Genomic DNA, 55,996 nt, shown 5'->3' on the forward strand with positions numbered 1-55,996 from the left:
ACACTGTCACCCCTATGTAGGCTGGTCAGAGGAGGTTCAGCACCAGCAGGCGACGGAGAGATCCGATGAGCTCACCCAGCGGTCCGCAGCACCGCGCGGCCGGCACGTCCGGCGACCGTCGCTGCCCGGGATGCGGGACGGCCCTTGCCGCCGACAACACAGCTCGCCTGTGCAGCAAGTGTCACCGGGAGCAGCGTGACCAGTTGCGAACACCTCCGGTCCAGCTACGGAACGAGTTTTTCGAGACGGACGAGTTCCGTGCCGCGTTCGACAGCCAAGACATCGGCAAGGTGTTCAAGGCTTACCGGAATCATCCTCGCCACCTCCAATTGTTCGGCAAGGCACTGAATCAGGAATTGCTGGGCCGGTGGCTCGGGCTCACACAGGCCCAGGTAAGCAAGCTTGAAAACGGTAGCAAGTCGGAACAGAATCTTGACACGCTGCGAAACTACGCAAAGACGCTTTATTTGCCGCGTCACCGGCTGTGGTTTGACTTCCCAGGGCAAACCCGGCTCGCGGTTTCGAGTAATTCAACAAGCGAGAACAACGGTCCCGACACGCAGACAAGCGGCTTGATCACTCCGGAGCAGCGCGATGAACTTCTCATCGTGAATACCGGATTGGACACACTGGAGCTGCTTCGACGCGTCCGAGCATCGGCGATCGATTCGTCAACTATCGACGCACTCAACATCACTGTCGAACAATTATGCTGCGATTACCCGCACGCGGACGCCCGGCAACTGATGGCGAGCGGTAAAGAGTGGCTTGCCAAGATGACCGAGCTACTGGACAACCGCCTAACACTGGCCCAGCACCGTGACGTGCTTACACAAGCGGGAATGTTGGCATTGCTGGTGGGTTGCCTTGAGTACGACGTCGGCGACGCGCGTGCAGCCGAGTCGACTCGGCGCATGGCAATGGAGCTCGGTAAGGAAGCCGACGATCCCGGGATCGTCGGCTGGGCGAACGAAATGCTGGCCTGGTTCCACCTGACGGCAGGGAACTATCGCGCCGTCATTCCGGCTGCCGAATCCGGCACCATCGCCGCACCGTCGCATTCGGTCGCCGTTCAGCTCTACGGCCAGCAAGCGAAGGCTTTCGCGCGCATGGGAATGGTCGAGGAAGTTCACCAGGCGCTCGACAAAGGCAGCGCGCTCCTGGGCCGATTGCCATACCCGGACAGGCCGGACAACCACTTTGTGGTCGACCCGGACAAGTGGGATTTCTACGCGATGGACACGTACCGGATTGTTGGCGAAGACCAGCTCGCGCAACGCAATGCCGAAGAGGTCATGCGGCGAAGCGTCAACTCCGAAGGCGTTCCGGTGGCGCCCATGCGTATCGCCGAAGCTCAGCTCACGCTCGCCGTGATCGCGGCGCGGCGTGGCGCGGTGGACGAGGCCGCAACGCTGGGTATTCAGGCGCTGCAGAACGGCCGTCAGAGCCGCCCGACGCTGCTCATGGTTTCTGCCGAGCTGGAGAACGAGCTGGACACCTACGGCGCTGACGCAGGCGGGGACTTCCGGGAGCTGTTCGGCGACGTGAGGCGCGCCCAGTAGCCCCGTATTCTGCCGGAGAATATCCGGGATCTCAACATTCTTTTCTGGAATATCCTGCACATCAAACCTGCCCTTGACCTGCGTATATGCTGGCCGGGGATATGTTATTCGCGCCTTGACATAGTTGTTTTCTGGTGTTGGTCGCTTACTTGATGGCACGGCCCGCAAAAGCGGGTCGGAGTCTAAGAGAAAGGCCCCAACATTATGAAAAAAACAACGAACTACACCGGTGTTCCGGTGGTGTTGTCGATCCGTCAGGCCGCGTGGACGCTGGGTGTCCCGGAGTCGTGGGTGTGTGCGGCGATCCGGCGCGGCACGCTGCGTGCGACGCGTCGTCGTTCCCGGCTGGTGGTCCCGGCCGCCGAGGTACGGCGCGTGCTCGATAGCGGTGGTGCGCAATGACCGGCTACGAGGAGATGGCTGCTCAGCTTGACCGGTACGCCGCCGTGCCCGGCGACGTGCTGCGCGAGGTGGTGACCGGGGATGGTCTGTGTTTCTGGGCGTTCGACCGCACCGACATGCCCGCACTGTCCGGGCAGGACTCGCCGGACCGGGAGCTGGCAGCCCGGATGTGTGCCGGATGCCCGGTGATCGACCAGTGCCGCGAATGGGAGTTGCGGACGGCAGGGCCGGACACGGTCGGGGTGTGGGACGCGTTGCCGGAGACGGACCGGCGCGCTCTGTATCGGGTGTGGGCACGCCGCCGCGCGGGTGGTGATGTGCGATGACGGTCAACTTCACGCCCACACAGATCCTCGCCGGGATCGGGGTGCTGCTCGTCCTGGTCGCGGTCTGGCGCTACAGCGCGCGCAAGGCGCGCCGGGCCGCCGACGCGGCGCGGGCGAGTTCGCGGGTGGTGTCACTGGCCAGTCGGGTGCTGCTCACCGGTGCCGGGTTCGTGGGCGTTCAGTGGCTCGTGCTCGCCCACGTGCACAACCCGACGCTGGTGCTGGTGGTCCTCGGGGTGCCGGACCTGATCGCGGCGTATGTCCTGACGCGGGCGGTGACGGTCACCTCAATGGACACCACGAGCACCGGTGCGTCGCGTCGTCGGGGTGGTGGTCGCCGATGACCCCAACCACCCAGAAATCAACATCCCCGGCGGTGCCGGGGCGGGCGCGGCGGCTGGCCGAGGACGCCCGTGAAGCGGCTGAGGTCCGGCGCTGGCAGACCCACCCCGACGTGGTGGCGCTGCGCGTGGAGCGCGTCCGGACACAGGTGGACCGGTTGTGCTGGTCGGGGATCGTGCTCGGGCTGGCGTTCACCACGGCGAATGTGCAGTGGTTCGCCGCGTCCGGTTCGGCCGTGGGGTCGTTGCCGTGGCTGACCGCGTGGTTGCTCGATCCGACGGTGTGCCTGGTTCTGCTGGCGATCCTGCGGGCGGAGCAGGTCACCGCGCGGTACCAGGTCCACACCGGGGCGTGGGTGCGGGCGGCGAAGTGGCTGACACTGGCCGCCACGTACGTGATGAACACCTGGTCATCGTGGGTTTCCGGGTCGCCGGCCGGGGTGGTGCTGCATTCGGTGCCGCCGCTGGTCGTGTTCGTCGCCGCTGAGGCCGTGACCGACGTGCGGGACAAGCTCACCGACGCCGTGACCGTCGCGCTCGTGAACGCCACCGGCCACGCCCACGCAGTGGCAGGTCGGGAACCGGCCGCACCGGATCGCGAACCGAACACATCAGCCCCCGAACCGAACATGCCCGGTCGTGAACTGGACGCGCAGGCGGCACCGCCGGACGGGCCACGTCCGGCCCGTGCTGTCCGGCGGAGGTTGTTCGCGGACTACCTCACCGACGCCCGCGCCGCGTGGACGCCCGAGGTTGACCTCACGCCGTTGTGGGTGCGGGAGGTCACCGGGTGTTCCCGGGGTGTGTCCTCCCGGATCGCGGCCACCCTGACGGCTGAGTCCGGTGAGGGGGTGCGGCGCGATGGCTGAGAACACTCCGGAGAAGGAGCATGAGCGCGCCGCGCTGCCCCCGGGCGGTGGCCGGGAGGTCGAGCAGGTCGGCCCGGTCCTTGACGGTGTACTGGTCGACGACACGTTGCCCCAGCCACGTAGGCGGGCGGTGCCGCGCCGGGTGTCGGAGTGGCAACGGGTCGCCGACGCGGCCGGGCGGCTGTGGCGGTCCGGGCCGATGGTTCGCATGCGGTCGCTGGCCGCGTACCGGGTGCGGAAGGCTCCGGCGGATCTGCTGCGGCTGGTGTGGTTCGTGCTACGCGGGAACGGGCGGTGGCTGGTCAAGTTCTGGAGCTGGGCCACCTACGCCGATCTGCGCGCGGACGCCCGCCAGGCGCGACTGGCCGGGGACCGCGACGCGCGCCGTACCGCGCAGGAACTGATCCGCTCCGACGCCACCGCGCGGTGGGCCAAGCTCGGCATCGCGCTCCGCCGGTTGGTGGTCACAGTGCGGGTGGCGGCACCGGTCGCGGCGGTGTTGTGGCTGGTGGATTCGGTGATGACGCGGGGCGACATGTGGACCTGGCTCGCGAACGTCTACACCGGACTCGACACGGCCTGGTCGGTGCTGACCGCGGTGGTGCCGGTGGTCCTGTGTGGACTGCCGGTGGTGTGGGCGGCGGCGGCGGCGTTCGAGGGCCGCGACCGTAGCCCTGGTGCGGGGTGGCTGGTCCAACCCGACCGGGACGATGCCGACTCGTGGATCGACGAACGGATGATCAGCAAGGCGTTGGCGCACTTGGGTATCGCGCCATTGAACCGGTTCTTCAAGGACGGCGGCGAACTCGTCTACACCGTGGCGGCGCGCACGGACGGGGACGGCACCTACGCCCAGATCCGGCTACCGTTGGAAGTCGCCGCCGACAAGGTCGCCGCCCGCCGCTCCCAACTTGCGGCGAACCTCGGACGGGCGTCGCTGGAAACGTGGCCTACCAAGGGAGACGAAGACGGCATCCTCGACCTGTGGATCGCAGACAAGGGCGTCCTGCGGGGCGGTGCCGGCGAATGGCCGCTGGCCGAGGACGGACAGGTGGATCTGTTCGAGGGTGTCCCGTTCGGACTGTCGCAACGCGGCCTGGTCATCAACGCGCCGCTGATCGGGGTCAACTGGCTGATCGGCGGACGCCCGGGGCAAGGCAAATCCAACGCGTTACGGACCCTGCTGCAAGGTGCGGCACTCGATCCGACGGCGGAGTTGTGGGTGTTCGTGATGGGCGAATCCCCCGACTTCGACCCCTTCCAACCCCGCCTGACGCGCTACGGGATGGGGATGGACGACCGGGTGGCCGAAGCCGCCACCCAGGCACTCGCGGATCTGCTGACCGACATGGAGCGGCGCGGCAAGATCCTCGGGGAACAGCCCGGCCGCCCGCCGAAGGTCTCGCGCAAGCTCGCCGACAAACCGGGACTCGGGTTGCATCCGCTGGTGTGCGGGATCGACGAATGCCACGAACTGTTCCAGCACCCCACGTTCGGCAAGAAAGCCGCCGAACTCGCCGTACGACTGATCAAGCGAGGACGCAAGTACGGCATCACCCTGTTGCTGGCCACCCAGTCACCGACGAAGGACAGCATCCCCCGCGAAGTCACCCGCAACATCGGATGCGGGGTCGCGTTCTCCGTGGCCGATCAGGTCGCCAACGACGGGCTACTCGGGTCCGGGAAGTACGCGGCCGGTATCCGCGCGACCGAACTGCGGATGAACACCGACCGGGGAACCTGTGTCGCGGTCGGCATCACCGACGAAACATTCGAACTGGTGCGCACCTTCTACGTCGCGTTCGAGGACGGCATCGACGACGTCACCCCGATCATCATCCGTGCCATGGCGTTGATCCAGGAGGCAGGCCGTCACGTCGAGTCCGGCACACGGCCGCAGATCGAGGCCGCCGCGCCCGTCGTGGTGGCCGATCACCTCGCCGACATCGCCGCTGTGCTGGACGGTGAGGCGCGGGTGCGGACACAAACGGTGATCGCGCGGCTCATCAGCTACAACCCGGCCGAGTACGAGTCCTGGGCATTCGCCGACCTGACAGCAGCGCTGACCCCCTATGGGCAACGCCCCCGCAAGGTGCGCGGACACATGTACGTCCACGCCGCCGACGTGGCCCGCGCACAAGCCCGCCGCGACACCGCCGACGGTCGGCAGAGCGGCGGGGAGGACACGGGGGAGGTACCCGGGACCGGGGGAGTTCTCCCCCCAGCCTCCCCCACCCCGAATCCCCGCGTTGACCACGAGAAACACGGTGAGGGGAGGTGGGGGACCCGCCGCCGGCCAACCCCCGAAACGGGCCGAAATGCGAGTGATTCGCCGGACGCACGCGGGTCCCTCCCTCCCCGCGACGCGAACGACGAGACGGACGGCGAGGACCGGGGGCGCGATGGCTAGCCACCGCGCCGGACGCCCGGCACCCACTACGGCCACGACACGACGACACACCACGCGAGGACGCGATGAACAAGCCCGCACCCACCAGGACAGCACCCACACCACGGCCAGCAGCGAGCCCGCACCGGAGACGAACGAGGCAGTACCGGTCGCGCGGGAGACCTACGCACAGCAACAGGCACGGCTCGACGCCGAAGCGGTCGACCGGTGGGCCGTGATCGTTGTGGACTGGCCACCGATGACAGAGGTGCAGATCCGTGCCCTTGCGGTGATCCTCAACCGCATCGACGCCCGCCAGGCCCAGCAACCGCCGGGCGGCAACAGGAACGGCTGACCGCCCGGATACAGCAACGGTGGCTCACCAACCCCTCAAGGGCTGGTGAGCCACCGTTCGCGTGCTCCGGCCCGCCAATCAGGACCCGGTTAGCCGCGCCGTCGGGCCAGGCTGGCAGGGTTCCACACGGACGTGTTTCGGGTTTGAACGTGCGGACACGGATCTAGCGCATTGATCCAGCCTCCAGCAATGCACGGTTGCGCGCGGCCTCGTCCACGGTGACGTTGAGCGTGACCGGCCACCCCTGGACCTCGCCCACATAGGTGAGGATACCGACCTCGTGCGGCGATTGCGCGGGCTTGAGAACGAGATTCAGCGTCTCCGCCCAGCGGGTCAGACGCGCGGACTTCTGCTCGTTCGGGCAGTCGTGCGGCGGATACCCCTTGATGGTGCGCAGAAAGAACGTCCACCGCAGCGGATGATCACGCAAACCAGGGTCTTTCGCGGACGCGACCTCGTCGGCCCATGCCTGCAGCGCCTCGTCCAGATGTGGGTCAAGAAAGACGCCCATGTGGTTTTCCCTTCTCAGCAGCAATTGACCCCAGCAGTGTGCTACGACCACAGTGGGACACCACCGGGTGACCTGCGAGATGACATGCAGTGACCTCTACCGGCCGTCCGGCCGACTGGCTACCCCTGCACCGCCTGCTCGGCCGCTGGGCGGGACGCCGTGCGGCGGCCCGCGTTGGACTGGCAGGGCTCGACGCGGACACGTTTCGGGTTGAACGTACGGAAGCCGGTCCGGTCCGAGGGGTCGACGTAGAGGGAGTCCCGGCCGAGTGCGTCGGTGAGCATGGCGCGTTGCTCGCCGATGTCGGCGGCGTCCCACTTCTCGGCCGCTTCTTCGCGGCTCATCGCTTCGGTGGGGCCTTCCGGGTTCCCGCCGGTCAACTCCTCCCGCACGGCCTCCAACCGCGCCAGGTCAGCGATCAGCGGCTCATTCGCCCGGTCGAACGCCTTGTCCGACATCTTCCGCGCGCCCCACTTCGCGGCAATCGCCTCCTGCCGCGTCTCACACTCGGCGATCTCCCGATCAACCTCGGCCAGCCGATCGGAGATCCGCGCCCGAGCTGCCTTGATCGCCGCCGCGTGCGTCTTGTCCGACATCCGGGCGAGCACCATCCCCCGGATCTCCCGGTCCACCAACCGCACGTCCGCCGCGACCTTCCCGCACCCACCACGCGCCTTCGTGCACGCATACTGCCGCCGCCGCTCCCCGTCCGGATACTCCCCGACATGCGGACGCCCAGACAGCTTCTTGCCACACCGGGGACACGTCGCGATCCCCGACCCGACATACCGCAGCCCCGGCTGCCGCCCGCGCGTGCGCCCGGCATAGAGCGCACGCAGCCGCTCAAACTCGACCGGGTCCACGATCGGCTCACCCGGCATCGTCCCCACGATCTCGCCCTCGTGCTCGATCAACCCCGCGTTGCGTGGCCGCAACAACAGGTCCCGGACCTTCGTCGGGCTGAACAACCCGCCAGTCACCGTACGCAACCCGGCCGCGTTCCACTCTTCACTCAACTTGACCTGAGACACCCCGGCCAGTACCGCACTGGTCCCGGCGCGCAGCGCGACCCGCTCCCGCTCCACCAACGCCGCCGACACCGGCTCCCGGGTATCGCGGCCGTCCTCGTCCATGGCCTCGTCCTTTGGGACGGTCCGGTCCAATCCGGGGAACCCGAATGTGCGGCCCTGGTTGTGCGGAATGCCTTTGCGGCGCAGGACATCGAACCGGCGTGAGATCCGCTGTGACGCCTCATCGGAGTTGCGCTGGTTGTGCGCGACCTCCTGCCGCAACTGGAACCGGTCGTTGTAGTCCGACAAGTCATACCGGCCATGCGAGGACGCGACCGTGAACGAGTCGTAGCCCTCGATCAGCTTGAACATGTCCTCCAGGTCCGGCGACTGACGCCACCCCCGGTCCGTGTTCCACAACACCACGCCATCACACGCCCGCGCGGCGACCCGCTTCATGATCCGTTCCCACCCCGGACGGTGCACCTTCGGATTCCACGCCGAGAGCTTCGGGTCGGAGATCTCCTCACCCAGCACACCGCCCAACCGCTCGATCACGTCGCGGTTGTCGGCGTGCTGGGTCTCGCACTTCTCCAGCTTCCCCGCCTGATTACGGGACAGCCGAGCGTACGAGTCCAAGATCGGCTGTCGACCGTCCTGACCTGCGCTAACCTGGTGTGAGTGAGCCATACCAACTACGGTAGGTCGTCAAGTGACGGTTCGCTAGAACCGGCATAAACACTCACGAGTCCTTGCGCGCCCGCCGAGCCTCCCGCGATGGTTGCCTCCATCACTAAGTTGACTCGTTGCACTTTTTTACCGAGTCTGCTTTCATGGGGAGCGACAGAGAGGAGCCATCATGAACTCACCACCACCCACCCAAGCCAGGATCACCGTGATCGGCGCCGGCCCCGGCGGGCTGACCTGCGCCCGAATCCTTCAGCAGCACGGCATCGCGGTCACCGTCTACGACCGCGACCCGGGCCCCGAAGCCCGCAACCAGGGCGGCAGCCTCGACCTGCACGCTGACAACGGCCAGATCGCCCTGCGCGAAGCGGGCCTGCTCGACGAATTCTTCAAGCTGGCCCGCCCCGAGGGGCAGGAGATGCGCAAGCTCAGTCTGGACGGCGAAGTCACCTTCCAGCAGCTGCCTGCGGCCGACGACCTGTTCAAACCGGAGATCGACCGCGGCCAGCTGCGCACCCTGCTGCTCGACTCGCTGCAGCCGGGCACCGTGCATTGGGGCCACGGCCTCGAGCGGGTCAGCGGCCCCGACGACGGCCCGCGGCAGCTGCACTTCACCGACGGCACCACCGTCGAGACCGATCTGGTCATCGGCGCGGACGGTGCCTACTCCCGCGTGCGCCCGTCCGTTTCCGACGCCATTCCCGGCTACACCGGGATCAGCTTCGTCGAAGCGTGGTTCTCCGACGTCGAAAACCGGCACCCCGAACTGTCCGAAATGGTCGGTCAGGGCGGCGCCATGGCGGGCGACGGCGAACGCGGGATGTTCGCCCAGCGCAACAGCGGGGACCACATCCGCGTTTACCTGATCCGGCAGACCCCGGCCGACTGGCTCGGCGCGAAGGGCCTGACCGCCGCGGACACCGACGGCGTCCGCGCCCTGCTGCTCGACGAGTACACCGGCTGGTCACCGCGCATGCGCCGGCTGATCACCGACAACGACGGCGCGTACATCGACCGCCCGATCCTCGCCCTCCCGGTGCCGCACACCTGGGACCACAACCCGGCCGTGGCCCTGCTCGGCGACGCCGCCCACCTCATGCCGCCGCTCGGCGTCGGGGTCAACCTCGCCATGCTCGACGCGTCGGAACTCGCGCTGGCCCTGGCGAACGCCGCCACCGTGGACGACGCTGTCCGCGTTTACGAAAAGACCATGCTGCCGCGTTCGATCGAGATCGCCGCCGCTCTCGAAGGCGCCGCCGAAGGCCTGCTCGAAGCCGACTGAGCTCACGCCAGGTGCAGCAGCCGGTCGATCCCGTAGGTGAAACGCGAGTCGAACGAGTCGTACGCGAGCAGTTGCACCCCGACCTTCGCCAGTGCCGGGAAAACGCCGGAATCCAGTGCAAGCCGGACGCCACGGTGTTCAGCGCAGCGTTGATCGACAGGGGCTCGTAACCACGCCGGTCGGTTCTTACCGAGAACCGCCGGCTTCACCAGGCCACGGTCTCCCCGCGGTAGTCGAGGTATTGCAGGCCGGCGCGGCCTTTCTGGGCCTCAACGGTGGTGACGAGGCTGGGAATGCTCTCGCCGATGGTGAGGCGGGCATGGGGACCGCCGAGGTCGGTCCGGACCCAACCGGGTGCCATCAGGAGCAGCGTCCGGGTGTCGTCCCGATGGCGGGCGGCGTAGCTGCGCATCAGCTGGTTGAGGGCAGACTTGCTCGCCCGGTAGATCTCGAAGCCGCCGCGTTCGTTGTTGGCGATGCTGCCCTGGCCCGACGACATGATCGCGAGAGTGCCGTCCGGGCCGACGAGTCCGCCGAGAGTTTCGATGACCCGCATCGGGCTCAGCGCGTTGGTGACCATGAGGCGGGTGAAGTCCTCGGTCGTGACGTCCGCGCTGGTTTCCTCCTGGGGATTGGTGATGCCCGCGTTCACGAAGAGCAAGTCGAACCGGCGGCCCGCGAGCCGGTCGCGCAGCGCCTCGACCTGTTCCGGCACGGTGATGTCCACGTGCTCGATCTCCAGCCGCCCGTCCGCGGTGTCCCGGAGATCGTGCAGCGCGGTGCGCGCGGAACCGCGGACGGTCGCCACGACGTCCGCGCCCCGGTCCAGGTACTCCGCGGCAAGCGCGTGGCCCAGGCCGCGCGAGGCGCCGATGAGGAGGACGGTTTTGTCGCTCACGCTCACTCCTTGATCCCGTACAGCGATTCAGCGTTGGCGCCGGCGATCTTCTGCCGGTCGCCGGCGTCGGGCAGGGTCTCCAGAAAATCGGCGACCTCGGAAGCTTCCATCCGGTGGAACGGATAATCCCCGGACAGCAGAATCCGATCGACGCTCGTGTACTCCAGCGCGTGACGCAGCAGCCGCGGGGTCAGCATGCCGCTCGTCGCGATGTGGATGTTGGTCGCGAAGTAGTCCGCGACGCGCCGTTCGAGGTGGGTCGCGACGTTGGACAGGCTGTCGGCCCGTTCGAGCGCGAACAGCAGCATTTCGCCCCAGTGACCCAGCACGATCTGCAGGTCCGGGTGCCGGTCGAAGGTGCCGCGCACGATCAGCCGAAGCGCGGCGAGCCCGGCCTCGATGTGCCAGCCCCAGCCGAAAGTGGCCAGCGAGAGCTCGAGAATCGGGTCGAACCCGCGGTAGGACGCGTCCCGCACGGCGGCCGGCGGAATCTGCGGGTGGAGGAACACGGGGCGCCCCAGACGGGCGGCGGTCGCGAGCAGGTCGTCGTACGCCGGGTCGTCGAGGGGGCGCTCGCCGCTGCGGCCATAGGACATGATCCCGACGTGGCCGGGCAGGTCGGCGGTACGCAGCAACTCGGCGACCGCCGCGTCCGGGTCGGGCATCGGCAGCGTGGTCATCGCCCGCAGCCGGGACGGATGACGGCGGACGGCCTCGGCCGCCCGGTCGTTCGCGTCACGGCAGAGCGCCACCGCCTCGCCGGCGGGAAGCCCGTGCGCGCCCGGCGGGGCGATCGAGAGGATCTGGACGTCGATGCCCGCCGCGTCCATCGCCTCGATGCGCTGGTCACCGATGTCCAGCAGCCGAGCGGGAATGTCCCCGCGGTCGTTCAGGACCACACTCGGGTCCCCTTCAGGCTGCGCCCGCAGCGCCTGGTCGATTTCCGGCGTGGTCCAGTGCTCTTCGATCGCGACGACTCGCATCAAGCTCCCTTTGGCTCATCTTCTGTTGAGCGAATCTACCGGTTCGCTCAACACCTGTAAAGTCACCCGGGTGAATGAGCCGAAGACGCGCGCGGCCCGGCGGGCCGCCACCGCGCAACGCATTCTCGAGGCGGCACAAGCGGAATTCGGCGAGCACGGCCGCGAGGGGACGACTGTGCGCGCGATCGCGCAACGCGCCCAGGTCGACCCCTCGCTGGTCATTCAGCACTACGGCACGAAAAACGACCTCTTCGCCATCGCCATCCAGCTGCCCGGCGAAAGCACCGACGACAACGTCGCCGACCACCTCGCGGACGTGCTCGACGTCCGCCTGGGCGAGCTGCCACCGGAAACCCGCGCGCTGGCGCGGTCGATGCTCACCACGCCGGAAGCCGCCAAGGCCATGCGGGACTTCCTCAACGAGCGCGTCACCAACCTCGCCCGCGCCAGCAAGCATGCCGACGCCGACCTCGAAGCCGCGCTGACCGTGAGCAGCATCCTCGGCCTCACGATCGCGCGGCACTTCCTCAAGCTCGACGCGCTCGCGGAGATTTCCGAGCAGCAGATCGAAAAAACAGTCCGGCCGTGGCTCACCGCGACCTGGGACCGCGACGCTAAAGCTTGAGCAGCAGCTCGGTCAGCTCGGCCGGCATCGTGACCATGCAGTCGTGGCCGGTCGGCAGCTGCCACACCTGCGACGGGGAGCCGTTGGGCTGGATCGCCGGAATCTCGCGCCGGCTGATGCCCGCCGGTTTCGCGCCGACACACTCGATGTACGTGCGCGAGATCGCGTTCACCGCCGGGTTGTCCAGCCGGACCGGCTGCTGCAGGCAGAGCACCGGCTGGTCCGAGAGCATCTCGCGCAGCCAGGCAATGTCCGCCGGGTCGGTCACCCCGAACAGGCCGAGCGGCGGCGGCTGCTCCGGCAGCGGCGGAATCCGCCAGCTGCCCGCCTGGTCGATCATGGCCTGGGTGACGGGCATGACGTCGATCGCGGTCTCGCCGTCCTTCGGGACCATCGCGTCGAGGTACACCAGCTGCGCGATCCGGTCCGGCACCTGGTTGGCGACGGACGAGATGACCAGCCCCGCGTAGCTGTGGCCGACGAGGATCACGTCGGTCAGGTCCTGTTCTTCGATCAGCGTGACGATGTCGTCGACGTGGGTGTCGAGCCCCACCTCGGGGCTGAGCAGATGCGCCTTGTCGCCGTAGCCGGTCAGCGACGGCGCGAGCACCCGGTGCCCGGCCGACTCCAGCAGCGGCGTGACCCGCTCCCACGCCCGGCCGCTGTGCCAAGCGCCGTGGACCAGCAGAAATGTAGACATGATGGGTTGGATCTTCCTTCTTCGAAGCGCGTGGGCGCACGGAAAAATGGCGGTTCCCATCCGTAACCAGGTACTCTTCAGGAACCACAACCATGGTGACTCCCCGGTACCGCCGGGGGCAATACGGCACATTCGGGTGCCCCGGTTCCTTGGAGGTAACCATGACCACGCCGCCGGACGAGGAGAACCTGACCTGCCGGCCCCGGGTCGTGCTCGGCATCGTCGGGGACCGGTGGTCGCTGCTGGTCGTGCGCAACCTCCGGCTGGGCCCGCGCCGGTTCACCGAGCTGAAGCGCGAAACCACCGGGATCAGCCAGCGGATGCTCACCGTCACCCTGCGCAGCCTGGAGCGCGACGGCATCCTGACCCGGACTGTCCACAATGTAATGCCGCCGCACGTCAGCTACGAGCTCACGCCCATGGGCCGAACCCTGCGCGAAGCCGCCATGCCGCTGCTGGAGTGGAGCACCGCCCACCTGGACCGCATCGACGCCGCCCGCGCCGAATACGACGCCCGCAGCTAGCCGAGCCGGACCTCGCTGGAGCGGGATTCGATGGCGTCGAGGGTCGCGAGAGTGGCGTCGTCAAAGGAAATCCCGGCGACGGCCAGGTTGGCTTCGAGGTGGGCGAGGTCGGCGGTGCCGGGGATGAGCAGCACGTTCGGCGCGTGGTGCAGCAGCCAGGCCAGGCCGACCTGCGACGGCGTGACGCCCATCGACTCGGCCACAGCGTGCACCGCCGGTTCGTCGGCAACCTTGGGCATTCCCGCGAAACCGCCGCCCAGCGGGAAAAACGGCACCCAGGCGACTCCCTCGGAGACGCATAACCGCAGCTGGTCCTCGTCGTCACGGGAGACGACGCTGTAGGCGTTCTGCACGCAGGCGATGCCGGCCGGCAGGGCGCGGCGCAGGCCGTCGGAAGTGACGCAGCTCAGCCCGATCGCGCCGATCTTGCCCTCGTCGCGCAACGCGGTCATCACCTCGAGCTGATCGTCGAGGTCAACCACCTGCTCACCCTCGGGACGCAGGCCAGGGCCGGAATCGAGACGGCGGAGGTTCACCACCGCGAGCCGGTCGACGCCGAGGCTGCGCAGGTTGTCCTCGACGCTGGCCCGCAGCTGCTCGGGCCGCTGCGCGATGCGCAACGGCACCCGCCCGCCCGGGTTCGGGTCGGCCCCGACCTTGGTGACGACCAGCACGTCGTCCTCGGGGCGCAGCACCTCGCGAATCACCTCGTTGGCGAAGCCGAACCCGTAGAACTCCGCGGTATCAACGTGATTCACGCCCAGCTCGAGTGCGCGCCGCAGCAACGCGACAGCCTCTTCACGGCGTTCGGACAGGCGGCCGAGCTGGGCCGCGCCATATCCGAGCCGGGACACAGTACGGCCGGCGAACGAAGCAGTAGTGGTGGTCATGAGCAGCAACGTACAACCACTGACTGACAGATGGCAACTTCTGTCACTCGATACCTGACAACCTGACAGAGTCTGCCATCTGTCAGACTGTCGACGTACGTTCGCTCTCGAGGAGACAAGGAGTCCAGATGCGCCGGGAGCCACTCGATCCGGAGACGATCCTGTCAGCCACCGAGGACGTGCTTCGCCGCCACGGCCCGGAAAAGGCCACGGTGCTCGACGTCGCCCGGGTCCTCGGCGTGAGCCACGGGAGCGTGTACCGGCACTTCCCGTCCAAGGCCGCCCTGCGCGAGGCCGTGATCCAGCGCTGGCTCGACCGGTCGCGAGCGGACTACACCGTGGCGGTCCGGGAGGCCGGCGCAGAACTGCCGCCGCCCGAGCGATTACGCGGGCTGCTCACCACCATCTTCAGCCTGAAATGGGCGAAGGCGCAGGAAGACCCCGAGCTGTTCGAGACTTTCCGGGTGCTGGCGATGGAGCACAGCGCGGTGCCCTCGGCCCACGTCGCCAACCTGCTCGCGCAGATCCGCGCCGTGGTGGCCGACGGCATCAACGGCGGCGACTTCGCCGACGGCGAGCCGGACGTGCTCGCGCGGGCCATTTTTGACGCCACCAGCCGCTTTCACAGCCCGATACACGCCGAGGAGTGGCGCTCCCCCGAGATCAAGGCGGAGTCCGAGGCCGTCATCGCGCTGATCCTCGACGGCCTGAAGACCCGGTAGTCACCGGAGCTTGAGCCGTTTGCCGATCACGATCAGGCTGGCCACGCTGACCGCCGCCGAGAACATCACCCAGAACGCGGGCGATTTCGCGTCACCGGTGGCGCTGACCAGCCAGGCCGAGGCCAGCGGGGTCAGGCCACCGAAGATCGCGACGCCGATGTTGTAGCCCAAGGACATCCCGGTGGCGCGCGTTTCCGTGGGGAACAGGTCGCCCATCAGCGACGCCATCGGTCCGTAGTACGCGGCCTTCAGCACGGACAGGAAACCCACGGCAGCAAGCAGAATGCCCAGCGCCGGGGCGACCACGATCGCCGCGAAGAGCCCGTACACCGTGACCAGCACGCCGATCGCGGCCGGCAGCATGATCGGGACCCGCCCGGCCTTGTCGGAGTAATAGCCGGCAATGGGCGTCACCAGCAGCAGCATCACGCCGCCGATCATGGTCGCCGCGAACCCGGTGGAACCCGGCAGTCCCAGGGTTTTGATCGTGTACGTCGGGATGTAGGTGATGAGGTAGACGATGCAGGTGGACACCGCGAGCGTGCCCATGGTGAGCACCACCCGGGCCTTCTGGGTTTTCCTGATCGTCCGCACCGGCCGGGCGGTCTCGCCGGCCCGCCGCGAGGCGACGAATTCCGGCGATTCCGGGACGTGGCGCCGGATGTAGAGCCCGGCCGGGCCGATCAGCAGGCCGACCAGGAACGGGATGCGGAATCCCCAGGAGTCGAGCTGCTGGTCGGTGAGCGTGCTGGTCAGGACCGTGCCCACGACCGCGGCCAGCAGCGTGGACACCGACTGGGTGGTGAACTGCCAGCTCGCCGCGAACCCGCGCCGGTGCGGCAGGTGCTCGATCATCAACGAGGTGGCGCTGCCGAACTCACCGCCGGCCGCGAACCCTTGCAGCAGCCGGGCGAGCAGGATGCCGAGCGGGGCCAGCACGCCGATCGACGACGCGGGTGGCATCACCACGATCAGCAGCGTGCCCAGGAACATCAGGCCGATCGACAGCGTCAGCGCGGGTTTGCGCCCGGCCCGGTCCGAATACGGCCCGATGACGAGGGCGCCGAGCGGGCGTACCAGAAAAGAGACCGCGAACGTGCCCAAGGTCAGCAGCAGCGAAACTCCTGCGTCGTGAGCCGGAAAGAACACGCGCGCCAGATAAACCGAAAAGAATGCGTAAACGGTGATGTCGTACCATTCGATCGCGTTGCCGACACAGGCCGCGGCGATGATCTTTCCCGGACTGGTCCGGCGGGCTTCGCCAGTGCTGCTCGCCGCGACGACTTGCTGTTCCTCGCTCATGGGTCAAGCCTTTCCGGCAAGTGACGGTCAGGGGTGGCGCGGCGCCCAGACCTCACGGGTTTCGGCGAGATCGCTGTACAGGCCGGCCATGATCTGCAGTCCCTCCCGCGAAATCGAAACCAGGGCGTGTTCGTCCGGCGCGTGCTGGGCGCAGGCGGGATAGGAATGCGGGACCCAGACGGTCGGCAGGCCGAGGGTGTCGGCGAAGACGCTGTTCGGGATCGAGCCGCCGAGATTCGGGAGCAGCGCGGGCTTTTTGCCCAGCGTCCGCTCGATGGACGCCAGCACCAGCCGCACCGCCGGGTGATCGGGATCGAGCCGGGTGGCCGGCATGACGTGCGCCACCTCGACTTCGATGAACGGAAAACCCAGCGCGGCCAGGTGATCCCGGACCTTATCCGCGAAATCGGTGACGTCGGTGCCGACCACGAACCGGATCTGCAGATGGGCGACCGCGGCGGCCGGGATGGCGTTGACCGGCGCGTCGGGATCGCCGGTCCGCATGGCCAGCACTTCGATCGTGTTCCACGCGATCAGCCGCTCGATCGGCGTCAGGCCGGGCTCGCCCCAGCCCTCGTCGATCGCGGGGCTGTCCGGCCCCTGGTCGACGGAAATGTCTTCCAGCGCCGCGCGGACGGCGTCCGGAATCGGGCCGGGCACAAACGCGTCGATCTTGATCCGGCCCGCCCCGTCGACCAGTGAGGAGATCGCCGCGGCCAGCACGGTGCCCGGGTTGCGCAGCACGCCGCCCCAGTTTCCCGAATGGTGCGAGGATTCCCGGAGATCGGCGCGGAGGGTGAAGTTCAGCGTGCCCCGCGAGCCGAGGAAAACCGTCGGGCGCCCGGCGGAGATCCGCGGCCCGTCCGAGCCGAGGAACAGGTCGGCGGACAGGGTTTCCCGGTTGGCCGCGGCGAATTCGAGTAGGCCGGGCGAGCCCGTTTCTTCGCCGCTCTCGAGCAGGAATTTGACGTTGTAACCGAGCCGGCCCCGCGCGGCCAGGGTCTGCTCCAGCGCGGTGATGCAGATGCTGTGCTGCCCCTTGTTGTCCGCCGTGCCCCGGCCGTAGACCTTGTCGCCTTCGATCCGGAGCGACCACGGGTCCAGGCCGGTCCGCCACTGCTCGGGGTGGGCGTGCTGGACGTCGCCGTGCCCGTACAGCAGCACTGTCGGCGAGAGCGGGTCCTCGATCCGGGACGCGATGAGGAACGGGTGCCCGGGTGAAACCGGATTCGCTTCCAGTTTCACCTCGAATCCCATTTTCGTGAGCACCGGGCCGATCTCTTCGGTGAAATAGCGGACGATGTCGCTCGCCCGGTCCGGGTTCTGGCTTTCCGTCGGAATCGCGACACGGCGGGCCAGCGCCTCGAAGTAGGCACCGCTGTCCAGTTGCTCGACGGACTTTGTTACCGCCAGGTTTCGCAGCTCGGCTGGCGTTTCCGGAAGATCACGCGACATCGATTCTCCTTGGTCAGCGAACCGGGCTCTTCCGACGATTCCACGAGCCGCGCGAACCTCACAAGACGGCTCCCGGACTTGGTGCTGCGGATCGCGCGGGCACGGTATTGCCGACCGCGCAATACCGGGGCAGGATGCCGCCATGACCTTCGTCGACCCGGGCTTCGAGTACTTCTTGGCCGCGTACGAACTCGGTTCGATCAACGCCGCGGCCCGGAGTCTTTTCGTGTCGCCGTCGGCCGTGAGCCGCCAGGTCGCCCGACTCGAAAAGGAGGCGGGCGCGACGTTCTTCGAGCGGGCGCACGCCGGGGTGCTGCCCACACCCGCCGGCACCGCGTTCGCCGGTTACGTGCGCCGGGTCCTGCGCGAAACGGCGGCCTGCCTGGACGCGCTCGGCTCGCTGAAGGGCGAGGTCAAGGTGCTTTCGGTGGCGACCACCAGCGGGCTCATCCACCAGCTGGTGCCCACCGTGCTGCGCCGGTTCCGCGCCGAGCACCCGAACGTGAGCTTCCGGATCGAGATGACCGACCCGCGCCACGCGAGCCAGCGCGTCCGGCAGGGCTCGGTGGACGTGGCGGTCACCTTCACCCTGGCCGACGAGCCGGGGGTCGAGGTGAACTTCACCGTGCCGGCCGAAACCCGGGCGGTGATGAGCCCCGGGCACCCACTGGCGGCGCGTTCTTCGGTTTCGATCCGGGAAGTCGCCCGTTATCCGCTCGCCCTGCTGCCGCACGGGAACACCAACCGGATCCTGTTCGAGGCCTTCTGCCAGCGCAATGAAATCCACCTCATGCCCAGCCTCGAATGCGACAGCCCAGCCGGCACCCTCGAATACCTCCAGGACAGCGACACCATCGCGCTGCTCTCGGAAATCGCCGTGCTCAAGGATCTTTCGGCCGGCACAGTCGTCGCCGTCGACCTGGACGAGCCGGACCTGGGCACCCGGTCCCTGCAAGTCCAGACCCGGCAGGACCACGAACTCGACCCGGTCACGCGGGAATTCGTCGGGTTCCTGTCCGGTCAGCTCGCTTCGCTGTCCCCTCAGGCCCGTTGATCTACCCCGCCGCGAGCACGGCCTCGAGACCGGACGCCTGAGTCCGCCAGTCCGTCACGTTCGGTGTGGTCCCGGCCCAGCGCGCGCCGATCCGGTTCAGCGGGTCGCGGTCGCTCGCCCAGAGCGTGTCGGCCTGTTTTTGGACGAAGGCCCGGTACGTGGCCGAGCCCGTCGCGGTGGCCAGGTCGCCGAAGTACCGCATGAAGATGCCCTTGAACTGCTTTTGGTTGTCGTCGCAGGAATTCGTGCCGGTGTCGCAGGACTCGACGAGCACCCCGCCGGAGGTCAGGCCGCTCATCGCCGCGTCGCCCAGTCGCCGGGCCGCGTCCAAATAGGACGTATCACCGGTGGCTCGCCACAGCTCGACCAGGCCGCCGATGCCAAGGCCCTGGTTGTACGTCCACACGGTCTGGCCGTTGTTGGCGCACGAGGCCGTCAGACCGTCGTTCACCAGGCCCGAAGCGTTGATCAGCCCGCTGTTGAGGTACCAGTCCCCCGCGGTTTTCGCCCGCTGTCCCCACACGGTGTCCCCGGCGACGCGCAGGTGCAGTGACGCGGCCAGCCGCAGGTACAGCCCGCTGGAGACGGCGTTCTTGTACGTCCGCTCGCGGTCCCACCACACCCCGCCGCCGCAGGTCCCGGTGTCCCAGAAGCCGTAGACATAGTTCGCGATCGTCGTCGCCTCGGTGAGGTAACGCGCGTCGTGCGTACGGTCGTAGGCGGCGATCCAGGCCAGTCCCCACCACTCGGTGTCGTCGATCGCGCGGCTGATGAAGTGGCCGTCGATCGGGTCGGAACTCCTTGTCCCGGCCGGGAAAGCGACCCGGTTGACGTCGAAGGTGCGGGCCAACTGAGCGTCGTAGCCGCCCGCGTCCGCCATCGCCGTGACCGCGACGGCCGAGTTCCACCAGCTCGACGGCCACCACGCGGTGTACGGCTCGTAGGACCACATCAGCGCGTCCGCCGCGCCGGCCGCACGCGTCGTCGCCGGGCTCGCCCAAGCCGTGCAGCTGCCCTGGTCGTGGGTGGCTTCCCGGCCGCACGCGCGCACGGCTCCCCCATACATCCGGCCGCGTGGGTCCCGCGTGGCGAACGCCGTGGTGTGGGTGCCGGTCGCGCCCGACGCCACGCTGGCACGGCCCAGCGACGAGCCGTCCGGCCAGCTCGCCCCGGCGTCCCAGGACCGGTCGAGCCAGATCTCGTCACCGGCCCCGCCCGCCTCGATCCCGGCCCACGCCATCCCGTTCCCGTCGAAGTGCAGCCGGACGGTGCGGCCGAAGATGGTGGTCGCGCCCACCGGCTGGCTGTCCCCGGAGCCCGGCGCGGTCCCGTCGCAAGCGGTGTCGCAGACGGTCGGGTAGATCCACGCGGTGCAGTCGACGCCCTGCGCGTCGCCACAGGCCCGGAGCAGGCCACGGCGGTGGGTCGCCGGATCGGTCAGGTTGTACATCAGCGTGCGGGTGCCGGTCCACGTGCTCGGCACGGTCGCCTTGCCCAGCAGGCCGTCCCAGGTCGCGCCGCCGTCCCACGACCGGTCGAGCCAGACGGCGTCACCCGCGACGGCGCTGTCGATGCTCGCCCACGCCATCCCATCGGGATCCGAGGCGTGCAGCCGCACGACGCGCCCGTTGATCACCTTGTCGGGCAAGGGAAAGGTCTCGCTCGCGGCCTGCGACGGATCGAGGGTGTCGCAGGACGTGACGCAGACCGCGGCCGCCGCGGCCGCGGGCGCCGCGGCCGCGGGCGCCGGGGTCAGGGAACCGAGGACGAGCAGGAGCACGAGCAATGTCCGCATCGACATCCCTCTCCACGCACCGAAGGTCCGGTCAGGATAGGAAACCCCGGGCCCGCGTTGAAGGAATCCGCCCGGTTCTGGCTCGTTCCGGACAAGGGTTCACGCAGTTGCCGCAGTCAGCTTTCCGCGGAGAGCGTGCGCAGATCTTCGAAAGCCCGCAAGAGGTAGGCGTCCAAGCCCGGCCCGGGGTCGTCGATCCAGGCCTGGGCGGCTTCGTGATAGGTGGCCCAGCCGGTGTGCGCGGCCAGGCTGGCCAGCCGGTCGGAAACCCCGCGCTGCCGTAACGCCTCGGCCAGCGCTTCGGCGAGCGAAGCGGCCTTGGCCAGATTGCGTTCACGCAGCGCCGGCGTCGCGGCGATGATCTCCAAGCGCGGCTCTGAGAACGGCCGGTTTCGCTCGAGGATCTTCCCGGCTTGGCGGAACGCGCGAAGCAGCAGTTCGAACGGCTGCAAGCCTTCGGGCGCTTCGGCCACCGCCTCCGTCATCGTGGTGCGAAGCTCGGCTTCACTGCCGAAGAGGACTTCGCGCTTGTCCGGGAAGTGCCGGAAGAACGTGCGCTCGTTGACTCCGGCCCGGGCGGCGATCTCGGCCGTGGTGGTCTGGTCGAACCCGTTTTCCCGGTACAACTCCATGGCCGCCTCCTGAAGGCGGCGTCGCGCGTCTGCTCCGCTCCGTGGCACGCCCTGACACTACCCGCGCGCACCGGCCGCGGGCACTTCGTAACGCCAGTGACTGGCATCACGTTGTGCCAGTCACTGGCGCTACGCGTAGAGTCAGCGACTGGCGCTATTTAGTGCCAGTCACTGGCGTAACGGAGAGAGTGTTCGATGCACATTTTTGTCACCGGTGGTTCCGGCCAGACCGGTCCCGCCGTCGTCGCCGGGCTCATCGCAGCGGGCCACACCGTCACCGGCCTGGCCCGTTCGGACGCCGCCGCCTCCCGGCTGGAGTCACTCGGCGCCACTCCGCACCGCGGCTCCGTCGAAGACCTCGACAGCCTGCGCAGCGGCGCCGAAGCCGCCGACGGTGTCCTGCACATGGCGTACGGCGGCGATTACGCCGACCCGGAAGCCCTCGTCCGCCGCGACTGCACCGCGATCGAGGCGATCGGGCAGGCCCTCGCGGGGTCCGACCGGCCGTTTGTGGTCACGTCCGGCACGCTGGTGACGAAGACCGGCCGGGTCAGCACCGAACTGGACGCGCCGGACCCCGATTCGGTCGCCGCCTTCCGGATCCGGAGCGAGCAGACCTGTCTGGACCTGGCCGAGCGAGGCGTGCGCGCCGGCGTCGTCCGGCTCGCGCCGACCGTGCACGGCCCCGGCGACTACGGGTTCATCCCGGCCCTCATCGCGGGCGCGCGCCGGGCGGGCGTCTCGGCCTACATCGGCGACGGCGCCAACCGCTGGCCCGCCGTCCACCGCTTCGACGCCGCCGGCCTTTTCCGTCTGACACTGGAGAAAGCCCCCGCCGGGAGCGTGCTGCACGGCGCCGGCGAAGGCGCCGTCACGATCAAGAGCGTTGCCGAGCAGATCGGGCAGGTTCTCGACATCCCCGCCGTCTCCCTCACCCTCGACCAGGCCGCCGAACATCTCGGAAACCCTTTCCTGGCCCGGTTTTTCTCCCTCGACGCGCCCGTCTCCAGCGAGCACACCCAGGCACTGCTGGGCTGGGCGCCGGAGCACGCGACCCTGCTGGAAGACCTCCGGACCGGCGACTACTTCACACCGGAAGCCAGCGCCCGCGCCGAAGCGGTCTGGCTGCGGCCGCACAACTGAGACCGGCGATTTCCCTTAAGCCGTGCGGGTAAACCCACCGAAGTGCTCAGGCAGGATGGTGACCGGGACCCCGGCTCCCGCGGCCTCCTTGAGCATCTCGAGGATGGCCTCGGTGGGCTGCCCGTAGATGCGGATGTCGGTCGTCCCCTCGAGCGTCGCCTGGTACGAGAGGTCGGACTTCTCGGCGAGCACACGCATGTGGTGCTCGAAGGAGTCGGTGTCGGGGTGGATCTGGATGTACTCGACCTCGGTGCCGTCCGCGCTGCGGTACTCGTGGAAGCCGATGGTGCGCGGCTCGTTGTCGTGGATGAACTGCACCCAGCCGGGGACGCGGTTCTTCTCGTCCTCGAGCTTGCCTTCGCGGACCTTGTTGGTGGCGATGAAGATGAACGGGCCGGACATGAGAACTCCTTGCTGCGAATAGTAAAAGTCAGATTTCCCGCTGCAGTGGCTCCGAGCCCGGAGCCGGGACCAGCGCGCTCCACAGCGCACTCGGCCGCCCGACCGCGGCCTCCCGGAACTCCTCCCAATACAACTGCGGGCCGAGGATCCGTTTCGCGGTCGGGATGGCCGCCGAGTCCGGGCCCGAGTAGTAGCGGACACGGGCGCCCTGCGGGTCGAGCACGGCCTGGTAGATCACGTCCGCGGCGACCGTCGGCGAGGACCCGGTCATCGGCGTGACCGAGAAGAACGACTCGATGCCGCCCTGGTAGTCCTCGGCGACGTCGGCGGCCGCGTCGATCTTGGTGAAGATCCGGGTGGCGTGCTGGCCGGGCATGATGGCCCGCACGACCACGCCGAACTCGGCCATCTCCATGCTCAAGCCCTCGCTGAAGGTGGCGACGGCCGCCTTGGAAGCGGCGTAGACCGCGCTGTACGGATACCCCTGCTCGGCCGTCAGCGACGAGATGTTGACGATCACGCCCGACCGCCGGCTGCGGAAGACCGGCAGAAACGCCTTCGTGACCGCGATCAGGCCGAAGACGTTGGTCTGGAACTGCCGGTGCACCTGGGCCATGCTCGTCGATTCCACCGGCCCCATCTGGTAGTGGCCGGCGTTGTTGACCAGCGCGTCCACCTGGCCGAACTGCCGCACCGCCTGCTGGGCGAAATCCGGGATCGCCTGCTCGTCGTCCACGTCGAGCAGCAGGGTCTTCACCTGCGGAAGTCCTTGGTGCACCGCGAGATCCGCGGTTCTGCGCACGGTCGCCACCACGTTCCAGCCCGCCGCGGCGAACTTGTCGACGGTGGCCTTGCCCAGCCCCGTCGCCGTGCCGGTAACCACGATCACCTTGCTCACGGTCGTCCCCTTTCCTCCGATGTACAGGTCCAGTGGACCCTTAAAAACCACGATAGCAGTCCGACGGACACATAATAAGAGTCCGGTGGACAAATACCGTGGATGTGGGCCATCAGACAGCCCAGGAGGGGACGGCCAAGACCCGCCGTGGAGGAATCCGCGGGTCACGCGCCGCCGGCGGTCACGGCCTTGAGCTCGTCGAGCGTTGCCCGCATCAACGCCGACAACTCGCGTTGCTCGTCCGCCGCGAGCCAGTGGACGAAGCCGACCTTGAACGCGGCGACCCCCGCCTCGGCGGCCAGGCTCGCGGCCGGCTCCGTGACGCCGTGGCTGCGCAGGGTTTCGGCGAGCGCCACCGCGGTGGCGGCGAGCTGCTGCGCGGCGGCAAGGCCTGAATCACCCGCCGCACGACGCTGATCCGGGCGTTCCCCCGACGGTCATCGTGACCGGAGCCGAGCTGAGTTCCCCCGCGCCGGTCCTCGTCACCGCCGTCAGCCGGGCCTGCCCGTTCCGCAGCGCGAGCGCGGTCCCGTCCGGGAGAATCCGCACCACAGCGGGATTACTGCTGCGGTACGTGATCGAACCCAGCACCGGCAGCACGTGGTCACCGTTCACCGAGGCGGCGTCGTGGTCGACGGCGACCGACTGCGCGTCCATGTCCACTGTGTCCACTCGCGCGTTCAGGCCGTTGTCGTACCGGTTGCGCGCGACCCGCACGTCCGAGGAACCCCGGAAAACGAACAGCGAGCTCTGGTACGCCGGTTGCGCGGCCGTGGTCTGCAACGGGATGCGGTCGCCCACCGCCGGGCAACGGTTCGGCGCCGCCAGCTGAAGCAGCGTCGCGCGGTCGAGCCGCCGCACGGTGTTGCCGGTGAAGCTGAACCCGCCGACGCTCTTGGCGTCGACCAGGTTGACGTCGCCGACGTCGAAGGTGTTGTCCTCGACCTTGATGTTGTGGTGCACCGGATGCGCCGCGTCGAGCACCTGGTTGGTCGGCTCGACGAAGATGACCCGGCTCGACGGCCTGGTGAACACGTTGTGGCGGATGGTGACGTCGTCGACCGGGCCGGACTCGTACCACTGGTAGGCGTCCGCGGAGATGTACACGCTGGACATGGTCATGCCGTCGAACCGGTTGTTCTCGATCACCACCGGGCGGCGGGTGGTGACCAGGATCCCGCGGGTCGGCACGTTGCGGAAAGTGTTGCCGGACACCAGAACCGACGGGGTGTAGGTGATGTTCTCCACCACGCTGGCGCCGATCGCCACGGCGGCGGGCACCGGCCGGTCGAGGGTGATCGTCATGTCCGTCAACGACTTCGAGTGGTCCATCCCGCTGGGCCCGTCCACGGCGGTGACCACCGCCTGGCCGCCGTCGGCCCGCATCGTCTGCTTGGTGACCAGCTCGACCGTGTCGCCGACGTGGAACTGCGGGAACCCGGCGGTTTCGGGGTGTTCGTAGCTGACGGTGAGCTGGTCCGGCGCCGGTTTGCCGGTGACTTCCAGGTAGGTGCCGTGGATGTTGATCGGGTCGTCCTGCGGCCCGTCGAACACGTTGCCCGTGATCGAGACCCGGCCCTTGACCCCGGACATCTGCAGGAAGTCCGCCGAAGACGCGGTGGAGCGGCCCGAGCCCGGGTCCGGCCGGAAGTTGTTCCGGTCGATGGTCACGTTCTCGCTGAACTGCGCGACCAGGCCGAACGTCTGCATGTAGTACGCGTCGAGCCCGCGCACGGTGACGTCCTTGGAATTCCAGATGAACGCGCCCGGCTGCTCGCGCGTGGTCTGCCGCATCTCGTAAACAAGACCTTTGTCGGCCGACGGCGTCGCGCCCGTGTAGTCGATCCGGATCTTGCGGCTGCCGAGGTCGGTGATGGCCTGGACGCCGGTGAACAGCGGGTTGTCTGCGCGCCAGGCGGTGTCCGCAACCGGATCGTGGATCTGGAGATACTGCATGCCGTCGACGCCGGACCAGTACGGCTGCCCGGTGGCCGGGCTGTTCTCGCCGAGCCAGGTGATGTGGTTGTCCGCCACGCGGTAGGGACTTCCGGCGGGCAGCGTCAGCACGCGGTACGCATGTCCGTCCGCGACGCCGGTTTCGCTGACCGTGGCGTCGATGACCTTGGGCGCGACGTAATCGAAGGCGAAGTTCGTGAAGGTGACGTCGGTCGAGCGGATCGAGGCGAACGCGGTCTGGAGGCCGTGGTAGTCGAGTTTGGAGCCCTGCCCGTCGATGGTGACGTCGTGCATGTCCTCGACGAGCATGCCGATCTTCTTGTCCCGGTAGGCCTGATCGGCGCCCACGGTGTTGGAGACGTACAGCTCGCGCGTCTCCGCCTGCTCGGGGTACAGCTGGTAAACGCCCTTGGGGAAGACGACCCGGACGGGCCGGGAAAGCGTCTTCGCATACCGAAGCGCGGCCTTCACCGCCGGCGCCGAATCCGCGACCCCCGTCGGATCAGCCCCGAAGGACGTCACGTCGACCACCTGCGCCGCCGGTGCCGCCGCGCTCGCGGGCGCCTGCGCGCAGCCGAGCAGGACCAGCACCGCGCCGGCGAGAATTCCCGCCGTCCGCCGAACCCGGACATGCGTCATCGATCCTCCGAACCTAGGGGTGTAGCCAACAGGCCGGGGAGGCCAGACATCCAATGAATGTCCGCCTGAACCCTCGATAGGTGGTCGCGATCGCCTTGATCGGGGCGAAATTATACGAATACATCCGACTTCTGCGCAAGCCTCACCGCTCGCTGCCCCGGCTGGCCCGTCTTACAAGAGCCGACGACGCGCACGGCAGTTGCGGGCCTGCTCAGCCGGGCCGACCGGGCGACGGCGGCCGAGCGCGCGGTCGAAGCGGGCCTGGGCGAAGTCACGCGTGTGCACCGGCAGCGTCAGCACGCCGTGGGCTGGGTGATCGGCTTGACGGCGCTGGCGCTGGCCGGCGGATTCGTCACTTTTCTGTTGGTGCTCAGCAAGTCCGTGCTCTGGCAGATCCCGGTGTTCGTGGTGTGCGCGGGCTGGCTGACCACGCTGTTCGGGCCGATCGCCGGTGGTCGGCAGTTCTTCGCGGTCGCCGAGCGCGGGGTGCTGCGCTGGAAGGCCGGCGACCATGACGTGATCGGCTACGACCGCGCCTCGGTACGCCGGACGCCCCGTCGGATCATCTGGTCCGGCCGAGTCCTCGTGCCGCCGCCGATGTCGGCGAGGCCGGCGTTGCCGGCCTCGCTCGAACAGGGCCGTCCGGTACGCGCCGGCGCCGCAGCCCCGGGCTCGGCCGCGCGGCCGCCTACGAGGGAGCCTGCCCGCATCCGACGGTGGTGACGTCGGATGCGGTGCCGGGCTCGCCGCAACTCATCGCGTGCCTGCGGCTGGTCAAGCAGCCCGCCGAAACGCCGTTGACCACCTGCGCGGGCCATTCCGGCTGGACGTGATCGAGGCGCACAGCGGGCGCACCATCACCTCGATGACGCTACCCACGCCGACCCCTGCACGGAAATCACCCTCCGCACCCAAGGAAACGACGGCACCGAATCCTCGGCCTGCACCTCACCGGACGACGGGACGTACCGGCAGCTGCTCGGTCCGCTCTACTCCGGGCCCAGCCGCTGACCTGATCTCGGCTGGCGTCATGCGCCACGGTTCGAGGTGAACAACCAGCTGTGCCAAGGATCGGCGTCGGGGTCGGCGCCGGAACGGCGCACCGCCGCCATCATCGGATGGTTGTCCACGTCGACCAGAGACTGCACCGCAGCGAAGCCACGCGTGCGGGCGGCGCGGTACGCCGCCAGCAGCAACTGGTCCACATAACGGTGACCGCGCTGCTCCGGCAGGACCCCGATGAGCACGATCGTGCCCACGTCGGGATCACCTTTGCGTTGAGCCAGGCCGACGAACCCCACCGGCACACCGTCGGCCGTCTCGGCGTACAGCCAGGACTCGACGTCCGCGGCAGACGCGTGATGGTCCAGGAACGTAGTGGCCCACTGCTGGGGCTGATGCCTGCCGAACACCAGGATGTCGGTCCGATCCAGGGTCCGGGCCACACATCGCCCGATCACCGGGATGAACGCCTCCGGCCCGATCCGCGACATCGGCTCCAGCCGCAGCCCAGGCTCAGGCAGCGTCTGACCGGCGTCGACCCACCGAAAGCCCTCTTTCTCCTGGAACAACTCGAACCCGCACGCCCGCGCAATATCCCGTCGTGCAGCGTGGTCAGCACTCACCGCGGCACTGACCGGCAGATAGACGGAGACACCCGGCGGAGCCGACTCCACGGCCGCCGTCACCACGGCCCGTGCGTCCTCTTGGCCGCCTTCAGCCCAGGAGAACCGAGCCACCGCGTACTCCACGGGCTCGCGCTCGAAGATCTCCGCCCGCCCCAACACCACCGACGCCCGTTCCACCCCGTCGCGCTCCACCACAAACCGCGAAATCGGCCGCAACGTCGACCCCGGCCGCACCACCGACGAATCAAGCACGACCCGGCGAACCTCACCCACTGGACAAACCCCCGTCTCCCACGCCTGGAACTCCTCAAGGCAGGCTTCCGCACGACCCACCGCAGTGTCCACAGTAGAGAGACACAGAACTTGCGCCCACTCGTCGGCAGGCCCGACGGACACAACCTGCGATCCGGGCGACATGCACCGGAGAGGCCCAGGGCTTGCTCTCGTCGTCAGGCGGCAAAACGGGGCGCAAGTGGGGCACTTGATCTTACTTGCGCCCCTTGTCGCGCCCCTGACCTGCGCAAATGGTGCCCCCGACGGGGTTCGAACCCGCACTGGGTCGATTTTAAGTCGACTGCCTCTGCCAGTTGGGCTACGGGGGCACCGCACACCTTAGCGGGGCCCGGAACGCGCAACAAAAAGCCGGGCCGCCGCGGGAAACGCGGTGGCCCGGCCAAAGGAGAACTCAGCCCTTGGAGACCCGGTCGAACTCTTCCTTCGGGTTGTTGATCTGGCCGAGGGAGATCACCTCGCGGCGGAAGAGGCCGCCCAGCATCCAGTCGAAGAGGATGCGGATCTTGCGGTTCCAGGTGGGCATCGCCTTGAGGTGGTAGGCGCGGTGGAACAGCCAGGCCGGGAAGCCCTTGATCTTGAGGTTCAGCGCGTCGGCGACGCCCTTGTGCAGGCCGAGGCTGGCGACGGCGCCGAGGTTCTTGTGGTAATAGTCCTTCGGCTGGCCGCCGCGGATCACGCGGATGATGTTCTTGGCCAGCACGCGCGCCTGGCGCACCGCGTGCTGCGCGTTCGGCGGGCAGGTGGCCGTCGGGTCCTGCTCGGTGCGGGACAGGTCCGGCACGGCGGCGTTGTCGCCCGCGGTCCAGACGTCCGGGTGGCCGACGACCTGCAGGCCGGCGGTGGCTTCAAGACGGCCGCGCTTGTCCAGCGGCAGGTCCGACTCGGCGAGCACCGGGTTGGCCTTCACGCCGGCCGTCCAGATGATCGTCTCGGTGTCGAACTCGGTGCCGTCCGAGAGCACCACGTGGCCGTTCTCGAACGACTTCGCGGCGGTCGCCAGGTACACCTCGATGCCGCGCTTCTCCAGCTGCTGCACCGTGTACACGCCCAGGGTCTCGCGGACCTCGGGCAGGATCCGCCCGGCGGCCTCGACCAGCACCCAGCGGATGTCGGCGGGCTTGATGTTCGGGTAGTAGTTCTCCACCGCGAACCGGGTCATGTCCTCGAGCTCGGCCAGCGCCTCGATGCCGGCGAAGCCGCCGCCCACCACGGTGAACGTGAGCAGGCGCTTGCGCAGCTCGGGGTCGAGCGTGCTGGCCGCCTCGTCCAGCTTGGTCATGATGTGGTTGCGCAGGTAGATGGCCTCGCCGATGGTCTTGAAGGCGATGCCCTGCTCCACCAGGCCCGGGATCGGCAGGATGCGCGCGACGGCGCCGAGCGCGACCACGAGGATGTCGTAGTTCAGCGCCTCGATGTGGCCGTCGGCGGCCTCGACCGTGACGGACTTGCGCTCGTTCTCGATCTTGGTGACCCGCGCCGTGAGCACGTGGCAGCGCTTGAGGACGCGGCGCAGCGGCACGACCACGTGCCGCGGCTCGATCGCGCCGGCCGCCGCCTCGGGCAGGAACGGGGCATAGGTCATGTGCGGCTGGGGGTCAACGACGGTCACGGAGGCCTCGTTGGCGCGCAGCATCTTCTGAAGCCCGTACGCGGTGTACAGGCCGACGTATCCACCACCCAGGACGAGGATCCGAGTCGGTTCCGACTTCGCAGCAGCCATGCTCATATAGTCCCACCTCCGCGCCCGTGTCGCTCGGGTACCCCGCCCCGCTGTGACCAGCGTCGCCACGCAGGCCACCACGATTCAGATGAGCCCCGCGGCGGCGGCTGCGGCGGTGAAAACGTCACCCACCATGGCGTGACTCACACGCCGTGTCTGGACATTGCGCGGGGACACGTGGTAGCAGCCGAACAGGCGCAGCCCGCCGAGCCGGACGTCGGCGCCGTGCGCGAACGCCGGGCGCGGCGCGGGCACGGGCCAGCCGGCCGCGGCGAGCACCGGCAGCAGCGCCTGCCAGCCGAACGCGCCGAGGACGACCACGGCGCGCAACGTCGGGCGCAGCAACGCCAGCTCGTCCGCGAGCCAGTGCCGGCAGGTGTCCCGCTCGGCCGGCGTCGGCTTGTTCCCCGGCGGCGCGCAGCGCACCGGCGAGACGAGCCGCGTGCCGCGCAGCGTGAGCCCGTCGCCGCGGCCGGTGGACGTCGGCTGCGAGGCGAGGCCGACTTCGTACAGCACCCGGAACAGGAAATCCCCCGACGGGTCGCCGGTGAACATCCGGCCCGTCCGGTTCGCACCGTGCGCCGACGGCGCCAGCCCGACCACGGCGAGCGCGGCGTCCGCCGCCCCGAACCCGGGCACCGGCCGCGCCCAGTACTCCTGGTCCGCGAAGGCGGCACGCTTGGTGACGGCGACTTCCTCTCGCCACGCCACCAGCCTCGGGCACGCGCGACACCCGGTGACGACGGCGTCCAGCTCCGCGAGCGGGCCCGTCATCGCGCCTCGGCAACCCATGCCGACCACTGCATCCGGCCACCTTCCCACAGCGCGGCGGCTAGTGTTGTGTTCCTGTTTCCTGGCAACTCGCAAGGAAACAGGATCACGTGACACTAGGTTGGAGACCATGTCGGACACCACTCCCGAAGAGCCAGAAGACAAGACCGGGAAGCCGGCGGCCGCGGACCCCGCCCCGGACCCCGTCGACGACCTCGTCACCACCCAGCACACCCTCACGGTCAAGCGCCGCAAACTCGCCTATACCGCCCAGGCCGGGCGCGTGGTGCTGCGCCAGGAGGTCGTCAAGGACGGCAAGTCCGCCGGCCACAAGCCCAAGGCCGAGGTCTTCCTCACCGCGTACACGCTCGACGACGCCGACCCGGGCACGCGCCCGGTGACGTTCGCCTTCAACGGCGGCCCCGGCTCGTCCAGCATCTGGCTCCACTTGGGTCTGCTCGGCCCGCGCCGCGTGCTCTCCGGTGACGTCGACGACCTCGTGCCGCCGCCGTACGGGATCGAGGACAACGCCGAAAGCCTGCTGGCGCACAGCGACCTGGTGTTCATCGACCCGGTCTCCACCGGTTACTCGCGCGCGGTCGACGGCGGGGAGCCGAAGGACTACCTGGGCTTCCAGGGCGACCTCGACTCGGTCGCCGAGATCATCCGGCTGTGGGTCTCGCGCAACGAGCGCTGGCTCTCGCCGAAGTTCGTGGCCGGCGAGTCCTACGGCACGCTGCGCGCGGCCGGGCTGGCCGGGCTCCTGCAGGAGCGCTTCGGCCTGTACCTCAACGGGCTGCTGCTCATCTCGTCCGTGCTGGACATGGGCACGCTGCGCTTCCACGAGGGCAACGACCTGCCGTACTCGCTGTTCGTGCCGACGTACGCGGCCATCGCGCACTACCACGGCCTGCACGGCGACCGCCCGCTCGACGACGTGCTGGCCGACGCCGAGGACTTCGCGGCCAAGGAGCTGCCGTGGGCGCTCGCGCGCGGGGCCCGGCTGTCCACTCAGGACCGGGCCGAGACCGTGGCCACGCTGGCTTCGCTGACCGGGCTGAGCGAGTCCTATGTGGACCGGGTCAACCTGCGGATCGAGCACGTGCGCTTCTTCACTGAGCTGCTGCGCGACCGGGGCCTGACCGTCGGCCGGATGGACGGCCGCTTCACCACCTGGGAGGCCGACGGCGGGCGCGAGCACATGAGCGACGACCCGTCGATCTCGCGCGTCATCGGCGCCTACTCGGCGGCGTTCAACCACTACATCCGCGCCGAGCTGGGCTACCAGAACGACCTGCCGTACGAGATCCTTTCGCACGAGACGAACCAGGCCTGGTCGTACAAGGAGTTCGAGGGCCGTTCGGTGTCCGTTGTGGACGCGGTGAGCGCGGCGATGCGGGCCAACCCGCACCTGAAGGTCCACGTCGCGTTCGGCCACTACGACGGCGCGACGGCCTACTTCGCCTCCGAGCACGTCCTGGCCCAGCTGAAGATCCCGGACGAGCTGCGCGAGAACATCGACACGGCCTACTACCCGGCGGGCCACATGATGTACGTCCACGAACCGACGCGGCTGCAGCAGGCGAAGGACCTCGCGGACTTCGTGAAGAAGGCGTCGAACCGCTAGCCGGACGCGGGGCCTTCCGCCGTGCACCGGCGGAAGGCCCCGCACCCACGCCTACTTACGCAGGTAAGCGGCCCCGTGTGTCACCGCGGAGTACGCGTCGACGCCGCCGTGGCCGTAGAAGCCGTTGAACGAGGCGTCGCCCGTGCAGGTGGCGGTGAACGAGGAGTCGCGGCCCTCGTCGAGGTAGTCGACCGTGCGGGGGACCGGGCAGGCGATCGGGGACGCCGTGCCCTCGATGACCCGCTGCACCGCGTCCGGGTCCATGCCGAAGTCGCCGCCGGTGCGTTTTCCGTACTGCGAAACGATCAGCGCGGCAACGCCCGTGGCGTGCGGCGCGGCCATCGACGTGCCCTGCAGCCACTGGTAGTAGCCGACGCGACCGTCCGCCGCCGTCGCCTTCTGCACGCCGAGGGTCACACCGGCGGGGGTCACGTTGCCCGCCGCGTCGATGTTGCCCTCGGCCACGCCGACGTTCTTCGGGTACGCCGAGAGGATCTCGTTCTCCACCGTCCGGAACCACGGTGTGCCGAAGCCGTCGCGGAAGTAGCCGCCGGGCGCGGAAACGGAGATCTGCTCGGTGCCGTAGTTGGAGTAGTCCGCCTTCGCCTGCGACGGGCCGAAGGAGCCGACGCCGATCGTGTGCGGGCCCTCGACCGGCAGCGAGAGGCACGAGGCGTTGTCGACCGGACGCGGGTGCGTCTCGTTGCTCGGGTAGTCCGGGCTGGTGACGTCGTCGTGCGGCGTGGCCAGGTCGTCGTGCTGGTTGCCGAGCGCGACGACCATCGAAACGCCCTTGCGGTGCGCGTAGTCCAGCGCGCGCTTGGTGGCCTCGATGATGGTCCGCTGCTCGGCCTGCTCCGCCGGGGAGTCGGCCGCGTTCGCGGAACAGGCGTACAGCCACGGGTCCACGTAGAAGCTCATGTTGACGACGTCGATGCCCGCGTCGCCGGCGTAGGTCAGCGCGTCGACGGTCGGCTGGAGGAAGAAGAAGCCGGAGTCCTGGCCCGCGCGGATGTTCACCAGCGAGACGTTCGGGGCGACGCCGGAGACGCCGAACCCGTTGGCCGCCGCGCCGATCGTGGCGGCGACGTGGGTGCCGTGGCCGTTGTCGTCGTGGTCGACCGGGTCGACGCAGCCGCGGTACTCACACGGCCCGTCCACCACGGTCCCGTTGACGTCGGCGACGATGTCCTTGGTGAAGTTGCGCGAATCGACCTTGTCGAAGTTCGGCGCGATGTCCGGGTGGCTGCCGTCGACGCCGGTGTCGATCACCCCCACCTTCACCCGCTTGTCGCCGGGCTGCACCGTGCGCGCGAGGTCGGACCGGACGGATTTGAGGCCCCAGAGCTGGTCGTCCAGCGGATCGGTCCCGACGGGCTGCTTCTTCGCGGCAGCACCGGCCGACGCGCGGCCCTCCTTCTCCACGGCGTCCGGCTTCACCTTCTTGCCGCCGCGGGGCGCGGAGCCGATCGACTTCGCCTTCGCCGCGCCGAACACCGCGCGGTTCGCCGAAATCCGCTCAGTGAAGCCGGATGCCGGCGCGGTGGCCGTGACCAGCCCGACCGCGGTGTTGGTCCCGACGACGGTGCCGCCCGCCTCGCGGACCGCCTGCTGCACGGCGCCCACGGCCCGGGCGTCGCGCGCCAGCACGGTGAATTCCGTGGTGGGTCCGGACAGGGCGGCCGGCTGGGCCGACGCCGCCGGGACGGCGACGCCGGGACGGCGACGCCGGGACGGCGACGCCGGACACCGCGCCGATCAGGGGCACCGCGAGCACCGCGGCGAGCAGTCTGGGTCTTTTCACTGGTCCTCCTCAGGAAAAACCGATACCGCAACGTACATAGCGGACACACGTCGCAGCAACGGCCATGCGGAGGAAAACGGAAAATCACGGCACGACGGACTTGGCCTCCGCGAAGTGGCAGGCCGAAAGGTGCCCGTCGGTGCGCGCCACCAGCTCCGGCACCTCGGTCGCGCACACGTCCTGCGCCTTCCAGCAGCGCGTGCGGAACCGGCAGCCCGACGGCGGGTCCAGCGGGCTGGGCACGTCGCCCTCCAGCCGGATGACCTGCCGCTGCCCGCGTACCTCGGGGTCCGGCACCGGGACCGCCGAAAGCAGCGCCTGCGTGTACGGGTGCGAGGGCCGCTCGTAGATCTCGTCCTCGGTGCCGACCTCGACGATCTTTCCCAGGTACATCACGGCAACCCGGGTGGAGAGGTGACGAACCACGGACAGGTCGTGGGCGATGAAAACGTACGACAGCCCGAACTCGCCCTGCAGGTCGCCGAGCAGGTTCATCACCTGCGCCTGGATCGAGACGTCCAAAGCGGACACCGGCTCGTCGCAGATGATCACCTTGGGCCGCAGCGCGAGCGCCCGCGCGATGCCGATGCGCTGGCGCTGCCCGCCGGAGAACTGGTGCGGGTAGCGGTTCAGGTGCTCGGGGTTGAGCCCGACCACCTCCAGCAGCTCCCGCACCTTCTGCGCGCGCGAGCCCTTCGGCGCCACCTCGGTGTGGATCTCGAACGGCTCGCCGACGATGTCGCCGACGGTCATCCGCGGGTTCAGCGAGGTGTACGGGTCCTGCAGGACGATCTGGATCTCCCGCCGCAGCCGACGCAGCTCCGCCCCGCGGACCGCGAACAAGTCCTTGCCCTCGAAGGTCGCCGACCCCGAGGTCGGCTCCTCCAGCCGCATCAGCACCTGCGCGAGCGTGGACTTGCCGCACCCGGACTCCCCGACCACGCCGAGTGTCTCGCCCGGCATCAGGTCGAACGAGACGCCGTCGACCGCCTTCACCTGCCCGACCGTGCGCTTGAACAGCACCCCCTGGCGCACCGGGAAGTGCTTCACCAGCTCGTGGACGCTGAGAATCGGCTCAACCACGGCTTTCCACCACCTCTTCGGCGAAGTGACACGCACTGACCCGGCCGAAGCCCAAGGCGTGCAACGAAGGGCGCTCGTCCGAGCAGCGCTGTTCGGCCCGCTTGCAGCGCGGGTGGAACGGGCAGCCCGGCGGGATGTCGAGCAGGCTCGGCGGCAGGCCCTTGATCGTCTCGAGCGTCTGGCCCTTCAAGTCCAGCCGGGGCAGCGAATCCATCAGCGCCGCGGTGTACGGGTGCCCCGGCGCGCGGAACAGCTCGCGCACCTCGGCCTGCTCCACGATCCGGCCGGCGTACATCACCGCGATCCGGTCGGCCGTCTCCGCGACCACGCCGAGGTCGTGCGTGATCAGGATCAGCCCCATCCGCCGCTCCCGCTGGATCTCCGCGAGCAGGTCCATGATCTGGGCCTGCACGGTGACGTCCAGCGCGGTGGTCGGCTCGTCGGCGATCAGCAGGTCCGGGTCGAGCGCCAGCGACATCGCGATCATCGCGCGCTGGCGCATCCCGCCGGAGAACTGGTGCGGGTAGTCCTTGATCCGCCGCTCGGCCGCCGGGATGCGGACTATGTCGAGCAGCTCGATCGCGCGCTTGCGGGCGTCCTTCTTGGACATCCCCTGCCGGACGCGCAGCTGCTCTTCGATCTGGAACCCGATGGTGAACACCGGGTTCAGCGCCGAGAGCGCGTCCTGGAAGATCATCGCGATCTCCGCGCCGCGCAGCTCGCGCCGCCGTTCTTCGGTGGCGGTGAGCAGGTCCTCGCCGCGGTAGCGGATCGAGCCGCCGGTGATCACGCCGGGCGGCACGTCGAGGATGCCCATCACCGTCTGCGCGGTGACGCTCTTGCCGGAGCCGGACTCGCCGAGCACGGCCAGCGTCTCGCCGGCGTGCACGGAGTAGCTGACGCCGTTGAGCACATTGGCGACGCCGTCGGAGGTGCGGAACTCGACGTGCAGGTCTTCGACCTCGAGCAGCAGCTCGTTCTCTGTTTCGGACATCGACTGCTACCTCGACTTCGGGTCGAGCGCGTCGCGGATACCGTCACCGAGCATCACGAACGCGAGCACGGTGATGGTGACGAACGCACCGGGGAACAGGAGCATGTGCGGGTCGGCCCGGAAGTAGTCGCGTGAATCGCTGATCATCACGCCCCACGAGACCACCGGCGGCCGCACGCCGATGCCGAGGTACGCCAGCGTCGCCTCGGCGCCGATCGCCGCGCCGAGCGCGATCGTGCCGTAGACGAGCACCGGCGCGAGCGTGTTCGGCAGCAGGTGCCGGAACACGATCCGCGGCGTGCTGGCGCCGAGCGCCCGCGCGGCCTTCACGTAGTCGAGCTGCTTCGCGACCAGCGTCGCCGAGCGCATGATGCGCATCGCCACCGGCCAGGTCAGCACGGCGATCGAGCACACCACCTGCACGATGATCGTCACGGCGCCGGGGTTCGAGCCGGGCGCGTTGAACGTCGTGAGGATGACGATCGCGCCCAGCACGAACGGCAGCCCGGCGAAGATGTCGCCCAGCCGCGAGAGCAGGCTGTCGATCAGCCGGCCGTAGTAGCCCGCGATGATGCCGACCAGCGATCCGAAAAGGACAGTCAGGATCGTCGCGAAGACACCGACCAGCAGCGACGCGCGGGTGCCGTAGATGGTGCGGGCGTACACGTCGTAGCCCTGGTTGTCGTAGCCGAACCAGGCGTCGCCCGACGGGCCCTGGTTGGCCTTGGTCAGATCGCTGAACCCGGCCTCCCGGTGGGAGAACAGGCCCGGCGCGATCGCGATCAGCACCACCAGCACGATGATCACCGCGGAGATCACGAAGGCGGGCTTGCGGCGCAGCTGGCGCCAGGCGTCGGACCACAGGCTGCGGGGCTTCTTCGCCGCGACGGCCGAGTCATCGATGCGCGACAGCTCCGCCGCGTCGACCCCGCCGCCGCCGACGAGGTTGGGGTCAGTCATAACGGATCCTCGGGTCGAGAACGGCGTAGAGCAGGTCCACGATCAGGCTCATCAGCAGGTACACCAGCACCAGCAGGACCACCACGCCGGTGACGGTGGCGCTCTCCCGGTTCTGGATGCCGCGGAAGATGAGCCCGCCGAGGCCGTTGATGTTGAACACGCCCTCGGTGACGATCGCGCCGCCCATCAGCGCGCCCAGGTCGGTGCCCAGGAAGGTGAGCACCGGGATCACCGAGTTGCGCAGCAGGTGCACGCCGACCACGCGGCTGCGCGGCTGGCCCTTCGCGATCGCGGTGCGGATGTAGTCGGCGTGCCGGTTCTCGGCGATCGACGTTCTGGTGAGTCTCGCGATGTAGGCCATCGAGAGGCTGCCGAGCGCGATGCCGGGCACGATCAGCTCGCCGAACCCGGGATTGTCCGAAACGCTCGTGTCGATGATGCCGAACTCGGTGCCCAGCACGATCTGCAGCACGATCGCGGTGACGAACACCGGGAGCGAGATCAGGAAGGTGGTGGAGACCAGCACCAGGTTGTCGAGGAAGCCCTTGCCGCGCAGGCCGGTGAGCACGCCGGCGGTCAGGCCGATCACGGCCTCGATGAGCACCGCGACGAGCGCGAGCCGCAGCGTGATGGGGTACGCGTTGCCGATCAGCTCGCCGACCGAGTTGCCGTTGAAGGTCTCGCCCCAGTCGCCGGTGAACAGGCTGCCCAGGTACTTGAAGTACTGGACGATCAGGTTGTCGTTGAGGTGGAACTTCTGGGTCATCAGGTCGATGTACGCCTGGGGGCAGGCGGTCTGGCCGCATTTGCCGGAGAACGGGTCCCCGGGGACGGCCCACACCAGCGCGTAGATCAGGAAGGTGGTTCCGAAGAACACCGGGATCAGCTGGAGCAGGCGTCGCAGGACGTAGCGAATCATGCGTCAGTTCCTAGGAGTGCGCGCCGGGCTCGTGAGTGGTTATGACGGTTCTAACCGTCATAACCACTCACGAGCCGTGGTGGTGGGACGGTGATCAGCGCGTCACTTGGTGACCTCGACGGACGAGTAGTCGGCGCGGCGGCGGAAGTCGAGCACCACGGTCTTCGTGTGCTTCGACTTGGCGGCCACGCCCTTCTCGTCCCAGACCGGGATCGACGGCAGGTCCTTGGCGATCAGGTCCTCGGCCTGCTGGTAGATCTTCACCGCGGCGTCCTTGTCCGGCGTCGCGTCGGCCTGCTCCAGCAGCTTGTCCACGGCCGGGTTGGAGTAGGTCGAGTCGTTCGACGAGGCACCGGTCTTGTAGATCGGGTTCAGGAAGTCCTCGATCGACGGGTAGTCCGCGGACCAGTCGGAGCGGCCCATGCCGGTCAGCTTGTGCCCGGTCACGATGCTGCGCCACTGGCCGAAGTCCGTGGCCGGCACGAAGTCGCACTCGACGCCGAGCACGTTCTTGATGCTGTTGCACGCGGCCACCAGCGGCTCCTTGCGGCCGCCGTCGGCGTTCGAGGCGATGGTCAGCTTGCCCTTGAACCCGGACTGCGCGAACAACTGCTTGGCCTGCGCCGGGTCGAACTTGCAGAACTCGCAGACGCCGGGCCGGTAACCCGGGATGCCCTGCGAGATGTAGCCGTCGGCCGGCACGTAGGTGTCGTTCATGACGGTCTTGGTGATCTGCGTCCGGTCGATCGCCATCGAGATGGCCTTGCGCAGGTCGAGGTTGTTGTACCCGGGCACGTAGTACGGGATCGCGATGGTGCTGATGCCGAGCAGGTGGCCGGTGACCAGGTTGTCCTTCAGGTCGCTCTTGTACTTGCTGCCGGCCAGCGCGGACGGCGGCAGCGTCTCGATGAAGTCGAGCTTGTTGCTCAGCAGGTCCTGGTACGCGGTCTCCTGGCTGGCGTAGATCTTGATGTCCAGGTCCTTGAACTTGACCTTGTCCTGACCCTGGTAGTCGTCGAAGCGGGTCAGCTTGATATCCGCGTTCGGCGTACGGCTGACGAACTTCATCGGGCCGTTGCCGATCGGGTGCTCGGCGAACGCCTTGGGGTCCTTGAAGAACGCGTCGGGCAGCGGCGCGAAGGCCGTGTAGCCGATCTTGGTCTCGAAGACCGAGAACGGGGCGTTCAGCGTCACCTGGAACTCGTAGTCGCCCTTGACGACCAGGCCGGACATCTTGTCCGTGGTCGGCTTGGCCGCCTTGTCGTCGGGGTGGACGTCGGAGTAGCCCTGGATGTTGGAGAAGAAGTCGGTGTTGATCTGGCCGTTGGGGGCGTAGGCGCCGTAGTTCCAGGCGTCGACGAAGTTCTTCGCCTTGACCTCGGTGCCGTCGTGGAACTTCCAGCCCTGCTTGATCTTGATGTCGTAGACCTTGGAGTCGGGGGTGGTGATCGACTCGGCCATCTGGTTGTAGGGCTGGGCATTGTCGCCCTTGAAGGCGACCAGCTCGGCGAACATGGCGTCGACGGCCTTGGAGCCGCCGAGCTCGTTCGTGTTCGTGGGGATCAGCGTGTTCTGCGGCTCGGTGCCGTAGACGGTGAAGGTCCCGTTCGGATCCACCTCACCGCTCGAGCCGCTGCTGCCAGAGCCACCCCCGCACGCAGTGAGCACCAATGACAAGGTTGTCACCACCGCAGCGGCTCCCCAGAGCCTGCGTGAACGCCGCATGTTCCACTCCATTTCGTGCTCCCGAAAAGTGAGACGCACGTTAGCCGGAGTGCGGGGTTTGTAACCAGATCATCGGGTTGCGAATGAGTGACAACCCTTTCCGTCACCCGGGCAGAGCACGACCAAGGTAGTAATGATCACCGGCTGTGCCCGAGCTGCTCCGCTCAGGTGAGAGCCAGGGCGATACCGTCCAGGATGTCGTGCTCGCTCACGATCAGCTGGTCCGGACCACCGCGGGCGGCGAGCCCGTCGGCGAGCGCCTGCACGATCACCGCGCCCCCGCCGATCACGTCCACCCGGCCCGGGTGGATCACCGGGTTGGCCGCGCGGGTGGCGTGATCGGCCGCCAGCAGTTCGCCGGCGAGCCGGTTGATGTCCGCGTGGGAGAGCTTCGAAAGGTGCGTGCGCTCGGAGTCGTACTCCGCCAGCCCCTGGGCGACGGCTGACAACGTGGTCACGGTGCCGGCCACCCCGATCCAGGTGCGGGCCTTGGCCACGTCGACCACGTCGAAGGCCTCGGCGAGCACGCCGTCGGCGAGTTCGCGGGCCTGGGCGATCTCCGCCGCGGTGGGCGGGTCGCCCTTCAGCGCGCGCTCGGTGATGCGCACGCAGCCGATGTCCACGGACTTCGCGGCGAGCACCTCGGCCCGGCGCCCGTCCCAGGTGCCGAGCACCAGCTCGGTGGAGCCGCCGCCGACGTCGACGACCACAAACGGGCCGTCGTCCGGATCCTGCTCGCCGACGGCGCCGGTGAAGGACAGCCGCGCTTCCTCGTCGCCGCTGATCACCTCGGCCTCGACGCCGAGGGTTTCGCGCGTCATCGCGAAGAACTCGTCACGGTTGCTGGCGTCGCGCGTCGCCGACGTCGCGACCATCCGCACCTTCTCCACGCCCTTGCGCCGCGCGGCGATCGTGTAGTCCGCGAGGGCGGCGCGGGTGCGCTCCAGCGCCTCGGGCGCGAGCCGCCCGGTGGCGTCCACGCCCTGCCCGAGCCGGACGATGCGCATTTCCCGGTGCAGGTCGCGCAGGTCCACCGTGCCGTCGTGGCGCGGGGTCAGCTCGGCGACGAGCAGGCGGATGGAGTTGGTCCCACAGTCGATCGCGGCTACACGAGGCATGGGTGCGACTTTACGGGTTAGCTCCCCGGCGCGTTGCCCGTCGGGCTGGGTGGCGCGCTGTCGCCGCTGGGTGGTGGAGAGGACGTCTGGCCACACGGCGGCAGGCTGGTGGTCGTTGCGCTTGTGGTTGTCGGGGTTGTTGTGGGGGTGGTGCTGCTGACGCAGGTCGGTGTGCTGGTGCCGGTCCCCGGACTCGTTGGCGTGCTGCTGTTCCCGGGATTCCCGGACGGCGGCAGGCTGGGCCCGGTCGTCGGCGTTCCCGGAGCGGACGGCGGCACGGACGGCGGCGGCACGGCGGGCGGGGCCGGCACCGCGGCCGCATTGGGCGCACCGACGGGAATCTGGCTGTCCGGGGTGGGCGCGACGCCGTTGCGGTAGGCCTCGGCCCAGAGGATCACGGTGTTCACGTACGCGTCGGAGTTGTTGTAGCGGTAGATCGCGGTGCGAAGCTGGTCCGGGTTGGCGAGGTCGAGGCCGCCGGAGCAGAGGTACCGGCCGGTGGCGAGGGAGGAGTCGAAGAGGTTGTTGGGGTCCGCGATGCCGTCGCCGTTGCCGTCGGAGGCGTACGCGCGCCAGGTGGCGGGGATGAACTGCGCGGGCCCGACGGCGCGATCCCACACCGTGTCGTGGTCGAGCAGGCCGTGGTCGGTGTCGGGAATGGCCGCGTAGGGCCCGGTGCCGTTGAGCTCGGGCCCGAGAATCGGCTCGAGCGTGGTCCCGGCCGCGTCGACGTACCCGCCGCGCGCGTGATTGGACTCGATCCGCCCGATGCTGGCGATCAGCGCCCAGTCGATGTGGCAACCAGGCTGTTCTTTGCCGAGCACGTCGGCAGCATTCTTGTACGCGGCGAGCGCGGTGACCGGAATCCCCAAGGGCCCGTTCGGAAGTTCGTAAGCGGGCAACGGCAACGGCACCGGCGAATCCGGCAGACTCCCATCCACCGCAACGTGCTCGACCTGCGGATTCTGCGGGTCATACCCCTCGGCGAGCGCGGCGTCCTGCGTGTGCACCGTCGGCATCCGCCCCACCCAAGCAGCCACCGCCCCCGCCCCGACCGCCGCCGGCCCCACCGCCAGCACCCCGGCCACCACCGCAACCAACGTCCGATGCTTCGCCCCGAACCCCCGCCCCCGAACCCGAGCCTTCCGCCGCGCAACCCTCACCCAGCGACGCGCCCCTGCCACGGTGGTGGGGCGGGGGTGGTTCAGCTTGGGTCTTTGCTCACCCTGCTCACTCTGTACAGGTCTCTGCTCAGGTCTGCGCTCGCCCTGCTCAGATCTCTGCTCGCCCTGGTCGGGTCTTTGCTCGCCCTGGTCGGGTCTTTGCTCGCCCTGGTCGGGTCTTTGCTCGCTTGCCTGCTCGCGCCCGGGCTGGCCCAACTCCCGCCGCACACCGGCCTCGACGACCGCTCCCTCAGCCACGCCACCCGCCGACGCCGCCTCCACGGCTTCGGCATCGGCATCGGCATCGGCATCGGCGACTTCGACCTCCGCAGCCCCGGTCTCCACCTCGGGCTCAGCCGCATCCGCATGCGCGACTTGGGGCGTCGCATCCGAGACCTCGGGCTCCGCAGCATCCGCGAGCCCAGCCTCGGCCACATCAGCATCGGCGACCTCAGCATCCGCCGCATCGCCATCGGTGACCTCGACACCCGCCGTCTCGGCATCGGTGACCTCGACACCCGCCGTCTCGGCATCGGCGACTTCGGCAACCGCCGCGCTGGTCTCCACATCGGGGTCGGCCGCATCGGCGTCCGCGGCTTCGGCCGTCGCATCCGAGGCTTCGGCCTCCGCGGCGTCAGCCACCACAAGAGGCTCGCCGACCAGCGGTTTCCGGTCCTTCGCGCGGGCTCGCCGGGCGACGTGCCTGATCCCGCGTGGCGCCCGCATGTGCCGAACCCCTCCTCGGATCACCGGTGGTGGTCCGATGCTCGCCTAGCTCGTGTGAAGACTCCGTACTCAGCTTGACCCGAGGTCACCCATACGGGAACCCACGAAGGCAGTAAATGCTCGCTTGCCGGAACTATCTGCGCACGAGAGCGCGGTGTTACTCGGCGCAGTCGCCCGATGGCCACCCGTTGGCGTGGAGCCATTCCAGCGTCTCGTCACCGAACGGGTTCACTCCTGGGCCCGCGGCGAGGGTGTGCGCGAGGTGGACGTGCAGGCACTTCACGCGCCCTGGCATGCCGCCCGCGGTCACCTGGGTGCCGAGCGACTCGATGGCGTCGCGCTCGGCCAGGTAGGTGTCGTGCGTGCGCTGGTAGGCCGCGGCGAGCTCCGGGTCCGTGGTGAGCCGCTCGGTCATCTCCTTCATGATCCCGGACGCTTCGAGCGTGCCGACCAGCGAGCTGAGCCGCGGGCAGGTCAAGTAGTACAGCGTGGGGAACGGCGTGCCGTTCTCCAGCCGCGGGCTGGTCTGCACCACCGACGGATGCCCGCTCGGGCACCGCGCCGCGACGGCGCGCAACGCCCGCGGCGGCCGCCCGAGCTGCTCCGCGATGACCTCCCGGTCGACCTCGGTGACGGGCTCGAAGCGGGGTGTTTCCGTGCTGCTGTTCACGCGTCCCAGGCTAATGCCGCCAGGTGTCCGGCCCGCCGGGACCTCCACTGTTCGGCCCGAGTTGTCCACAACTGACCCTTCCCTGTGGACAACTCGGCCCAACCGGACCGGCGACCCACCGGCCCGACTTAGCCTCGGACGCATGGGAACCCACGACACGAAACAGCGGGCCGTCCGCGACATCGATCGCGGACCGGCCCGCTGTCCCGAGAATCTCAGACCCGAAGCACCCAGGAAGGACTCAACCGCCCGAAACCTGATCCCACAGCTTCTCGTACCAAGAGCCCTGCGGAACCGGCTGCGGTCCGGTCGGCGGCGCCTGCGCCGCGGCCTGGTCCTCGGGCAGCTGCACCATGTACGGCGCCTCGCCGGGCTTCACGTACCGAAGCCGGCGACGGGCCTCGGCCTCGATCTGGGCCGGGTCGCTCAGCTGGGCCTTGCGGTTCTGAAGCTGCGTGACCTGCTGCTGCAGCTGCGACTGCTGCGCCTCCTGGTCACGCACCTCCGAGCGCTGGCTGAGGTAGGTGCGCAGCGGCACGGCCACGGTGAACGCGAGCGCGCACACCACGATCGCCACCACGGCCGCCCGGCGCGTGGTGGACATGCCGAGCACCTTGGCGGCACCGGACGCGCGTTTGGCGGCCAGCCCACGGCGAAGCCGGGACCTGGTCGTCTCCGCGTTGTCCGCGCCCGTGCGGCGCCGGGCCGAAGCGGGACGGCGGGCCCGGCTGGACCTGCCCCCGTCGTCCCGGCCGCCGCGGCGGCCGCGCGCCCTCCCCCGGTCGGCCATGCGCGATCAGGCCTCCGCGGTGAACCGCGGGAAGGCGAGGTCGCCGGCGTAACGGGCCGCGTCCGCGAGGGTCTCCTCGATCCGGAGCAGCTGGTTGTACTTCGCGATCCGCTCGCCGCGGGCCGGGGCGCCCGTCTTGATCTGGCCGACGCCGGTGGCGACCGCCAGGTCCGCGATGAAGGTGTCCTCGGTCTCGCCCGAGCGGTGGCTCATCATCGACTTGTAGCCGTAGGAGGTGGCCAGGGAAACCGCGTCGAGGGTCTCCGACAGGGTGCCGATCTGGTTGACCTTCACCAGCAGCGCGTTGGCGGCGCGGCGGGTGATGCCCTCCTCGAGCCGGTCCGGGTTGGTGACGAACAGGTCGTCGCCCACGAGCTGGACCTTGTCGCCGACCTCGGCGGTGAGCTGCACCCAGCCGTCCCAGTCGTCCTCGCTCAGCGGGTCCTCGATCGAGACCAGCGGGTAGTCGCGGAGCAGTTCGGCGTAGTACGCCGACATCTGCTCGGCGCTGCGCTTGGAGCCCTCGAACGTGTAGGCGCCGTCGGAGAAGAACTCGGTGGCGGCGACGTCCAGCGCGAGCGCGATGTCGCGGCCCGCGGTGTAGCCGGCCTTCTCGATGGCCTGCAGGATCAGGTCGAGCGCCTCGCGGTTGTTGGCCAGGCTCGGCGCGAAGCCGCCCTCGTCGCCGAGGCCGGTGGCCAGGCCGCGGCCCTTCAGCACCGACTTCAGCGAGTGGTAGACCTCGGTGCCCCAGCGCAGGGCCTCGCGGAACGACTCGGCGCCGATCGGCGCGATCATGAACTCCTGGATGTCCACGTCGGTGTCCGCGTGCGCGCCACCGTTGAGGATGTTGAGCATCGGCACCGGCAGCACGTGCGCGTTCGGGCCGCCCAGGTAGCGGAACAGCTCCAGCTCAGCCGAGTCGGCCGCGGCCTTCGCGACGGCCAGCGAGACGCCGAGGATCGCGTTCGCGCCCAGGCGCGACTTGGCCGGCGTGCCGTCCAGGTCCACCAGCTTCTGGTCGACGATCCGCTGGTCGACGGCCTCGATGCCGACCATCTCCGGGCCGATCTCGTCGAGCACCGCGGCGACCGCGCGCTCGACGCCCTTGCCGTTGTAGCGGCCGGTGTCCCCATCCCGCAGCTCGACGGCTTCGTGTTCGCCGGTGGACGCCCCCGACGGGACGGCGGCCCGCGCCAGCGTGCCGTCGTCGAGTGCCACCTCCACCTCGACGGTCGGGTTGCCGCGCGAGTCGAGAATCTCGCGCGCGCCTACCTGCTCGATGAGAGCCACGCCATGCTCCTCAATGGGTCGTGCCTGCGGTGACGCCGCCCAGAGTAGCCGTCCGCCACGTTCACCCGTTGGAGGCACGGCCGGTCCGGACCGGTTCCGCTCAGTGTTCCGCGTGGTCTTCCGGCCGCACTTCACGCCAGCCTGACGGCAGCTCGACGGTGTCGGACGTCTGCTGCCAGAACGTCCAGCTGTTGCCGCCGAGGTCCGCGACCGTGAACACGCGCGCGCCGTAGGGCTGGTCCTGAGGCGGCTCGGGCTCGAGTTCCTCGCCGAGCGCGGCCCGGACGCGCTCGTACTGGGCGTCGACGTCGGTGACGTAGACGATGTTGAGCTGCCCGACGGGCCCCTCGACTCCCTTGGCCGCCCAGTATTCGGGACCGACGCCCGCCAGTTGGACACGTCCGTCGCCGGCGCACAACGTCGCCTGGAACACTTCGCCCGAGGCGTCCTCGAACCGCACTTCCTCGGTGAAGCCGAAGACCCTGGTCAGCCAGGCCAGTGCGGCTGTCGCGTCGCTGTAGTAGAGGTACGGCGCCAGCCCCAGGTAGCCGGGCTCCTGTTCGCTGCTCATGGCGGAACAGTCCACCATGACGCCTCTGACGGCTCGTGGAACCCCCTCGGTTCAGGGTAAAGTTGGTGTGACCATGACGGACGCCGCACCCGCACCCGAGCCCAACGGCGAGGCCCGGTTCCACGCCTTCCGGCGGGCCGAGGATCTGGTCGAACGCCGCCGTCCCCTGGACGCGCTGAAGGCCCTCGAACCCCTGCTGGACGACGAGCAGGACAAACCGAGCGTGCAGCTTCTGGCCGGCCGCGCCTACTTCCACTCCGCGCAGCTCCGGCGGGCGGAACGGGCGTTCACCCGAGTCCTCGAGCTGGATCCGACGGACCATTACGCGCGCTTCGTGCTCGGCCGCACGCTTCAGCGTCTCGGCCGCTTCGCCGAGGCGCTCGCGCAACTCCGCATGGCGTCCGCGATGAACCCCGTGCCGGAATACCTGGAAGCCATCAGCGAAGTCAACGCCCGCATCACCCTCGGCGACAGCTGAGCCTCCACACCCGGCCGCCGGCGAAGATCGGCCATTTGGCCATCCGGCGGCCCGGGTCAGCCGGTTGACCGATCCGGCGATGGGGCTCCACAAGCGAACCTGGTGTCACCGAGTTCGTTCTAGGAGGCGGAAATGACGATCCTCGCCACGGTCGGGGCCTGCGTGGGCCTGCTGGTTCTCGTCCTGATGTCGTTGGCACCGGCGATTGTCGCGCTCGACGAGCGGTTCCCGGTCGGCCAGCGCAAGCAGGCGCAGGCGACGCGGGAAGCGCGCGCCGCGCGAGCGGTCAAGGCGGCGCGCGAAGCCACCGGGACCCGGATCACGGCGCACGCCTGAGCCGAGGTCCGGAGCCAAGGACCACCGGCGAGCCGCCGAGGGGCAGTGCCACCGAGCGGAAGCACTGCACGGCAAGCACTATCGCCGGAGCAAGCACCACAAACACAAGCACGACAACCACTAACGGCCGCGCAAGACTTACACCGAGGCGCCGGTCGCCGCGAAGGCATTGGCCGCGCGAAACTCAAACAGACACGCTGGCCACCGCGAACGCACCGGCAGCGCAAGCCTCACACCAACACACCGGTCGACGCAAAGCATCGGCCGCGCAAGCCTCACACCAACACACCGGCCACCGCGGGAACGCATCAGCCACGCAAGACTCAAACAGACACGCTGGCCGCCACGAACGCATCAGCCGCGCAAAACTCAAACCGACACGCTGGCCGCCGCGAAAGCATCAGCCGCGCTGAAGACCGTTTGGGCGTAGTCGACGGCCGGGTTGTAGAACAGGGCCGCGCGCCACCAGCCGGACGGGGTGCCGAGGTCGTCGCCGCCGGAGCAGAGGTAGCGGGCGGCGGTGAAGGCGGCGTCGTCGATGTTCTGGGGGTTCGGGCGCTTGCCGTCGCCGGTCGCGCGTTCCGCGTATTTCGACCAGGTGGACGGCAGGAACTGCATCGGGCCGAGCTTGTGGTCGGCGCCGGGGTCGCCGTCGAGCTTGCCGTCGTCGGTGTCCGGGGGCGTCGGAGGGCCGACGATCGGGGTGCCGACCACGCCGTCGGGGCCGATGGCCACGGTGCCGAACGTCGCGTGGCCGATGCCCGCCAGCGTCGCCCACGAAAGGTGGCAGGTCGGCTTCTGCCGCCGCATCCACATCTCCGCCCGGCCGTACGCGGCGAGCACCCGCGCCGGGATCTGCGTCTTCCCCGCGACGCGCGTGGCCCACGCGTCCAGCTCCGCCTGGTCCGAGACCGTCGGCCGGTCCGGCGGCGCCGCCAGGCCGACGCGCGGCGCCTGCGCACCCGGCTGCGGACGCTGCTCCTGAACCACGAACGTGGGCGACGGCGGCGCGGCGGCCGGTGTCTCGCCCGCCGGGTTGCGGACCCCGATCGTCACCACCAGCACGACCCCGGTGACCACCAGGCCCAGCGTGAACGCGATCCGGCTGACGTAACGACGGGGCGGTCCGGCGGGCGCGGACGAAGCCGGCGCGTCAACAGTCGGCGGAGTGGTATCGGCCACCCGGACAGGTTACTGCCCCACCACTGGCGGGACACTGGATCGGGCGAATGGCAAGCGGACGGTTAACTCCTGCTCCACCCGGTGGACATCACACATTTTGTTACCGAGTCGCAGCCCAGCGCGCTGACCTGCGGTTACCCTAACCTAATCCGCCGCTAACCTCGGTTTTGCCGGACAAAACGGGCACCCCTCGACGTGCACCCCCTGGACTTAAAGGCAAGCCTTACCTAAAAACATCAGGTCAGGGAATAACGAGGAGGACAGCACCGTGGTGTTTTCGAGCGCGCTGATCGGGCTGCGCGAAGGCCTGGAGGCCGCACTCGTCGTCAGCATCCTGGTCGCTTTCCTGGTGAAGACCGACCGGCGGCACGCGCTGCGCTACGTGTGGCCCGGCGTCGCCGCCGCGGTCCTGCTCTCGATCGCCGTCGGCGCGATCCTCACGTACAGCACCGCGCAGCTGAGCTTCGAGCACCAGGAGCTGCTCGGCGGCAGCCTCTCCATCGTGGCCGTCGGCTTCGTGACGGCGATGATCTTCTGGATGCGCAAGGCGTCCCGGCACATCGCCGCCGAGCTGCGCGGGAAGATGGAGAACGCGCTGAACGTCGGCCCCGCGGCCGTGCTGCTGCTCTCGTTCCTCGCGGTCGGCCGGGAAGGCCTGGAGACCGCCGTCTTCTTCTACTCCGCCGTGCAGACCGCGCAGTCGGACACCATCCAGCCGCTGATCGGCTTTGTCATCGGCATCGTGCTCGCCGTGGCGCTCGCCTACCTGCTCTACCGCGGCGCCGTCCGGTTCAACCTGGCGAAGTTCTTCACGGTCACCGGCGTGCTGCTGGTGTTCGTCGCCGCCGGCGTGCTCGGGTACGGCCTGCACGACCTGCAGGAGGCCGGTTTCCTGCCGGGCCTGACCACACTCGCCTTCGACGCCTCCAACGTGCTGCCGGAGACCTCCTGGTACGGCGCGCTGCTCAAGGGCGTCCTCAACTACTCGCAGCAGACGACGGTGGTGCAGGCCGTCGCGTGGGTCGCCTACGTCGTGATCGTGTTGCCGCTGTTCCTCAAGCCAACCAAGAAAACCGTCCCGGCGCCCGCCGCGGCCGCTGTCAAGGAGTGAGGCGTGTTCCAGTCCCCCAAAACCCCGCTGGCCGTACTGGCCGGTGTCGGCGTCCTGGTCGCCCTGAGCGCCTGCGACAGCACGGGCTCCGCTTCTGGCCCGGCGGGCGCGGGCGGGCCGATCAAGGTCGAAGCCTCCGACACCTCGTGCGCGGTCGCGGCCAACACGGCGAACGCGGGCAACCTGACGTTCGAGATCACCAACAAGGGCAGCAAGGTCACCGAGTTCTACCTCTACGCCGAGGGCGACCGGATCATGGGCGAGGTCGAGAACATCGCGCCCGGGCTGAACCGGCGGCTGATCGTCGAGGTGCCCGACGCCGGCAAGTACCAGACCGCGTGCAAGCCGGGCATGGTCGGCAACGGCATCCGCGGCGACTTCACCGTCACCGGCGGCGCGGCGAAGCAGAACGACGTGAACGCGCAGAAGTCCGAGGCCACGAAGAGCTACGCGACGTACGTCGCCAACAACACGAGCGCGCTCGAGACCGAGACGGCGAAGTTCGTCGACACCGTGAAGGCCGGGAAGGTCGACGAGGCCAAGGCGCAGTACGCCACCACCCGCGCGTACTACGAGCGCATCGAGCCCGTCGCGGAGAAGTTCGGGGACCTCGACCCGCTGATCGACGTCCGCGAGGCCGATCTGACACCGGGCCAGCAGTTCACCGGCTTCCACCGGCTGGAGAAGGACCTGTGGGTCACCGGGCTCAAGCCGGACAGCGGCCAGGTCGCCGACAAGCTGCTCACCGACGTCAAGGACCTGGTCACCAAGACCAAAACGCTGCAGCTGACCGCGCTGGACCTGGCCAACGGCGCCAAGGGCCTGCTCGACGAGGTCGCCACCGGCAAGATCACCGGCGAGGAGGAGACCTTCTCGCACACCGATCTGTGGGACTTCCAGGCCAATGTGGACGGCTCGAAGGGCGCGATCGCCGCGCTGCGGCCGATCCTGCAGGAGCGCGACCCGGCGCTGGTGTCCACTCTGGACAAGCAGTTCGCGAACGTGCAGGCGCTGCTGGACAAGACCCGCAGCGGTGACGGCTTCAAGTACTACAACCAGCTCTCGCCGGACGAGATCAAGGCGTTCGCCTCGGCGGTCGACGCGCTGAGCGAGCCGCTGAGCAAGGTCGCGGAGGTCGTGTCCAAGTGAGTGACGAGGGAACCCGCGTCTCCCGCCGGAAGTTGTTCGGGCTGGCGGGGGCGGGGGTCGCGCTGGCCGGCGCGGGGGCGGCCGCCGGAGTGGGCTTCGACCGCCTCGGCGACGGCGCCACGGCGCAGGCTTCGACGTCCACTGTGGACTTCCACGGCGAGCACCAGGCCGGCATCGTCACCTCGACCCAGCAGAACCTGCACTTCGCGGCACTGGACGTGACCACGACGGACGTCGGCGAGCTGCGGCAGCTGCTGCGCACGTGGACCGCCGCGGCGCGCCGGATGACCACGGGCCAGGAGGTCGTGCCGGACGGCGCGGTCGGCGGCGCGGCCGAGGCACCGCCCGGCGACACGGGCGAGGCGCTGGACCTGCCCGCCTCCGAGCTGACGCTGACGATCGGCTTCGGGCCCTCGCTGTTCGACGGCCGGTTCGGCCTCGCGGCGAAGCGCCCGCCGCAGCTGGTGGACCTGCCCGCGTTCCCGAAGGACAAGCTCGACCCGACGCGCAGCGGCGGCGACCTGTGCATCCAGGCCTGCGCGAACGACCCGCAGGTCGCCGTGCACGCGGTGCGCAACCTGGTGCGCCTCGGCTTCGGCGTCACTGAGGTGCGCTGGTCGCAGCTCGGGTTCGGGCGCAGCTCGTCGACCTCGCGGGCGCAGGCCACGCCGCGGAACCTGTTCGGCTTCAAGGACGGCACGAACAACATCAAGTCCGAGGACACCGACATCCTGCGCGACCAGGTGTGGGCGCAGGCCGCCGACGGACAGGCCTGGATGGCCGGCGGCACGTACCTGGTGGCGCGCCGGATCCGGATGCACATCGAGACCTGGGACCGCGAGACGCTCGACGGCCAGGAGCAGATCATCGGGCGCACCAAGGGTTCCGGCGCGGCGCTCGGGCAGACCAGCGAGTTCGACACGGTCGACCTGAACGTCGGCGGCGCCGGCGGCGTCCCGCTGATCGCCGACGACGCGCACATCCGCCTGGCCTCGCACGAAACGCTGAAGGGCGCCCGGATCCTCCGCCGCGGCTACAACTTCGTCGACGGCTCCGACGGCGTCGGCCACCTGGAGGCGGGCCTGTTCTTCCTGGCCTTCAACCGTGACACGCGCACGCAGTACGTCCCCATGCAGCAGGCGTTGTCCGCGAAGGACGCGATGATGGAGTACGTGCAGCACACCGGTTCGGCCCACTTCGCCGTGCCGCCCGGCCTCACCCCGACGTCCAGCTGGGGCGACGGATTGTTCGCCTGAACCAGCGGGCCGCCCCACTTTGTGGGACCGATTGCCGCGGAGGCGGGCCCGACCCACGCTGACGGTCTCCGAGGCAAGGGAGTCCTGTCGTGGCCGGTGTGGCGCATCCGCGGTTCGGTGTCTGGGCCGTCGTCTACGGCTCGTGGGGGCCGTTCGACCATCCGGACGACCCGGTCGACGCGAGCTGGGAGCGGAACAAACGGCTGATCCTCGAGGCCGACCGGCTCGGGTTCGACTCCACGCTGATCGCCCAGCACCTGGTGAACCCGTTCGGCGACGAGCTGGACCAGCTGGAGACCTGGACGTCGGCGGCGGCGCTCGCGGCGCTGACCGAGCGGATCGAGATCATCGCCGCGATCAAGCCGTACCTGGTGCATCCCGTGGTGCTGGCGAAGCAGGCGCTGCAGATCGAACAGATCAGCGGCGGCCGCTTCGGGCTGAACCTGGTCAACGCCTGGTTCAAGCCCGAGCTGCAGCGCGCCGGCATCCCGTTCGCCGAGCACGACGAGCGGTACGCCTACGGCCGCGAGTGGATCACCGTCGTGCGCGGGCTGCTGAACGGCGAGCGCGTTTCCTTCCAGGGCAAGTACTTCCAGGTCGAGGACTACCAGCTGCGCCCGATCGACGCGACACGCACGCGTCCCACGGTGTACGTCGGCGGCGAGTCGGACCCGGCCCGCGCGCTGGTCGCGGACAAGGCCGACGTGTGGTTCATCAACGGCCAGCCCCGCGCCGAGGTCGAGCGGCTGATCGCGGACGTGGCCGCGCGGCCGAGGGAGGGCGACCCGGTCCGGTTCGGGCTGTCCGCGTTTGTCGTCGCGCGCGAGACGGACGCCGAGGCCGAGGCGGAATTGGCCGCGCTGTGGGAACTCGCGGAAGCCGGCAAGGCCCGGTGGGAGGCCCTGGTCGCCGACGCCGACCCGAAAGCGGTGATGTTCCAGACCTTCGCGAAGTACCCGCACATCGGCACCAACGGCGGCACCGCGGCCGGCCTGGTCGGCAGCTACGACACGGTCGCGCGCCGCATCCGCGAGTGGGCCGACCTCGGCATCGAGACGTTCATGCTCCAGTTCCAGCCGTTCGAGGCGGAGATGCGCCGGTTCGCCGAGCACGTCGTCCCGCGGGTGCGGGAACTCGCCCCGAACATCAGTTGACTTCAAGTGCCCTTGAACTTGCAAGCTGGGTGACATGTTCACCGAAGCCGAAATCGCCTACCTGGCCGAGCAGGGCCTTGGCCGGATCGCCACCCAGCAGCCCGGCGGGACCCTGCAGGTCAGCCCGGTCGCGTTCACTTACAACGCGGAAGCCGAGGCCATCGACGTCACCGGCTACAACCTCACGCGCAGCCGCAAGTACCGCAATGTCGCGGACAACGGACGGGTCGCGTTCGTCGTCGACGACCGGCCGTCGCTGGAGCCGATGCGCATCCGCTGCCTGGAGATCCGCGGTCACGCCGAGGTGGTCACCGACGTCTTCGAGACCGACGGCCACCTCGACGGCGCCGTGATCCGCATCCACCCGGAGCGGATCATCAGCATGGGCATCGACGATCCGGACCACTCGCCCCTCGAGCTGAAGCCGAACAACCGCAACGTCTGACGCGCTCGGCCGCCGTACCGGCCCGGGGGCGGTACGGCGGCCGGGGCGTCCCCTCACCGGCGGGCGCCCACCAGCGTGTAAGCCGAAGTGCCGACGCCGAACAGGATCCCCGCCATCCACCAGCTCATCGGGGCTTCCGGCGGGAGCAATGGCCAAGCGACCGCGCCCGAAACCTTTGTCGGGTCGGGGCTCGGCACGAACAGCGCGACCACGGTCCACAGGAGCGGGAGCGTCCAGCCGAACTGGCCGCCGAGCAGGGTCGCGGCCAGGCCGGCCAGACCGAGCAGGCCCGCGCCGTCCCGCAGCACGACCGACGTGGCCACCTGCGTGCCGCCCGGCGCCTGCACCAGCAGCAGCACCCCGCCCGCGAGCACCCCGATCAGCAGCATGTGCCCGAGCCGCCGGGGCAGCCAGTTGAACGCGGCGGTCCGGTCGAGCTCGATGTCCTGGCCGCTGAGCCCGGTGGCCGCCACCGCGACGGCCGCGGCGAGGGTGAGCGTGACGAAGAAGGGCGACCACTGGGTCCCGGCCGCCAGCCGGATCCCGATCGTGCAGATCACCAGGGCCAGCAGCGACGCGGGCACCTGCCGCGACCGCGCGTACAGCGTCATCCACCTCATCGCTCGGCCCCCTGCGTGAGCGCGGTGAGCGCGTCGCCCTGGCAGCTCAGCTCGGCCTGCCGGGAGGCGGCGACTCGGGCCAGCTGTTCCTGCGGCGGCAATGCCTGCAGGCCCGCCCACGCCTGGTTCGCCAGGTCCGCCAAGCCGTTGTAGTAGCGGGCCGACGAGGGCAGCTTCAGCTCACCGCCCAGCCATCCGGAGACCACCGAGCGCGCGGCCAGCTCCCGGGTTTCCCGGTCGCCGCCGTAGCTCGGGCCGCCACAGGCCTGGGTCCCGCCACCGGCCGTGAGCTGGTAAACGAGGTCCTCGCCGTGCTTGCCGAAGTACGCCCAGTCGTCGAGGTGCACGACGATCTTCGACGGGTCCTGCGGGCCGGCCAGCCGGGCGGTCGTCCGGGCCGCGTCGGTCGCCTCCACCAGGCCGGTCGGCGCGCTGGGGAGCTTCGCCAGCTGCCGCAAGGCTTCCTTGCCCGGTCCGGCCAAAGTGGACAGTTGATCCGCGTGCATCTTCGTGACGCACACCGGGCCGTCGCAGACCGGGGCGGCGGCCGTCTGGTCGACGGTCAGGTTGCCGGCCGGCGACGACGGGAACAGCGGAAGAGCGATCGCGAGGCCGGCCGCCACCGGCAGCAGCGCGAGCAGCCGTCGTCGCACCGTGGGCGCGGCGAGCAGCAGGAACCCCGTGGCGGCCAGGCCGGCCAGCCAGCACAGCTGCCCGACGCTGACGCCCACCGTCGGCACGAGGAACGGGCTGCGCGGCTCCGGCGGCGCGATCCCCAGCTGCGACAGCCGGTTCGGCAGCAGTCCGGTCGCGACATTGGCCTGATCGTTCGAGAGCTGCAACAGCACGCAGGCCACCAGCGCCAGCACGGCGGCCGCGGGAGCGGTGACCGGGTTCGGCAGCATCCGCCCGACGCCGAGGCCCAGCCCGACCCCGGCGACCACCGCCACCAGCCCGACCAGCGCGGGCAGCACCCAGCTGAAGGTGAACAGCCCGTCGTGCGCCACCACCTGCGCCAGCCCGGTCAGCAGGATGACGAGGTACGCCACCACGGCCGCGATGCCCAGCGCGAGGCTCAGCTTCGTCATGCGGTGCCAGGCGGGGCGCGGCATCGTGCTGAGCAGCTCCGTGGTGCCGGAGCGGCTGTCACGCATGCCCTGGATCGCCGAGGCGCCGACGATGATCGGCCACAGCAGTATCAGCAGGTAGCGCGTCCACTGCACGGACGACGTCCACTGCCCGTCCCAAGCCGCCGGCTCCTTGAACCACGGGCCGTTGTTGAGGAAGCCGAAGAAGAACCCGAGCCCGACGACCAGGACCGCCAGGGTCAGCCACGGCGCGATCGTGCGCCGCAGCTCGGTCCGCAGGACGTTCACCACGCCTCCCGGCCGCGCTCGTGGTTCAGCAGCGCGGAGTAGCCGCGCTCGATCGGACTGTCGCCGACGTGCTCCGGCCCGCCCGCCGCGGCCAGCTGGTCCGGCGTGCCCTGGAAGACCAGCCGGCCCTCGGCGAACAGGACCACATCGCTGCAGGCCGCGGCCACGTCCTCGACCAGGTGCGTCGAGACGACCACACACGCGTCCTGGCCGATCTGCTGCAGCAGCTCGCGGAACCGCACGCGCTGCGCCGGGTCGAGCCCGGCGGTGGGCTCGTCGAGCAGCAGGATCTGCGGGTCGTTGACGATCGCCTGGGCGATCCCGACCCGGCGGACCATGCCGCCCGAAAGCGTCTTGAGCTTGTCGTCGGCGCGGTCGGCCAGCCCGACGCGCTCGATCGCCCGCTGCACCGCCCCCGGGATGTCCTCTTTGGACATCTCCTTGAGCCAGGCCAGGTACTCGACGAACTCGCGCACGGTGAAGCGCTTGTAGTAGCCGAACGTCTGCGGCAGGTACCCGATCCGGCGGCGCAGGCCGCGCTGGTCGATGCGTCCCCCGACGGACTCACCGAGCAGCGTCAGGCTGCCTTCGGTCGGCCGGAGCACCGTCGCCAGCGTCCGGATCAGCGTGGTCTTGCCGGCCCCGTTGGGCCCGAGCAGCCCGTGCACTCCCGTTCCCAGC

At 69.2% G+C, this 55,996-nt stretch carries 57 protein-coding genes and 1 tRNA gene (1 of these 58 only partly in view); 23 read left to right on the forward strand and 35 right to left on the reverse strand.

Annotated elements, in window-relative coordinates:
• The first annotated feature begins 65 nt into the window (after window positions 1–65).
• The 7 genes from OG371_RS08685 (at window position 66) to OG371_RS08715 (ending at window position 6,244) form a co-directional block, all read left to right on the forward strand.
• Window positions 66–1,562 (forward strand): hypothetical protein, encoded by a 1,497-nt coding sequence (locus tag OG371_RS08685; protein WP_329067364.1) that lies wholly within the window; start codon window positions 66–68, stop codon window positions 1,560–1,562.
• Between the two features lie 204 nt (window positions 1,563–1,766).
• Window positions 1,767–1,964 carry a helix-turn-helix domain-containing protein gene (locus OG371_RS08690; protein ID WP_329067366.1) on the forward strand — a complete coding sequence of 66 codons (198 nt, stop codon included), beginning with the start codon at window positions 1,767–1,769 and terminating at the stop codon, window positions 1,962–1,964.
• The gene (locus OG371_RS08695; protein ID WP_329067368.1) at window positions 1,961–2,290 is read left to right on the forward strand and encodes a WhiB family transcriptional regulator; all 330 of its coding nucleotides are present in this window, start codon (window positions 1,961–1,963) and stop codon (window positions 2,288–2,290) included. The genes OG371_RS08690 and OG371_RS08695 overlap by 4 nt, the downstream gene beginning before the upstream one ends.
• The gene (locus OG371_RS08700) at window positions 2,287–2,634 is read left to right on the forward strand and encodes a hypothetical protein (RefSeq protein WP_329067370.1); all 348 of its coding nucleotides are present in this window, start codon (window positions 2,287–2,289) and stop codon (window positions 2,632–2,634) included. The genes OG371_RS08695 and OG371_RS08700 overlap by 4 nt, the downstream gene beginning before the upstream one ends.
• Window positions 2,631–3,500 (forward strand): hypothetical protein, encoded by an 870-nt coding sequence (locus OG371_RS08705; protein WP_329067372.1) that lies wholly within the window; start codon window positions 2,631–2,633, stop codon window positions 3,498–3,500. Before OG371_RS08700 ends, OG371_RS08705 begins: the two co-directional genes overlap by 4 nt.
• A gap of 208 nt (window positions 3,501–3,708) precedes the next feature.
• Window positions 3,709–5,910 (forward strand): hypothetical protein, encoded by a 2,202-nt coding sequence (locus tag OG371_RS08710; protein WP_329067374.1) that lies wholly within the window; start codon window positions 3,709–3,711, stop codon window positions 5,908–5,910.
• Window positions 5,903–6,244 carry a hypothetical protein gene (locus OG371_RS08715; RefSeq protein ID WP_329067375.1) on the forward strand — a complete coding sequence of 114 codons (342 nt, stop codon included), beginning with the start codon at window positions 5,903–5,905 and terminating at the stop codon, window positions 6,242–6,244. Before OG371_RS08710 ends, OG371_RS08715 begins: the two co-directional genes overlap by 8 nt.
• Before the next feature lie 163 nt (window positions 6,245–6,407).
• On the opposite strand, the gene OG371_RS08720 is transcribed toward OG371_RS08715, so the two are convergent.
• Complete coding sequence (locus tag OG371_RS08720; protein ID WP_329067378.1) at window positions 6,408–6,755, reverse strand: hypothetical protein; 348 nt, start codon at window positions 6,753–6,755, stop codon at window positions 6,408–6,410.
• A gap of 119 nt (window positions 6,756–6,874) precedes the next feature.
• A complete protein-coding gene (locus OG371_RS08725; protein ID WP_329067380.1) occupies window positions 6,875–8,404 on the reverse strand; it encodes a recombinase family protein in 1,530 nt (509 codons plus the stop codon).
• A 220-nt stretch (window positions 8,405–8,624) separates the two neighbouring features.
• Here OG371_RS08725 and OG371_RS08730 point away from each other — a divergent pair, with 220 nt between their 5' ends.
• Entirely contained in the window at window positions 8,625–9,734 is a 1,110-nt protein-coding gene (locus OG371_RS08730) for an FAD-dependent oxidoreductase (protein ID WP_329067382.1), read from the forward strand.
• Between the two features lie 2 nt (window positions 9,735–9,736).
• Here OG371_RS08730 and OG371_RS08735 read toward each other — a convergent pair whose 3' ends face one another.
• From OG371_RS08735 to OG371_RS08745, 3 genes are read right to left on the reverse strand one after another with little or no spacing between them, the layout of a single operon-like run.
• The gene (locus OG371_RS08735; protein ID WP_329067384.1) at window positions 9,737–9,943 is read right to left on the reverse strand and encodes a hypothetical protein; all 207 of its coding nucleotides are present in this window, start codon (window positions 9,941–9,943) and stop codon (window positions 9,737–9,739) included.
• Entirely contained in the window at window positions 9,940–10,632 is a 693-nt protein-coding gene (locus OG371_RS08740; protein ID WP_329067386.1) for an SDR family NAD(P)-dependent oxidoreductase, read from the reverse strand. Before OG371_RS08740 ends, OG371_RS08735 begins: the two co-directional genes overlap by 4 nt.
• Window positions 10,633–10,634: 2 nt before the next feature.
• Window positions 10,635–11,615 carry an amidohydrolase family protein gene (locus OG371_RS08745; protein WP_329067389.1) on the reverse strand — a complete coding sequence of 327 codons (981 nt, stop codon included), beginning with the start codon at window positions 11,613–11,615 and terminating at the stop codon, window positions 10,635–10,637.
• 70 nt (window positions 11,616–11,685) lie between these two features.
• Here OG371_RS08745 and OG371_RS08750 point away from each other — a divergent pair, with 70 nt between their 5' ends.
• Window positions 11,686–12,240, forward strand: a complete 555-nt coding sequence (locus tag OG371_RS08750; protein WP_329067391.1) for a TetR/AcrR family transcriptional regulator — start codon at window positions 11,686–11,688, stop codon at window positions 12,238–12,240.
• Here OG371_RS08750 and OG371_RS08755 read toward each other — a convergent pair.
• Window positions 12,230–12,940, reverse strand: coding sequence for an alpha/beta fold hydrolase (locus OG371_RS08755; RefSeq protein ID WP_329067392.1), 711 nt, complete (start codon window positions 12,938–12,940; stop codon window positions 12,230–12,232). The genes OG371_RS08750 and OG371_RS08755 overlap by 11 nt on opposite strands.
• A gap of 161 nt (window positions 12,941–13,101) precedes the next feature.
• Here OG371_RS08755 and OG371_RS08760 point away from each other — a divergent pair, with 161 nt between their 5' ends.
• Window positions 13,102–13,464 (forward strand): winged helix-turn-helix transcriptional regulator, encoded by a 363-nt coding sequence (locus OG371_RS08760; protein WP_329067394.1) that lies wholly within the window; start codon window positions 13,102–13,104, stop codon window positions 13,462–13,464.
• Here the strand turns inward: OG371_RS08760 and OG371_RS08765 are convergent.
• The gene (locus OG371_RS08765) at window positions 13,461–14,354 is read right to left on the reverse strand and encodes an aldo/keto reductase (RefSeq protein WP_329067396.1); all 894 of its coding nucleotides are present in this window, start codon (window positions 14,352–14,354) and stop codon (window positions 13,461–13,463) included. The genes OG371_RS08760 and OG371_RS08765 overlap by 4 nt on opposite strands.
• A gap of 128 nt (window positions 14,355–14,482) precedes the next feature.
• Between OG371_RS08765 and OG371_RS08770 the strand changes: the two genes are divergently transcribed.
• Entirely contained in the window at window positions 14,483–15,076 is a 594-nt protein-coding gene (locus OG371_RS08770) for a TetR/AcrR family transcriptional regulator (RefSeq protein ID WP_329067398.1), read from the forward strand.
• On the opposite strand, the gene OG371_RS08775 is transcribed toward OG371_RS08770, so the two are convergent.
• The gene (locus OG371_RS08775; RefSeq protein WP_329067399.1) at window positions 15,077–16,378 is read right to left on the reverse strand and encodes an MFS transporter; all 1,302 of its coding nucleotides are present in this window, start codon (window positions 16,376–16,378) and stop codon (window positions 15,077–15,079) included.
• A 27-nt stretch (window positions 16,379–16,405) separates the two neighbouring features.
• Entirely contained in the window at window positions 16,406–17,833 is a 1,428-nt protein-coding gene (locus OG371_RS08780) for a M20 family metallopeptidase (RefSeq protein WP_329067401.1), read from the reverse strand.
• 142 nt (window positions 17,834–17,975) lie between these two features.
• On the opposite strand from OG371_RS08780, the gene OG371_RS08785 reads away from it, so the two are divergent.
• A complete protein-coding gene (locus tag OG371_RS08785) occupies window positions 17,976–18,887 on the forward strand; it encodes a LysR family transcriptional regulator (protein ID WP_329067403.1) in 912 nt (303 codons plus the stop codon).
• Between the two features lies 1 nt (window position 18,888).
• On the opposite strand, the gene OG371_RS08790 is transcribed toward OG371_RS08785, so the two are convergent.
• Window positions 18,889–20,682 carry a glycoside hydrolase family 76 protein gene (locus tag OG371_RS08790; protein WP_329067404.1) on the reverse strand — a complete coding sequence of 598 codons (1,794 nt, stop codon included), beginning with the start codon at window positions 20,680–20,682 and terminating at the stop codon, window positions 18,889–18,891.
• Between the two features lie 116 nt (window positions 20,683–20,798).
• Window positions 20,799–21,314, reverse strand: coding sequence for a TetR/AcrR family transcriptional regulator (locus tag OG371_RS08795; RefSeq protein ID WP_329067405.1), 516 nt, complete (start codon window positions 21,312–21,314; stop codon window positions 20,799–20,801).
• A 195-nt stretch (window positions 21,315–21,509) separates the two neighbouring features.
• On the opposite strand from OG371_RS08795, the gene OG371_RS08800 reads away from it, so the two are divergent.
• The gene (locus OG371_RS08800) at window positions 21,510–22,457 is read left to right on the forward strand and encodes an SDR family oxidoreductase (protein ID WP_329067406.1); all 948 of its coding nucleotides are present in this window, start codon (window positions 21,510–21,512) and stop codon (window positions 22,455–22,457) included.
• Window positions 22,458–22,472: 15 nt separating this feature from the next.
• Here OG371_RS08800 and OG371_RS08805 read toward each other — a convergent pair whose 3' ends face one another.
• From OG371_RS08805 to OG371_RS08820, 4 genes are all read right to left on the reverse strand, one after another.
• Window positions 22,473–22,859 (reverse strand): hypothetical protein, encoded by a 387-nt coding sequence (locus OG371_RS08805; RefSeq protein ID WP_329067407.1) that lies wholly within the window; start codon window positions 22,857–22,859, stop codon window positions 22,473–22,475.
• A 28-nt stretch (window positions 22,860–22,887) separates the two neighbouring features.
• On the reverse strand, window positions 22,888–23,757 hold the full coding sequence (locus tag OG371_RS08810) for an SDR family oxidoreductase (RefSeq protein ID WP_329067409.1): 870 nt from the start codon (window positions 23,755–23,757) through the stop codon (window positions 22,888–22,890).
• Window positions 23,758–23,921: 164 nt separating this feature from the next.
• The gene (locus OG371_RS08815; protein ID WP_329067410.1) at window positions 23,922–24,113 is read right to left on the reverse strand and encodes a hypothetical protein; all 192 of its coding nucleotides are present in this window, start codon (window positions 24,111–24,113) and stop codon (window positions 23,922–23,924) included.
• A gap of 40 nt (window positions 24,114–24,153) precedes the next feature.
• Entirely contained in the window at window positions 24,154–26,352 is a 2,199-nt protein-coding gene (locus OG371_RS08820; RefSeq protein ID WP_329067411.1) for a right-handed parallel beta-helix repeat-containing protein, read from the reverse strand.
• Between the two features lie 279 nt (window positions 26,353–26,631).
• On the opposite strand from OG371_RS08820, the gene OG371_RS08825 reads away from it, so the two are divergent.
• Entirely contained in the window at window positions 26,632–27,075 is a 444-nt protein-coding gene (locus OG371_RS08825; protein WP_329067413.1) for a hypothetical protein, read from the forward strand.
• 305 nt (window positions 27,076–27,380) lie between these two features.
• On the opposite strand, the gene OG371_RS08830 is transcribed toward OG371_RS08825, so the two are convergent.
• From OG371_RS08830 to OG371_RS08845, 4 genes are all read right to left on the reverse strand, one after another.
• Window positions 27,381–28,325, reverse strand: a complete 945-nt coding sequence (locus tag OG371_RS08830) for a GNAT family N-acetyltransferase (RefSeq protein ID WP_329067414.1) — start codon at window positions 28,323–28,325, stop codon at window positions 27,381–27,383.
• A gap of 180 nt (window positions 28,326–28,505) precedes the next feature.
• Window positions 28,506–28,582, reverse strand: a tRNA-Leu gene (locus OG371_RS08835).
• An 83-nt stretch (window positions 28,583–28,665) separates the two neighbouring features.
• Window positions 28,666–29,994 (reverse strand): NAD(P)/FAD-dependent oxidoreductase, encoded by a 1,329-nt coding sequence (locus OG371_RS08840; protein WP_329072962.1) that lies wholly within the window; start codon window positions 29,992–29,994, stop codon window positions 28,666–28,668.
• Between the two features lie 84 nt (window positions 29,995–30,078).
• A complete protein-coding gene (locus tag OG371_RS08845; protein ID WP_329067415.1) occupies window positions 30,079–30,768 on the reverse strand; it encodes a uracil-DNA glycosylase in 690 nt (229 codons plus the stop codon).
• A 127-nt stretch (window positions 30,769–30,895) separates the two neighbouring features.
• On the opposite strand from OG371_RS08845, the gene OG371_RS08850 reads away from it, so the two are divergent.
• Window positions 30,896–32,392, forward strand: a complete 1,497-nt coding sequence (locus OG371_RS08850) for a S10 family peptidase (protein WP_329067418.1) — start codon at window positions 30,896–30,898, stop codon at window positions 32,390–32,392.
• A gap of 51 nt (window positions 32,393–32,443) precedes the next feature.
• Here OG371_RS08850 and OG371_RS08855 read toward each other — a convergent pair whose 3' ends face one another.
• From OG371_RS08855 to OG371_RS08890, 8 genes are all read right to left on the reverse strand, one after another.
• Window positions 32,444–34,069 carry a S8 family serine peptidase gene (locus OG371_RS08855; protein ID WP_442876151.1) on the reverse strand — a complete coding sequence of 542 codons (1,626 nt, stop codon included), beginning with the start codon at window positions 34,067–34,069 and terminating at the stop codon, window positions 32,444–32,446.
• A gap of 211 nt (window positions 34,070–34,280) precedes the next feature.
• The gene (locus tag OG371_RS08860; protein ID WP_329067420.1) at window positions 34,281–35,279 is read right to left on the reverse strand and encodes an ABC transporter ATP-binding protein; all 999 of its coding nucleotides are present in this window, start codon (window positions 35,277–35,279) and stop codon (window positions 34,281–34,283) included.
• A complete protein-coding gene (locus OG371_RS08865) occupies window positions 35,272–36,273 on the reverse strand; it encodes an ABC transporter ATP-binding protein (RefSeq protein ID WP_329067421.1) in 1,002 nt (333 codons plus the stop codon). The genes OG371_RS08860 and OG371_RS08865 overlap by 8 nt, the downstream gene beginning before the upstream one ends.
• Before the next feature lie 6 nt (window positions 36,274–36,279).
• Window positions 36,280–37,233: an ABC transporter permease gene (locus tag OG371_RS08870; protein ID WP_329067423.1), complete on the reverse strand. Its 954-nt coding sequence runs from the start codon at window positions 37,231–37,233 to the stop codon at window positions 36,280–36,282.
• Entirely contained in the window at window positions 37,226–38,152 is a 927-nt protein-coding gene (locus OG371_RS08875) for an ABC transporter permease (protein WP_329067425.1), read from the reverse strand. The genes OG371_RS08870 and OG371_RS08875 overlap by 8 nt, the downstream gene beginning before the upstream one ends.
• A gap of 102 nt (window positions 38,153–38,254) precedes the next feature.
• On the reverse strand, window positions 38,255–39,889 hold the full coding sequence (locus tag OG371_RS08880) for a peptide ABC transporter substrate-binding protein (protein ID WP_442876092.1): 1,635 nt from the start codon (window positions 39,887–39,889) through the stop codon (window positions 38,255–38,257).
• A gap of 152 nt (window positions 39,890–40,041) precedes the next feature.
• A complete protein-coding gene (locus OG371_RS08885) occupies window positions 40,042–40,995 on the reverse strand; it encodes a Ppx/GppA phosphatase family protein (RefSeq protein WP_329067429.1) in 954 nt (317 codons plus the stop codon).
• A 17-nt stretch (window positions 40,996–41,012) separates the two neighbouring features.
• Window positions 41,013–42,158 carry a lytic transglycosylase domain-containing protein gene (locus OG371_RS08890; protein ID WP_442876152.1) on the reverse strand — a complete coding sequence of 382 codons (1,146 nt, stop codon included), beginning with the start codon at window positions 42,156–42,158 and terminating at the stop codon, window positions 41,013–41,015.
• A gap of 54 nt (window positions 42,159–42,212) precedes the next feature.
• Between OG371_RS08890 and OG371_RS08895 the strand changes: the two genes are divergently transcribed.
• Entirely contained in the window at window positions 42,213–42,962 is a 750-nt protein-coding gene (locus OG371_RS08895) for a hypothetical protein (protein WP_329067432.1), read from the forward strand.
• Window positions 42,963–43,041: 79 nt separating this feature from the next.
• Here OG371_RS08895 and OG371_RS08900 read toward each other — a convergent pair whose 3' ends face one another.
• The 4 genes from OG371_RS08900 to OG371_RS08915 all read right to left on the reverse strand — a co-directional run bounded on the left by OG371_RS08900 (window position 43,042) and on the right by OG371_RS08915 (window position 46,208).
• Entirely contained in the window at window positions 43,042–43,563 is a 522-nt protein-coding gene (locus OG371_RS08900; protein ID WP_329072964.1) for a DUF501 domain-containing protein, read from the reverse strand.
• Window positions 43,564–43,795: 232 nt separating this feature from the next.
• Entirely contained in the window at window positions 43,796–44,158 is a 363-nt protein-coding gene (locus tag OG371_RS08905) for a septum formation initiator family protein (protein WP_329072966.1), read from the reverse strand.
• Window positions 44,159–44,350: 192 nt separating this feature from the next.
• Window positions 44,351–45,637, reverse strand: a complete 1,287-nt coding sequence (gene eno, locus OG371_RS08910; protein WP_091612418.1) for a phosphopyruvate hydratase — start codon at window positions 45,635–45,637, stop codon at window positions 44,351–44,353.
• 100 nt (window positions 45,638–45,737) lie between these two features.
• Window positions 45,738–46,208 (reverse strand): VOC family protein, encoded by a 471-nt coding sequence (locus OG371_RS08915; RefSeq protein ID WP_329067435.1) that lies wholly within the window; start codon window positions 46,206–46,208, stop codon window positions 45,738–45,740.
• A 73-nt stretch (window positions 46,209–46,281) separates the two neighbouring features.
• On the opposite strand from OG371_RS08915, the gene OG371_RS08920 reads away from it, so the two are divergent.
• Both OG371_RS08920 and OG371_RS08925 read left to right on the forward strand, forming a co-directional pair.
• The gene (locus OG371_RS08920; RefSeq protein WP_329067436.1) at window positions 46,282–46,686 is read left to right on the forward strand and encodes a tetratricopeptide repeat protein; all 405 of its coding nucleotides are present in this window, start codon (window positions 46,282–46,284) and stop codon (window positions 46,684–46,686) included.
• Between the two features lie 132 nt (window positions 46,687–46,818).
• On the forward strand, window positions 46,819–47,022 hold the full coding sequence (locus tag OG371_RS08925; RefSeq protein ID WP_329067438.1) for a hypothetical protein: 204 nt from the start codon (window positions 46,819–46,821) through the stop codon (window positions 47,020–47,022).
• A gap of 369 nt (window positions 47,023–47,391) precedes the next feature.
• Here the strand turns inward: OG371_RS08925 and OG371_RS08930 are convergent, their stop codons facing one another.
• Window positions 47,392–48,102 (reverse strand): lytic murein transglycosylase, encoded by a 711-nt coding sequence (locus OG371_RS08930; RefSeq protein ID WP_329072968.1) that lies wholly within the window; start codon window positions 48,100–48,102, stop codon window positions 47,392–47,394.
• A 370-nt stretch (window positions 48,103–48,472) separates the two neighbouring features.
• Between OG371_RS08930 and efeU the strand changes: the two genes are divergently transcribed.
• From efeU to OG371_RS08955, 5 genes are all read left to right on the forward strand, one after another.
• Window positions 48,473–49,315 carry an iron uptake transporter permease EfeU gene (efeU, locus tag OG371_RS08935; RefSeq protein WP_329067440.1) on the forward strand — a complete coding sequence of 281 codons (843 nt, stop codon included), beginning with the start codon at window positions 48,473–48,475 and terminating at the stop codon, window positions 49,313–49,315.
• A 3-nt stretch (window positions 49,316–49,318) separates the two neighbouring features.
• Window positions 49,319–50,464, forward strand: coding sequence for an iron uptake system protein EfeO (efeO, locus tag OG371_RS08940; RefSeq protein ID WP_329067442.1), 1,146 nt, complete (start codon window positions 49,319–49,321; stop codon window positions 50,462–50,464).
• Window positions 50,461–51,720, forward strand: coding sequence for an iron uptake transporter deferrochelatase/peroxidase subunit (gene efeB, locus OG371_RS08945; RefSeq protein WP_329067444.1), 1,260 nt, complete (start codon window positions 50,461–50,463; stop codon window positions 51,718–51,720). The genes efeO and efeB overlap by 4 nt, the downstream gene beginning before the upstream one ends.
• A gap of 89 nt (window positions 51,721–51,809) precedes the next feature.
• Entirely contained in the window at window positions 51,810–52,874 is a 1,065-nt protein-coding gene (locus tag OG371_RS08950) for an LLM class flavin-dependent oxidoreductase (RefSeq protein WP_329067446.1), read from the forward strand.
• A 34-nt stretch (window positions 52,875–52,908) separates the two neighbouring features.
• Entirely contained in the window at window positions 52,909–53,319 is a 411-nt protein-coding gene (locus OG371_RS08955; protein WP_329067448.1) for a PPOX class F420-dependent oxidoreductase, read from the forward strand.
• Window positions 53,320–53,372: 53 nt separating this feature from the next.
• On the opposite strand, the gene OG371_RS08960 is transcribed toward OG371_RS08955, so the two are convergent.
• The 3 genes in view from OG371_RS08960 to OG371_RS08970 are tightly spaced (at most 5 nt apart) and all read right to left on the reverse strand, a layout consistent with a single transcriptional unit that may run on beyond the window.
• The gene (locus OG371_RS08960; protein ID WP_329067450.1) at window positions 53,373–53,930 is read right to left on the reverse strand and encodes a hypothetical protein; all 558 of its coding nucleotides are present in this window, start codon (window positions 53,928–53,930) and stop codon (window positions 53,373–53,375) included.
• Window positions 53,931–53,935: 5 nt separating this feature from the next.
• Complete coding sequence (locus OG371_RS08965) at window positions 53,936–55,315, reverse strand: hypothetical protein (RefSeq protein ID WP_329067454.1); 1,380 nt, start codon at window positions 55,313–55,315, stop codon at window positions 53,936–53,938.
• Window positions 55,312–55,996, reverse strand: partial view of an ABC transporter ATP-binding protein gene (locus OG371_RS08970; protein ID WP_329067456.1) — the 3' portion only. The gene runs 119 nt beyond the window's last position; only the last 685 of its 804 coding nucleotides appear in the window; the start codon falls outside the window, past its right edge; the stop codon is at window positions 55,312–55,314. The genes OG371_RS08965 and OG371_RS08970 overlap by 4 nt, the downstream gene beginning before the upstream one ends.

It is taken from the genome of Amycolatopsis sp. NBC_01480 (assembly GCF_036227205.1).
Classification (GTDB): Bacteria; Actinomycetota; Actinomycetes; order Mycobacteriales; family Pseudonocardiaceae; genus Amycolatopsis.

Bases quoted from the DNA above. Each gene is read 5' to 3' on its own strand.
- OG371_RS08790 (WP_329067404.1), bottom strand. From the start codon at position 20,682: ATGCGGACATTGCTCGTGCTCCTGCTCGTCCTCGGTTCCCTGACCCCG.
- OG371_RS08775 (WP_329067399.1), bottom strand. From the start codon at position 16,378: ATGAGCGAGGAACAGCAAGTCGTCGCGGCGAGCAGCACTGGCGAAGCC.
- OG371_RS08820 (WP_329067411.1), bottom strand. From the start codon at position 26,352: ATGACGCATGTCCGGGTTCGGCGGACGGCGGGAATTCTCGCCGGCGCG.
- OG371_RS08845 (WP_329067415.1), bottom strand. From the start codon at position 30,768: ATGACGGGCCCGCTCGCGGAGCTGGACGCCGTCGTCACCGGGTGTCGC.
- OG371_RS08755 (WP_329067392.1), bottom strand. From the start codon at position 12,940: ATGTCTACATTTCTGCTGGTCCACGGCGCTTGGCACAGCGGCCGGGCG.
- OG371_RS08805 (WP_329067407.1), bottom strand. From the start codon at position 22,859: ATGTCCGGCCCGTTCATCTTCATCGCCACCAACAAGGTCCGCGAAGGC.
- OG371_RS08875 (WP_329067425.1), bottom strand. From the start codon at position 38,152: ATGATTCGCTACGTCCTGCGACGCCTGCTCCAGCTGATCCCGGTGTTC.
- OG371_RS08905 (WP_329072966.1), bottom strand. From the start codon at position 44,158: ATGTCCACCACGCGCCGGGCGGCCGTGGTGGCGATCGTGGTGTGCGCG.
- OG371_RS08760 (WP_329067394.1), top strand. From the start codon at position 13,102: ATGACCACGCCGCCGGACGAGGAGAACCTGACCTGCCGGCCCCGGGTC.
- OG371_RS08715 (WP_329067375.1), top strand. From the start codon at position 5,903: ATGGCTAGCCACCGCGCCGGACGCCCGGCACCCACTACGGCCACGACA.
- OG371_RS08705 (WP_329067372.1), top strand. From the start codon at position 2,631: ATGACCCCAACCACCCAGAAATCAACATCCCCGGCGGTGCCGGGGCGG.
- OG371_RS08785 (WP_329067403.1), top strand. From the start codon at position 17,976: ATGACCTTCGTCGACCCGGGCTTCGAGTACTTCTTGGCCGCGTACGAA.
- OG371_RS08920 (WP_329067436.1), top strand. From the start codon at position 46,282: ATGACGGACGCCGCACCCGCACCCGAGCCCAACGGCGAGGCCCGGTTC.
- OG371_RS08700 (WP_329067370.1), top strand. From the start codon at position 2,287: ATGACGGTCAACTTCACGCCCACACAGATCCTCGCCGGGATCGGGGTG.
- OG371_RS08840 (WP_329072962.1), bottom strand. From the start codon at position 29,994: ATGGCTGCTGCGAAGTCGGAACCGACTCGGATCCTCGTCCTGGGTGGT.
- OG371_RS08690 (WP_329067366.1), top strand. From the start codon at position 1,767: ATGAAAAAAACAACGAACTACACCGGTGTTCCGGTGGTGTTGTCGATC.
- OG371_RS08770 (WP_329067398.1), top strand. From the start codon at position 14,483: ATGCGCCGGGAGCCACTCGATCCGGAGACGATCCTGTCAGCCACCGAG.
- OG371_RS08925 (WP_329067438.1), top strand. From the start codon at position 46,819: ATGACGATCCTCGCCACGGTCGGGGCCTGCGTGGGCCTGCTGGTTCTC.
- OG371_RS08880 (WP_442876092.1), bottom strand. From the start codon at position 39,889: ATGGAGTGGAACATGCGGCGTTCACGCAGGCTCTGGGGAGCCGCTGCG.
- OG371_RS08765 (WP_329067396.1), bottom strand. From the start codon at position 14,354: ATGACCACCACTACTGCTTCGTTCGCCGGCCGTACTGTGTCCCGGCTC.
- OG371_RS08795 (WP_329067405.1), bottom strand. From the start codon at position 21,314: ATGGAGTTGTACCGGGAAAACGGGTTCGACCAGACCACCACGGCCGAG.
- OG371_RS08885 (WP_329067429.1), bottom strand. From the start codon at position 40,995: ATGCCTCGTGTAGCCGCGATCGACTGTGGGACCAACTCCATCCGCCTG.
- OG371_RS08745 (WP_329067389.1), bottom strand. From the start codon at position 11,615: ATGCGAGTCGTCGCGATCGAAGAGCACTGGACCACGCCGGAAATCGAC.
- OG371_RS08685 (WP_329067364.1), top strand. From the start codon at position 66: ATGAGCTCACCCAGCGGTCCGCAGCACCGCGCGGCCGGCACGTCCGGC.
- OG371_RS08780 (WP_329067401.1), bottom strand. From the start codon at position 17,833: ATGTCGCGTGATCTTCCGGAAACGCCAGCCGAGCTGCGAAACCTGGCG.
- OG371_RS08720 (WP_329067378.1), bottom strand. From the start codon at position 6,755: ATGGGCGTCTTTCTTGACCCACATCTGGACGAGGCGCTGCAGGCATGG.
- OG371_RS08870 (WP_329067423.1), bottom strand. From the start codon at position 37,233: ATGACTGACCCCAACCTCGTCGGCGGCGGCGGGGTCGACGCGGCGGAG.
- OG371_RS08865 (WP_329067421.1), bottom strand. From the start codon at position 36,273: ATGTCCGAAACAGAGAACGAGCTGCTGCTCGAGGTCGAAGACCTGCAC.
- OG371_RS08915 (WP_329067435.1), bottom strand. From the start codon at position 46,208: ATGAGCAGCGAACAGGAGCCCGGCTACCTGGGGCTGGCGCCGTACCTC.
- OG371_RS08730 (WP_329067382.1), top strand. From the start codon at position 8,625: ATGAACTCACCACCACCCACCCAAGCCAGGATCACCGTGATCGGCGCC.
- OG371_RS08710 (WP_329067374.1), top strand. From the start codon at position 3,709: ATGCGGTCGCTGGCCGCGTACCGGGTGCGGAAGGCTCCGGCGGATCTG.
- OG371_RS08695 (WP_329067368.1), top strand. From the start codon at position 1,961: ATGACCGGCTACGAGGAGATGGCTGCTCAGCTTGACCGGTACGCCGCC.
- OG371_RS08800 (WP_329067406.1), top strand. From the start codon at position 21,510: ATGCACATTTTTGTCACCGGTGGTTCCGGCCAGACCGGTCCCGCCGTC.
- OG371_RS08960 (WP_329067450.1), bottom strand. From the start codon at position 53,930: ATGACGCTGTACGCGCGGTCGCGGCAGGTGCCCGCGTCGCTGCTGGCC.
- OG371_RS08850 (WP_329067418.1), top strand. From the start codon at position 30,896: ATGTCGGACACCACTCCCGAAGAGCCAGAAGACAAGACCGGGAAGCCG.
- OG371_RS08955 (WP_329067448.1), top strand. From the start codon at position 52,909: ATGTTCACCGAAGCCGAAATCGCCTACCTGGCCGAGCAGGGCCTTGGC.